The sequence below is a fragment of the Paenibacillus sp. FSL K6-1122 genome, from assembly GCF_037977015.1.
GTDB lineage: Bacteria > Bacillota > Bacilli > Paenibacillales > Paenibacillaceae > Paenibacillus > Paenibacillus amylolyticus.
The window spans coordinates 3278637-3336307 of record NZ_CP150272.1; the positions used below are offsets into that span (position 1 = coordinate 3278637).

Annotated in this window: 41 protein-coding genes (1 of these 41 only partly in view); 32 read left to right on the forward strand and 9 right to left on the reverse strand. The window is 44.8% G+C overall.

The window, feature by feature from the left end; translation table 11 throughout:
- Positions 1-137: 137 nt before the first annotated feature.
- The 3 genes from NSQ20_RS15035 to NSQ20_RS15045 all read left to right on the forward strand — a co-directional run bounded on the left by NSQ20_RS15035 (position 138) and on the right by NSQ20_RS15045 (position 5502).
- Positions 138-1373: an MFS transporter gene (locus NSQ20_RS15035; protein WP_339784085.1), complete on the forward strand. Its 1236-nt coding sequence runs from the start codon at positions 138-140 to the stop codon at positions 1371-1373.
- A 617-nt stretch (positions 1374-1990) separates the two neighbouring features.
- A complete protein-coding gene (locus NSQ20_RS15040) occupies positions 1991-3736 on the forward strand; it encodes an ABC transporter ATP-binding protein (protein ID WP_036608381.1) in 1746 nt (581 codons plus the stop codon).
- Positions 3733-5502: an ABC transporter ATP-binding protein gene (locus NSQ20_RS15045; protein ID WP_036608380.1), complete on the forward strand. Its 1770-nt coding sequence runs from the start codon at positions 3733-3735 to the stop codon at positions 5500-5502. Before NSQ20_RS15040 ends, NSQ20_RS15045 begins: the two co-directional genes overlap by 4 nt.
- Before the next feature lie 114 nt (positions 5503-5616).
- Here the strand turns inward: NSQ20_RS15045 and cyoE are convergent, their stop codons facing one another.
- Positions 5617-6546 carry a heme o synthase gene (gene cyoE, locus NSQ20_RS15050; RefSeq protein WP_036608378.1) on the reverse strand — a complete coding sequence of 310 codons (930 nt, stop codon included), beginning with the start codon at positions 6544-6546 and terminating at the stop codon, positions 5617-5619.
- Positions 6547-7007: 461 nt separating this feature from the next.
- Between cyoE and NSQ20_RS15055 the strand changes: the two genes are divergently transcribed.
- The 5 genes from NSQ20_RS15055 (at position 7008) to NSQ20_RS15075 (ending at position 14836) form a co-directional block, all read left to right on the forward strand.
- A complete protein-coding gene (locus NSQ20_RS15055; protein WP_036608904.1) occupies positions 7008-7928 on the forward strand; it encodes an NAD(P)/FAD-dependent oxidoreductase in 921 nt (306 codons plus the stop codon).
- A gap of 298 nt (positions 7929-8226) precedes the next feature.
- Complete coding sequence (locus tag NSQ20_RS15060; protein ID WP_036608376.1) at positions 8227-11481, forward strand: cytochrome P450; 3255 nt, start codon at positions 8227-8229, stop codon at positions 11479-11481.
- A gap of 262 nt (positions 11482-11743) precedes the next feature.
- Positions 11744-12331, forward strand: a complete 588-nt coding sequence (locus NSQ20_RS15065; RefSeq protein WP_036608373.1) for a TetR/AcrR family transcriptional regulator — start codon at positions 11744-11746, stop codon at positions 12329-12331.
- A gap of 68 nt (positions 12332-12399) precedes the next feature.
- Complete coding sequence (locus NSQ20_RS15070; protein WP_051447104.1) at positions 12400-13881, forward strand: DHA2 family efflux MFS transporter permease subunit; 1482 nt, start codon at positions 12400-12402, stop codon at positions 13879-13881.
- A 307-nt stretch (positions 13882-14188) separates the two neighbouring features.
- Positions 14189-14836 carry a hypothetical protein gene (locus tag NSQ20_RS15075; RefSeq protein WP_340032886.1) on the forward strand — a complete coding sequence of 216 codons (648 nt, stop codon included), beginning with the start codon at positions 14189-14191 and terminating at the stop codon, positions 14834-14836.
- An 88-nt stretch (positions 14837-14924) separates the two neighbouring features.
- On the opposite strand, the gene NSQ20_RS15080 is transcribed toward NSQ20_RS15075, so the two are convergent.
- Positions 14925-15902, reverse strand: coding sequence for an alpha/beta hydrolase (locus NSQ20_RS15080; RefSeq protein WP_340032887.1), 978 nt, complete (start codon positions 15900-15902; stop codon positions 14925-14927).
- Between the two features lie 234 nt (positions 15903-16136).
- On the opposite strand from NSQ20_RS15080, the gene NSQ20_RS15085 reads away from it, so the two are divergent.
- On the forward strand, positions 16137-17114 hold the full coding sequence (locus tag NSQ20_RS15085) for an MBL fold metallo-hydrolase (protein WP_340032888.1): 978 nt from the start codon (positions 16137-16139) through the stop codon (positions 17112-17114).
- Positions 17115-17167: 53 nt separating this feature from the next.
- On the opposite strand, the gene NSQ20_RS15090 is transcribed toward NSQ20_RS15085, so the two are convergent.
- Positions 17168-17749 carry a LysE family transporter gene (locus tag NSQ20_RS15090; protein ID WP_338594432.1) on the reverse strand — a complete coding sequence of 194 codons (582 nt, stop codon included), beginning with the start codon at positions 17747-17749 and terminating at the stop codon, positions 17168-17170.
- 129 nt (positions 17750-17878) lie between these two features.
- On the opposite strand from NSQ20_RS15090, the gene NSQ20_RS15095 reads away from it, so the two are divergent.
- Entirely contained in the window at positions 17879-18433 is a 555-nt protein-coding gene (locus tag NSQ20_RS15095; RefSeq protein ID WP_340032889.1) for an XRE family transcriptional regulator, read from the forward strand.
- Between the two features lie 136 nt (positions 18434-18569).
- Here NSQ20_RS15095 and NSQ20_RS15100 read toward each other — a convergent pair whose 3' ends face one another.
- Positions 18570-20987: a family 43 glycosylhydrolase gene (locus NSQ20_RS15100; RefSeq protein WP_340032890.1), complete on the reverse strand. Its 2418-nt coding sequence runs from the start codon at positions 20985-20987 to the stop codon at positions 18570-18572.
- Between the two features lie 385 nt (positions 20988-21372).
- On the opposite strand from NSQ20_RS15100, the gene NSQ20_RS15105 reads away from it, so the two are divergent.
- Complete coding sequence (locus tag NSQ20_RS15105; protein WP_340032891.1) at positions 21373-25113, forward strand: alpha-L-arabinofuranosidase C-terminal domain-containing protein; 3741 nt, start codon at positions 21373-21375, stop codon at positions 25111-25113.
- 125 nt (positions 25114-25238) lie between these two features.
- Here the strand turns inward: NSQ20_RS15105 and NSQ20_RS15110 are convergent, their stop codons facing one another.
- A complete protein-coding gene (locus NSQ20_RS15110) occupies positions 25239-25499 on the reverse strand; it encodes a hypothetical protein (RefSeq protein WP_074094912.1) in 261 nt (86 codons plus the stop codon).
- A gap of 221 nt (positions 25500-25720) precedes the next feature.
- Between NSQ20_RS15110 and NSQ20_RS15115 the strand changes: the two genes are divergently transcribed.
- The 5 genes from NSQ20_RS15115 to NSQ20_RS15135 all read left to right on the forward strand — a co-directional run bounded on the left by NSQ20_RS15115 (position 25721) and on the right by NSQ20_RS15135 (position 31300).
- On the forward strand, positions 25721-27742 hold the full coding sequence (locus NSQ20_RS15115) for a catalase (protein WP_340020503.1): 2022 nt from the start codon (positions 25721-25723) through the stop codon (positions 27740-27742).
- A gap of 87 nt (positions 27743-27829) precedes the next feature.
- A complete protein-coding gene (locus NSQ20_RS15120) occupies positions 27830-28582 on the forward strand; it encodes a helix-turn-helix domain-containing protein (protein ID WP_036670754.1) in 753 nt (250 codons plus the stop codon).
- Between the two features lie 127 nt (positions 28583-28709).
- Positions 28710-29873, forward strand: coding sequence for an MFS transporter (locus tag NSQ20_RS15125; protein WP_076211793.1), 1164 nt, complete (start codon positions 28710-28712; stop codon positions 29871-29873).
- Between the two features lie 219 nt (positions 29874-30092).
- Positions 30093-30659: a sugar O-acetyltransferase gene (locus NSQ20_RS15130; RefSeq protein WP_340032892.1), complete on the forward strand. Its 567-nt coding sequence runs from the start codon at positions 30093-30095 to the stop codon at positions 30657-30659.
- A gap of 38 nt (positions 30660-30697) precedes the next feature.
- Positions 30698-31300 carry a sugar O-acetyltransferase gene (locus NSQ20_RS15135; protein ID WP_340033031.1) on the forward strand — a complete coding sequence of 201 codons (603 nt, stop codon included), beginning with the start codon at positions 30698-30700 and terminating at the stop codon, positions 31298-31300.
- 194 nt (positions 31301-31494) lie between these two features.
- On the opposite strand, the gene NSQ20_RS15140 is transcribed toward NSQ20_RS15135, so the two are convergent.
- Positions 31495-32928, reverse strand: a complete 1434-nt coding sequence (locus NSQ20_RS15140) for a glycoside hydrolase family 1 protein (protein ID WP_340032893.1) — start codon at positions 32926-32928, stop codon at positions 31495-31497.
- A gap of 157 nt (positions 32929-33085) precedes the next feature.
- Between NSQ20_RS15140 and NSQ20_RS15145 the strand changes: the two genes are divergently transcribed.
- Positions 33086-34054 (forward strand): LacI family DNA-binding transcriptional regulator, encoded by a 969-nt coding sequence (locus tag NSQ20_RS15145; protein ID WP_340032894.1) that lies wholly within the window; start codon positions 33086-33088, stop codon positions 34052-34054.
- A 205-nt stretch (positions 34055-34259) separates the two neighbouring features.
- Positions 34260-34553, forward strand: coding sequence for a DUF3817 domain-containing protein (locus NSQ20_RS15150; RefSeq protein ID WP_036608336.1), 294 nt, complete (start codon positions 34260-34262; stop codon positions 34551-34553).
- 79 nt (positions 34554-34632) lie between these two features.
- Here NSQ20_RS15150 and NSQ20_RS15155 read toward each other — a convergent pair whose 3' ends face one another.
- Positions 34633-34770: a hypothetical protein gene (locus NSQ20_RS15155; RefSeq protein ID WP_167350856.1), complete on the reverse strand. Its 138-nt coding sequence runs from the start codon at positions 34768-34770 to the stop codon at positions 34633-34635.
- A 118-nt stretch (positions 34771-34888) separates the two neighbouring features.
- Here NSQ20_RS15155 and NSQ20_RS15160 point away from each other — a divergent pair, with 118 nt between their 5' ends.
- From NSQ20_RS15160 to NSQ20_RS15185, 6 genes are all read left to right on the forward strand, one after another.
- Positions 34889-35233, forward strand: a complete 345-nt coding sequence (locus NSQ20_RS15160; RefSeq protein ID WP_340032895.1) for a thioredoxin family protein — start codon at positions 34889-34891, stop codon at positions 35231-35233.
- Positions 35234-35413: 180 nt separating this feature from the next.
- Positions 35414-36436 carry a LacI family DNA-binding transcriptional regulator gene (locus NSQ20_RS15165; protein WP_017688676.1) on the forward strand — a complete coding sequence of 341 codons (1023 nt, stop codon included), beginning with the start codon at positions 35414-35416 and terminating at the stop codon, positions 36434-36436.
- Between the two features lie 119 nt (positions 36437-36555).
- Positions 36556-37545: an ABC transporter permease subunit gene (locus NSQ20_RS15170; RefSeq protein ID WP_200868492.1), complete on the forward strand. Its 990-nt coding sequence runs from the start codon at positions 36556-36558 to the stop codon at positions 37543-37545.
- A 15-nt stretch (positions 37546-37560) separates the two neighbouring features.
- Positions 37561-38448 carry a carbohydrate ABC transporter permease gene (locus NSQ20_RS15175; RefSeq protein WP_017688674.1) on the forward strand — a complete coding sequence of 296 codons (888 nt, stop codon included), beginning with the start codon at positions 37561-37563 and terminating at the stop codon, positions 38446-38448.
- Positions 38449-38485: 37 nt separating this feature from the next.
- Positions 38486-40129, forward strand: coding sequence for a sugar ABC transporter substrate-binding protein (locus NSQ20_RS15180; RefSeq protein WP_036670763.1), 1644 nt, complete (start codon positions 38486-38488; stop codon positions 40127-40129).
- 22 nt (positions 40130-40151) lie between these two features.
- On the forward strand, positions 40152-41498 hold the full coding sequence (locus NSQ20_RS15185) for a glycoside hydrolase family 30 beta sandwich domain-containing protein (protein WP_036670764.1): 1347 nt from the start codon (positions 40152-40154) through the stop codon (positions 41496-41498).
- Positions 41499-41615: 117 nt separating this feature from the next.
- Here the strand turns inward: NSQ20_RS15185 and NSQ20_RS15190 are convergent, their stop codons facing one another.
- Positions 41616-42023, reverse strand: a complete 408-nt coding sequence (locus NSQ20_RS15190) for a hypothetical protein (RefSeq protein WP_235193806.1) — start codon at positions 42021-42023, stop codon at positions 41616-41618.
- Positions 42024-42310: 287 nt separating this feature from the next.
- On the opposite strand from NSQ20_RS15190, the gene NSQ20_RS15195 reads away from it, so the two are divergent.
- Positions 42311-43303, forward strand: a complete 993-nt coding sequence (locus NSQ20_RS15195) for a hypothetical protein (RefSeq protein ID WP_156946113.1) — start codon at positions 42311-42313, stop codon at positions 43301-43303.
- Between the two features lie 61 nt (positions 43304-43364).
- Entirely contained in the window at positions 43365-44450 is a 1086-nt protein-coding gene (locus tag NSQ20_RS15200; protein WP_051449723.1) for a glycoside hydrolase family 99-like domain-containing protein, read from the forward strand.
- A 27-nt stretch (positions 44451-44477) separates the two neighbouring features.
- Here the strand turns inward: NSQ20_RS15200 and NSQ20_RS15205 are convergent, their stop codons facing one another.
- Positions 44478-45323: an AraC family transcriptional regulator gene (locus NSQ20_RS15205; protein WP_036670768.1), complete on the reverse strand. Its 846-nt coding sequence runs from the start codon at positions 45321-45323 to the stop codon at positions 44478-44480.
- A gap of 122 nt (positions 45324-45445) precedes the next feature.
- On the opposite strand from NSQ20_RS15205, the gene NSQ20_RS15210 reads away from it, so the two are divergent.
- The 6 genes from NSQ20_RS15210 to NSQ20_RS15235 form a co-directional block, all read left to right on the forward strand.
- Complete coding sequence (locus tag NSQ20_RS15210; RefSeq protein WP_036670770.1) at positions 45446-46906, forward strand: alpha-L-fucosidase; 1461 nt, start codon at positions 45446-45448, stop codon at positions 46904-46906.
- 282 nt (positions 46907-47188) lie between these two features.
- A complete protein-coding gene (locus tag NSQ20_RS15215; RefSeq protein WP_340032896.1) occupies positions 47189-48697 on the forward strand; it encodes an exosporium glycoprotein BclB-related protein in 1509 nt (502 codons plus the stop codon).
- 689 nt (positions 48698-49386) lie between these two features.
- Positions 49387-54633 (forward strand): S8 family serine peptidase, encoded by a 5247-nt coding sequence (locus NSQ20_RS15220; RefSeq protein ID WP_340032897.1) that lies wholly within the window; start codon positions 49387-49389, stop codon positions 54631-54633.
- A gap of 255 nt (positions 54634-54888) precedes the next feature.
- A complete protein-coding gene (locus NSQ20_RS15225; RefSeq protein WP_340033032.1) occupies positions 54889-56061 on the forward strand; it encodes a GntR family transcriptional regulator in 1173 nt (390 codons plus the stop codon).
- A gap of 223 nt (positions 56062-56284) precedes the next feature.
- The gene (locus tag NSQ20_RS15230) at positions 56285-57586 is read left to right on the forward strand and encodes a glycoside hydrolase family 125 protein (RefSeq protein WP_340032898.1); all 1302 of its coding nucleotides are present in this window, start codon (positions 56285-56287) and stop codon (positions 57584-57586) included.
- A gap of 78 nt (positions 57587-57664) precedes the next feature.
- Positions 57665-57671, forward strand: partial view of an extracellular solute-binding protein gene (locus tag NSQ20_RS15235; protein WP_340032899.1) — the beginning only. It continues 1373 nt past the right edge of the window; only the first 7 of its 1380 coding nucleotides appear in the window; its start codon is at positions 57665-57667; its stop codon lies beyond the right edge, outside the window.

A 57671-nucleotide genomic window follows, 5' to 3' on the forward strand; every position in this document is an offset into this window, starting at 1 on the left:
ACTCCTCTATTAAAGGTGAAAAGTGTGATCATATGTTTACACTTTTACTTCCCCCTTTTATCCTTACAATTATACATTAGAAGAGGTAGTTCAAAAAGTCCGCTTTTGAAGCATTAGAAAGAATAGGAGAAGTTCGCATGAAGCAATATTTAAGGCAAATTCACCCCTTGGCATGGACCATCATTATCGGAACCATGTTTGGACGTCTTGTAACGTCAATGAGTATCCCGTTTCTATCCATCTATCTGACACGTGTACTAGAAGCTACACCGACCCAGACCGGTATTACTGTGGCCGTTAGCTCGCTGGCAGGTGTAATGGTCAGCTTTTATGGAGGTTATATTTCGGACCGGATCGGGCGCAAAATCGTGATGTTAATCTCGGTATTTAGTTGGGCAGGTGTGTTTTTTATCTTTTCAGCAGCAGAGCATCTATGGGTGTTCTTTGTTGCCAATACGTTAAATGGATTATGCCGCGCAGTATTTGAGCCCACCTCCAGAGCACTGTTATCGGATATTACTTCTCCAGAGAACAAATTGCTGGTGTTCAACCTCAGATATGCTGCAATTAATCTCGGTGTGGTCTTTGGGCCAATTATCGGATTTCAGCTGGGATCATCTGAATCAACGTTCCCATTTGTGATTTCCGGCTTGGTATACATAGTCTATGGACTTGTGCTATTTCTACAATTCAAGCTACAGCATGCCAATCTGCCAGAGCCTCATCAGGCAACCGCACCACGTTTGCGTGAAGCACTTATGACCACCGGCCGCGACCGGGTGTTTTTGCCAGTATTAATCGGTACCACATTTTGTGTTCTGGGTTACGGGCACTTTAGTTCTACGTTGGCACAGTACTTGGCGAGGAGCCCGATCTTTGAAAATGGAAGCCAGATGTTCTCGTACATGCTGTCCCTGAATGCCGTGACGGTACTGATTATTCAGTATCCTCTTGTGCGAACCTTCCGAAACTTCCCACCGCTTGTTCCTCTCATTGTGGGTAACCTGCTGGTTGCAACCAGTCTGATGATGGTCGGAATCGCTGAAGGTGTACTCATGATGATGATGAGTGTCATACTATTTACAATTGGGGAAGTATTGTTGTTCACGATGATGGATATGCTCATCGACCGGATTGCAAAGCCGGAATGGAAAGGGACGTATTTCGGTACCATCGGCTTCAATAATATCGGTAGTGTCATTGCTCCTGTCATGGGAGGGTTGTTGCTAAGTCAATTTGGAGCGGAGAATGGGCTGGCCGTTTTTGTACCTATTGCGCTGACGACTGCACTGGGAGTACCTTTTCTTCTGATCGCACATAGACGTCTTGTTGTTAGAGAGAAGCAAGCCGAATCCACATCATTAAGTATGTAGCGGAAGTTGAAAAGATTAATGACATGAATTAAATAACAATTCAGTTAAAATTATCTTGACGAATGTTAGTCCAGCGAATACAATAAACAACAAATATGTGAAACGGGTGGGATGATGATTATGTTTATGCCTATACAGATTTCGAATCGATAACTGAATACGCATGAGCATAGTGACATTAATCCAATTATTTTGCAATGATCGCGTTGGGACAGTCATGTTTGTGCACCCCTGTCGTGGACGCTCATCATTATTGCGATGCAGAGGAGATACGGGAAATGCTTTGCATTTCATCCGGTCTCTTTTGGTTACAAGCTGTAGATGAACATTAGTTCATCTATGGCTTTTTTGCATGCATTCCACCAATCCGTTCACATGGAAAGGAGCGTTTGGAGCGTTATTTTATAAAAAACTAACTTGTTAAAAAGGAGAATGTACAATGGTCAAATTACGTTCTACATATCAATTATGGGCGGGAAATCCCGATTTTAATGTCATTATGTATGACTCATCCTAGTGGGGATAACAGCGACCAAAAGGTTATTCTGTCATCGTAGTTTCAGTGTAAAGTTCTTTAGTTCACTTTATATAAATAAACCAATAAAGAGGTGGGACCTGTGCCCAAAACAGAGAAAAGCTCCATGTCATGGCTGCTGCGCTATCTAAAACCAGTCAAAGGACGGCTGGCCTTACTTTTAATCATGTTGCTCACATCAACGGGGCTTCAGCTCTTGAATCCACAGATCATCAAACGATTTATCGATACAGCAGCAAGTGGGGGAGTCCTCACCAATCTTGTTCAACTCGCAGGAATATTTCTAGTTGTTGCCGTGTTTAATCAACTCATCACGGTAGCGGTAAGTTATTTGGGGAATGATGTGGCCTGGCGGGCCACGAATCAACTGCGCGGAGATCTGCTGAAGCACTGTCTGCGTCTCGATATGCGTTTTCATAATGAGAAAACACCTGGTGAGATGATTGAACGTGTGGATGGTGACGTAACGAGCATCTCCAATTTTTTCGCGATGTTCATTGTGCAGGTGATCGGGAGTTTTGTACTGCTGGCCGGAATTCTCGGGTTTATGTTCAGCGTTAATGTGCCTATTGCTGTGGTTATGACCGTGTTCACATTATTATCGATCCTGTTCATGGTCTTCATCCGAAATCTGGGCGTGGACTCTTCCAAAAATGAGCGGGCGGCAAGTGCTGCTCTGTTCGGATTAATTGAAGAACGTATTGCCGGGATTGAAGATGTGCAAGCGAATGGTCATGTGCCGTATGTGATGAACCGCTTTTACCGCACGATGCGCACGGTATTCCGTAAGGGAAGAAAAGCCTGGCTGCTTCGGGTTATTCCGTGGAATACCACAGTAGTTCTGTTCGCTCTGGCGGTCACTGCGGTGCTTTTGCTGGGTGTGCATTATTATATGGAAGGTCTAATCAGTATCGGAACATTATTTCTGATCTACCAATATACGCAGATGCTGAATGATCCGATTGAGATGCTTGGAGATCAGGTGCAGGAGTTCCAAAAAGCAAAATCAGGCATGCTGCGCTCCAGAGAGCTGTTGTCCATGCGCAGTGTGATTGAAGAGGGCAAAGAGGAGCAATTGCCGGAAGGACCGCTTGGGTTGGAATTCAGTCAGGTGCACTTCAGTTATAACCAGGATAAACCGGTATTGCAGGACATTACTTTTGCTATTAAGCCTGGTGAACGTCTGGGAATCATCGGTCGCACAGGTAGCGGCAAATCGAGTCTTAGTCGTGTTCTTCTCCGGCTTTACAATCTGGATCGGGGTACGATCCGTGTAGGTGGAACGGATATCACAAAGCTTTCATTACAAGCACTCTATCGCCGGGTGGGTATGGTGACACAGGATGTGCAGTTGTTTGATGGCACGCTGCGTGACAATCTGACCCTGTTCAATGGAGATGTATCGGATCAGATGATCAAGGAGACGACGGATCGCCTTGGACTTAGCCAATGGATTAATTCACAACCAGAAGGACTTGATACGTATCTGGCTGCAGGTGGAGCTTCATTGTCGGCAGGGGAAGCACAGTTATTTGCCTTAACCCGCGTATTCCTGACCGAACCAAGTCTGGTTATTCTGGATGAGCCTTCGTCACGTCTGGATGCCGCGACCGAAGGTATGCTGCAATCTGCAATTGATCAGTTAATGAAACAATCCACCGGAGTCATTATTGCTCACCGATTGGCTACGCTGGAGAAAGTTGACCGGATTATGGTGCTCGGTGATGGGAAGGTACTGGAGTTTGGAGCGAGAGAAGAACTTGCCAGTAACCCGGCATCTCACTATGCCAGACTGCTCATTACAGGCCGAGAGGAGGAATTGGCATGACTGTAGCAGGATTTATAGGCCGTTTGTTTCGATTCAGGCCTTTGTTATTTGTAATCAACGGATTGTTATGGTGTATATTTCATTCCTTGCCGCTAGCCATTGGTATTGGAATGCAATGGTTTTTTGATCGCACAACAGTGGGGTCAAATGACTACATGTGGCTTGCTGTGCCGCTCATCTTTATTGCTTTGGTCCGAATGGCACGGGTGGGCACATTTTTTGTAGCCTTCTATGCATGGGTTACGTATCTGTATCATGTTCAGGCGATTTTGCGAACCAACATGCTCGCAGCGATCATGCGCTGGCCGGGGCGTAATCTTCCGGCTTCACCAGGGGAGGCAATGAGTCGCTTTCGGGATGATGTTGATGAAGTCGTTGAGTATGTAGAATCATGGGTGGACTTCTGGGGACGGCTTGTATTTGCTGTTGTATCCATCGTCATTATGGCGAACATTAATTGGCAGATCACATTGGTTGCCGTGCTGCCATTGGTGGTCGTGACCTTACTTAACAACCTGTCCGGAAATCGGGCTCGGAAGTATGCACAGGTTAATCGTGAAGCGACTGGGCGAATTACCAGTTTTATTGCGGAAACGTTTGGAGCAGTGCAAGCCCTGAAACTGGGTCAGGCCGAAGAGAATGTCTCTTCACGTTTTAACCAGTTGAATGAAGATCGTCGCCAGGCTGCACTTCGAGACAATCTGTTCAAGCAGTGGATGAGATCGATGAATCAGCATGTTCTAAGTATCTGTACCGGATTGATTCTACTGATGTGTGCAGCTGAGATGAAAGCAGGGAACTTTACCGTAGGTGATTTTGCCTTATTCACCAGTTATCTGGCCAATATCGGATTTAGCATTTCACTGTTTGGTTATATGGTGTTTCAGCACAAAAGGCTCAAGGTATCGTATGATCGTATGCGTAAGCTATTCCGCCCGGGGGAAGAAGACCAGATCATGGATTCGAGAGAAATCTATCTGTATGAAGATCCGCCGGAGCTTGTAAGTAAACAGAGGGACCCTAAGGAGAAGTTGCAATCTCTTGAGGTGAATAAGCTGACTTATCAATATCCGAATTCTTCAAATGGCATAGAAGAGATCAGTTTCCGTCTGAAACGCGGACAATTTCTTGTTATTACAGGACGGATCGGGTCAGGTAAATCAACGCTTGTACGAACACTTCTTGGACTGCTACCCAAGCAAAAAGGGGACATTCACTGGAATGGAGCGGCTGTTGATCCAGCCACCTTCCTGATGCCGCCTAGAGCAGCGTATACCCCGCAAGTACCAAGACTGTTTAGTGATACGTTGAAAGAAAATATCGTCCAGGGCAAACAGGGTAACACCGAGCAAGCACTGGAAAAAGCCATTCGTCTGGCTGTGATGCAGAAAGATATCAAACATCTAGATCAGGGACTTGAGACCCCGGTTGGTCCAAGAGGCGTCATGCTCTCAGGCGGGCAGATTCAGCGCGCGGCCACAGGACGCATGTTAATGACGGAAGCGGACCTGTTTATCTTTGATGACCTGTCCAGTGCACTGGATGTGGAGACAGAACAACAAGTATGGGAAGGGCTGTTCCAAGAGCCGGATGTCACCTGCATTGCAGTTTCTCACCGCAGGGCAGCACTTTCCAAAGCAGATCATATTATTGTTATGAAAAATGGACGCATTGAAGCCGAGGGAAGCTTGGCCGAACTGCTTGCCACCAATGAAGAGATGCAGCTGCTGTGGCAAGGGGAGCAAACTCCCGCCAAAGTTGGATAGCTTTACAATTTTGAAAAGATAATAAAAAGCAAAAAAGCCTTACAGGCGACTCCTTGCAAGAGTACAGTCTGTAAGGCTTTTTATCGTTATAACGAGTGGAAAGATGGAATATTTTTATCTCATCATTTGAGCAATCAGGGAATACGCAATGATCACCAGGAAGATAATAGTGATATGGTTAATGGAGAAGATAAACATCCGTTTGGACCATTTCTCTGTTTCTTTCTTATCAAAGGTAGCCACACTAAGAATGAGCCAGGCCAAGCTAACCAGAAATGCCACAATAGCGACAAATGGACTCATCGGCCAGAACAAAAAGCTGGAGATCAGTAACAGTACCAGATACACATTGGTCTGAATGTATGTCCGTCTGATGCCTTTAACAACGGGTAGCATGGGAACACCAGCAGCTTTGTATTCGTCAAAACGACGAATCGCAATCCCGTAAAAGTGAGGCATTTGCCATAAGAGCATCGTAACGACCAATGCCCAGATCTCGAAATGACCCAGTTCCGGTGAAATGGCTGCCCAACCGATGAGTGGAGGCACAGCACCCGAAAGACTTCCCACTTCCGTGTTGTAGATCGTTGTACGTTTGGTCCACATCGTGTAAGGAAACACATACAGCAACAGACCCAAAATACCGAATACAGCAGCGGATGGGGAAGCGATGTACAACATGATGCCCCCGATGATGGTGATTGCAATACCGAGAATCAGACCCGACTTGGTATCTACGCGTCCCGTAACGGTAGGACGTTTCTTCGTACGTTCCATGATCGCATCGATATCACGATCATACAAGTTGTTAAACACCCCTGCAGCTCCAATAATGAGAGAAGACCCAATAAAGGAAAGGATGATTGGTACAATATTAGCTAAGATTGAAGCATCAAATACATATAAAGCCAAACTTAAACCCGCAAACATGGCGATCAGGTTGGACTTGATGATTCCGATTTTGATTGTATCGAAGAAAACTTTCGGAATCGAGCTATACTCCAGGCTGATATTGGTCTGTGAACCATTATTCAATGTTTTCAAGAACTCACTTCCTATATCTATACTTATATATTATGTCGCTATTATACCATTCAATACACTATGTGATTTAATTAACGTTTTAGTATTTAAAATAATGTCATTTGATTGTGAACAATTTAAAAACAAGGTTGTTTTTAATTGTTAAATAATTATTTCTGTGTTACAGGAGAGAATCGAAAAATCCGGAGATAACAGCGATGTGAAGTTTGTTCTGTCATTATAGTGTAAGTGTAAATGTTCTTTTGTTCAACTCACACAGGCTGGATTGAAAAAGATAGATAAAGATATATGTTGCAAAAAGCTTAGGATTTGTTTATTGTAGATATAAGATATCTTTAATGGTCTTTTTAGAAATATTTCTTGTAATCTCCGAATTATCTTCTTTAAGAGAAAGCGGAGGTTATTTTTAAAACATAATTAGAGATATTAAATGTCTGGAAAGGGTGAATAATATGAGTAATATGAATCAACTCTTGGATGTACTTATTATTGGTGGAGGACCAGCGGGGCTTAATGCGGCGCTTGTACTCGGCAGGGCACGTAAGAACGTCGTGGTCATTGATGATGAGACACCGCGTAACTGGGTTACAAGGGAGACTCATGGGTTTGTGACAAGAGATGGGGCAAGTCCACGTGAATTCCGGAAAGCTGCCAAAGAACAGATTGAAGCGTATCCCTCAGTCCAATTTGCATCCGATACGGCAACAGCGATAACAGGTAGCGATGGTGATTTTGTAGTCAAGACTACTCAGGGGGCAAGTTATCGCACGAAAAAGATTTTGTTTGCAGTAGGTAAGAAAGATCTGCCTCTGGATATTAACGGATTAACAGAGGTTTACGGCAAAAGTGCGTTTGTGTGTCCATATTGTGATGGATGGGAGTTAAGAGACCAGTCGCTGGTCATCATCGTTAGTGGAGATAAGGCATTACATATGGCAAAAGTCATATCCGGCTGGACAGAACGTTATACGATCTGTACGAATGGATCAGATTCCTTAACCGATGAGCAGCGTGAAGAGCTGAAGCGGCATAATGTTACTGTATTCAATGCACCGATTCAATCCATTAACTCGGAAGAAGGAATGGTAAAACAAGTTGTACTGAATGACGGTACAGCGATTGCATGCACAGGAGTTTTCTTCCAACCGAAACTGTTCACCGGATCAGAACTGCCGAGAGCCATCGGTTGTGAAATTACAGAGTCGGGAACGGTTATCGTTGATGCTTCCGGCAAAACATCCGTATCGGGTGTATACAGTGCTGGTGATGCAGCTTCCGAGATGTATCAGGCAATCACGGCTGCGTCTCTGGGGGCATTGTCTGCGGTAAGCATTAATAATGAATTGAATTTCGAGAAGTGGGATGAGCCAAGTCATCATTAGAATAAATGAATAAGTGTAATAGAACCATGGCGTCATAGGTTCATAAATTAGGGGATTGCTATGCAATCCTCTATTTGTAGTTGTTCAAGCTAGACGTTGAACGATTCCAATGAAAGGAATACAGCCGGAAGTAAATTTGATAATAAGCCAAAAATGATTTATTATATTATTAAATGATACAGATTACTATCAATTATATAATGATCAAAGGAGAGATCACTTATGAATGAAAGCAGAGTAGTCATCAAATGGCTAACGAATACCTTGCTTCAAGGCGTACAGTTAAGAGGTGATCATCATGAGTGATGCAACTTACATTCCACAGCCCAAAATGTATGGGCCACTTGGCAATCTGCCCTTAATTGATAAAGATAAACCCACGTTGTCGCTAGGTGTTCTGGCTGAACAGCATGGACCAATATATCGACTTACCGTTCCCGGTTATTCCGGTTTAATCGTATCTGGACCAGATCTTGTCGCTGAGTTATGTGATGTGTCCCGTTTTGACAAATATGTATACAATGAACTCGAAAATGTACGTGCCTTTGGTGGCGATGGTTTATTTACAAGTAGAACATCAGAGCCCAACTGGAAAAAGGCCCATAACATTCTGCTTCCCACCTTCAGCAAACAGGCCATGAAAGGTTATCATCCCATGATGGTTGATATTGCCGAACAGTTGATCAACAAGTGGGCACGCATCAATTCCAACGATACGATTGATGTTGCGGATGATATGACACGGCTTACGTTGGATACCATTGGACTATGTGGATTCAATTATCGGTTTAACAGCTTTTACAGACAGGACCACAGTCCTTTTATTGAAAGCATGGTTAGGGCGCTGAATGAAGCGATGCAGAAGAGTTCCCGTTTGAAAATTCAGAATCTGCTTATGGTGAAAACCAAGCGACAGTTCCAAGAGGATATTCAGACGATGTTCTCTCTGGTAGATCAGATTATAGAGGAACGTAAAGCGAGTTCAGCACCCGAAGAGGTCGACTTGCTCGCACGTATGTTGAATGGTAAAGATCCGGAGACTGGAGAAATGCTGGATGATGAGAACATCCGTTATCAGATTATTACGTTTCTCATTGCCGGACATGAAACCACGAGTGGTTTATTATCTTTTGCTCTTTACTTTCTACTGAAAAATCCGGATTCGCTTCAAAAGGCGTATGACGAGGTGGATCAGATATTGGTCAGTGACTCACCACAGTACGAGGAAATTCTTCAGCTTTCCTATATTCGCATGATTCTCAGTGAATCGTTACGTCTCTGGCCAACCGCTCCGGGATTTGACGTATATGCCAAAGAAGACACCGTTATAGGTGGCAAATATCCCTTGAAGAAAGGGGAAAGTTGCAGTATTCTTTTGCCCCAGCTCCACCGTGACAGAGAGGCCTGGGGAGAGGATGCGGAGCTTTTCCGTCCGGAGCGATTTGAAGATACGGCGAAAGTGCCTCACCATGCATATAAACCTTTTGGTAATGGGGAGAGAGCGTGTATCGGCATGCAGTTTGCTTTATATGAAGCAACACTTGTGCTTGGCATGGTCCTCAAACATTTTGAGCTGATCGATTACAGCAATTATGAATTGGATGTTAAACAGACGCTGACGTTGAAGCCGGGAGACTTCAGAATCCAGGTGAAAGCGCGTGAAGTGTCACAAAAGATGAATAAGTCTACCAGATCTATGGAAGAGAAACCTGCTCCTGATGTTCATAAAGACGTAGCAAGTTCCAGTCAAATGGGAGATACCCTGGCCGGTGAAGCAGATGGTAACCCTTCGCTCCTGGTGTTATATGGTTCCAATCTCGGAACGGCAGAAGGCATTGCCAGAGAGCTTGTAGTGAAAGGTCGTTCGTATGGAATCCCAAGTGAAGCAGCCACTCTGAATGAGTGGATGGGCCGCTTACCTCGTCAGGGTGTCGTTCTCATCGTCACTGCTTCGTATAATGGTAAACCTCCGCAAAATGCTACGGCATTTGTAGACTGGTTGAATGGTGCGGGGTCAGAGGAAGCAAGGGATGTAAACTATGCCGTTCTGGGCTGTGGAGATCGGAGTTGGTCCGGGACGTATCAGAGTATTCCTCGATTGATAGATGAGAAGCTTGAAGAATTGGGAGGTAAAAGACTGTTATCCCGAGGTGAAGCCGATGCCGGAGGTGATATGGAGAAACAAGTTGAGACGTGGCAGCATATGTTGTGGCCGCAGGTGTTGAATGCTCTGGGGATCAACGCGGAAGTAGTGAAGCCAACCCTACCAAGCACAAGCAGACTTCAAATGGAGTTTGTCCACGAGAAAGCAGAGATGCCACTTGCACAAACTTATGATGCCAGCTATGCCACGGTTGTAGTCAATAAAGAGCTTCAGGCGCTGGGAAGTGGAAGAAGCACGCGTCACATCGAAGTGTTACTGCCTGAAGGCATGAGTTATAGAGAAGGCGACCATCTTGGCGTGTTGCCTAGCAATCAGAAGCAGAATGTGGATCGGATACTCAGTCGGTTCGGACTACGTGGGGATACTCCGATCCAATTAACTTCGGACGTCAGCCATCTTACACACCTACCACTGAACAGACCCGTCAAAATTCATGAGTTGCTCGCTTATTGTGTGGAATTGCAGACACCAGTCTCCAGAACACAGTTGCAGGAGTTAGCTAATCATACGGTATGTCCACCTCATAAGCGTGAACTGGAAGGCATGTTGGATGAAAACAGCTACAAGGATTATATTCTTGCCAATCGAATCACCATGTTGGACCTGCTAGAAAAGTATGAGGCGTGTGAACTGCCATTCGAAAGGTTCCTTGAACTATTGCCTCCACTCAAGCCCAGATATTATTCAATATCCAGTTCGCCAAGCCTGAATTCAGAGCAAGCGAGCATAACCGTATCGGTAGTAAGAGAGCCTGCATGGAGTGGCAAAGGCGAATACCAGGGAGTTGCTTCATCGTACCTTGCCGGTTGTCCATCCGGAGAACGTATTCTGATGTTTGTGCGTACGCCGGAATCCGAATTTTATTTGCCGAAAGAGGCTGACGTACCGATGATCATGGTGGGACCGGGGACGGGGGTTGCACCGTTCAGAGGTTTCCTCCAGGCGAGAGCTGTCATGAAACAGAGAGGTTTGCCACTGAGTGAGGCGCATTTGTTCTTTGGGTGCAGGAATGTTTCAGATTTCATATATCGTCAGGAGCTTGAGCAATACGAAAGGGAAGGGATCGTTAAGCTACACACTGCTTTTTCTCGTGCAGAAGGCAAGCCCAAAACGTATGTACAGCATCTAATGAAAGAGAATTCCGAAAAGTTAATTCACATGCTGATGAACAAAGGAAAACTCTACGTATGCGGGGATGGAAGCCTGATGGCTCCTGAGGTAGAAGAGACTTTGCAACAAGCATATCAGGAGGTGCATGAAGCAACGATGCAGCAAGCGAAAAACTGGCTCATTCAGCTTCAGGCCGAAGGACGCTACGTGCAAGACGTGTGGGCAGGTAATAAACGAACAGGTGAAACGCCTAAAGCTGTGCATGAGGAGGTACATTAAGACGGAGATGACTCCAACATCTACTAATATACAGTCCTTAATATACTCAAGCTAACAAACAGCCGCTTAATCTGGAGCTTTGTCTCCAAATTAGCGGCTGTTATGATGATCTCACCATGAGCCGTCGCTCGGTTCATTTTCTCACTCCTGAACTGTTAGCGTTTACAATAAAATTTGAAATAAAAATGATTGACAGTCCTTATCTGAACGGGTTTAATTATATAGACCGATTGTTATAATTATTTGAAGGAAGTGGCTTTCGTTGAGTGAAAAGTCTAATGCTAGAGAGTCTATTGTCAGCACAGCAGCGAGACTGTTTTTTTCACAAGGATATCATGCGACCGGTCTGAATCAGATCATCAAAGAGAGTAGTACGCCGAAAGGGTCGTTGTATCATTATTTCCCGCATGGCAAGGAAGAGCTCGCGCACGAGTGTATTCAAAAAGCCAATGAACATATCCTGCAGACATTTGAGAAAACATTTGCAGCCCACGACAATACGGGGGATGCCATTCAGAGATTTATTCATGATTTGGCTCATGAAACAGAAGCAGCCGGGTTTACCGGATTTCTGCCATTCAGCTTCTGGGCAGCTGTGGAGACATCGTGTATTAGTCAGCAGTTGCGTATTGCATGTCAGGGTGTATTTGCAGATTGGCAGGATGTCATTAAGAAACATCTGATTCTGGATGGTGTTGGTGAAGAGAAGGCGCGGGAGACGGCACTTCTGATCATTTCTTTGATGGAGGGAGCACTGATTATCAGCCTGACGAATCAGGATAAACAGCCTCTGCTGACGGCTGCTGAGTATTTGTCGGTTGTGACGAAGAACGCCAAACAGATTCAATAATTTATACCAAGAGATAGAGAAAAAGAAAGTTCGATACGTTTGAGGAGGATGGGATCGTGGAGGTTTCCATGAAGGCTGATTCTGCACAGAATCAACAAGAAACAAAGCAATACAAGGTATTTCCGATTTTGTTCGCAATGCTGCTGAGCGGCTTTATTGGTCTGTTTGGAGAAACGGCATTAAACGTGGCATTGACGCCACTTATGGCTCTACTGGAAGTAGGTCCTACAACGATTCAATGGTTAACTACAGGTTACTTGCTTGTGTTGGGAATCCTGGTACCGGTATCCGGCATGCTGTTGCAGTGGTTTACCACAAGACAGCTGTTTACAACATCTTTGATTTTCTCGATTGCAGGAACATTTGTTGCTGCACTTGCACCTAGCTTCGAAATTCTGTTGGTGGCACGGGTACTACAGGCGATAGGTACAGCTCTGTTGTTGCCACTGATGTTTAACACCATATTGGTTATTTTCCCGATTGAAAAACGTGGCGCGGCCATGGGATTGATCGGTTTGGTTATCATGTTTGCACCAGCAAGCGGTCCGAGTATCTCCGGTCTGATTCTGGCTAATCTGAGCTGGCATTGGATCTTCTGGATCTCCTTGCCGTTCTTCCTGATCTCACTGGTATGCGGTTTGTTGTTCTTGCCTAATATTTCGAAATTGACCAAGCCCAAAATTGACGTACTGTCCATTATCCTTTCTACCCTTGGTTTTGGTGGTATCGTATACGGCTTCAGTAGCGCAGGGGGACACGGGGAAACTGGCGGAGGCTGGACAAGTCCGGTCGTTGTTGCCACTCTCGTTATTGGTGTGTTGTCCTTGCTGTTATTCAGTATCCGTCAGCTAAGAATGAAGCAGCCAATGATGGATCTGCGTGCATTCCGATATCCGATGTTCACGATTGGTCTGATCCTGATATTCATCTGTATGATGATGATGCTGTCATCCATGCTGATCCTGCCAATGTATCTGCAACAAGGTATGGCCGTTACCGCGTTAACTGCCGGACTGGTTCTATTGCCGGGCAGTTTGCTGAATGGTTTACTGTCTCCGGTTATGGGTCGATTGTTTGACAAGTTCGGTCCAAAGTGGCTTGTGATTATTGGTCTGACTATCGTAACGATTGTACTCTTCATGTACACTGGAATTACACCTACAACAACACTGGCGAAAATCATTACGCTGCATGTGTTCATGATGGTCGGAATCTCGATGATTATGATGCCTGCACAGACGAATGGTCTGAACCAATTGCCCCGTGAGTATTATCCTCACGGTACTGCCATCATGAATACGTTGCAACAGGTATCCGGAGCGATCGGTACGGCTGTTGCGGTAAGTATACTGAGCGCAGGACAATCCCGCTTTTTGAGCGGAGTGGCGAATCCGGAAAGTCCAGAAAATCAACTGGCAGGTTTCACGTCAGGTGTACAGAATGCTTTTGTATTCGCATTAGTTCTGTCGATTATCGGCCTGATTGCTTCACTCTTCGTGAAACGGGTCAAAGTAGGATCAACGCCAGGACAACAAGGTCCAATGCATTAATTCATTAAGCAACAATAATAATTAGATACTGTATAAGAGCGATGTCCCTTAACTCTAAGGGCGCATCGCTTTTTTTTGCGTATCTATCTTTTTTCGGTGTTGACGTGAAACGGGTTACAGCCATTAGAGTAAAAATGTAGCTGGAATACGGCGGTTTAAAGAATGAATTTCAGAGCAAATACTTCATGTTCCGGCAAAATTGTATATGTTCATACTAATATAAAAGGGTAATATAGAATGTATTAGTACAATTTTTAACCAATTCGAAAACGGTTTATATTTTATTTTCACTCAAGGAGACATCGTTATGATTATCATCAATCCCATTAGCAATAACATTGAAAAGATGCTGTTGCACTACGAAAAAAAGGGCCATCTCACTCTACAGGCTTCGCTTATTAGTAATAGCTCCGTCGTATATAGATTGCAAAACTATTGTCTCAAGGTATATGCTTCACGTGCAAGATTGGATGGGGAGTTAGAAAGTGAGGCACTTAGGGCACTGCAGAGTAATTCTTATGCACCTAAATTGTATGCGTATTCACCAGGTGAGTACACCCTGACAGAGTGGATTGAAGCATTCAAACTGAAAGAGTACCGTGTGACATATGGACATATTCCTCCCAACTTGATATACGATATGTTTACGACGGAACTTCAGCAGATTCATGCTGGATATTGGGACTGGGATGTCATCCGATATGAGAATTTGCTATGGACGGAGACAGGTGATGTGAAAAGAACAGACTTTTGGTTGTGTGAACCTGTGAACTCCAGACGTGAGAGCTTATATAACCAGGTCATTCGAAGAATTGATAACATCTACAATGGCGATCGTACCGAAATGGAGGCGATGGAACAGTACTTTTATCGTCACCAGTTGACTGCATTAGAGATCGAACAAGCTTTCAGCGATTTCAGGTCCCAACGGCCAAGACTGGCGATAGCACAATAAATCTCATACTTAAAACCCCAAAGATATTAGAGATACCTTTGGGGTTTCTTTCATGATATAACATAGCCTTACTTTAGCAGAGTGTACGTTACTTCTTCACCAGGGCCAATATTTCATTCGCAACGAGGTCAGGGCGATATTGATGGATGTAATGATCGGTATCTTTAATGGTTACCTGTTTTGAATCATCTGACCAAGATTTGAATTCTGATTGTGATTTATCCCATTCGGGTTCACTTGCACCAAGGTAGTCAGCTGTCAGTATGGTGAGTGGAAACGGTAAGGTTTGCTTGTGATCTACGACCACTTTGGCATTGGCAGCTATTTCACGTAATTCATCCAACGTATTAACATTACCATAGTTGTGCAACAGCGCAGTTGTATCCAGTTTTTTCAGATCTTCGGGTACAAGTTTCAGTTCATTACGATTGGCATTGGAAGTTTCGACAACCAAGTCAGATTGCATGGAGAGACGGAATAGTCCGGTTTGGATACGGAATTTATTCGCAAAACCACCAATTGTGTCTGCCAAAGAGTCATCGTCATTTGAATAATATTCGGGGCTTCCGCCATCAATCATGACGATACCCTTGACGAGATCCGGGTATTTTTGTGCGAAACGGATGGTCTCCAGCGAGCCGAGTGAATGTCCAACCAATACATAAGGTGGCTTCTGTCCAGATACCTGCAACAATTCGTGTAATTCTTCAGCTACGGTATCGACATCACGTTTCTTATCGGTCTGATCACTGTATCCATAGCCAAATCGATCATATACAGCGAATTTTGTGTTTGGAGCAAGCTTTTCATATAATGGATAATAATCTACATAGGGATTAGCGGTCCCCCAGCCAGAGGCGAGTACAACCGTTACATCGCCTTCTCCGCCAGTATATAGATGCATATTGTCTCCATGTACTTTGTAGAGCTTTCCAGGAGGTACGAGCATTTTTACATCCTGCCTTACCCCTATTTGTTGGTAGATCACGCCTGTACCCAGAAGCAACAGAATTACCGCGAGGTCAAATATCAAAAACTTAACTAATCTTTTACGCCATTTCTTCATGTTCTCTCACATACTCTCCATGTATTTTCTCTATCATATATGCCCAATCTTATAGGAGAGAAAACAGAGTCTTAATTCTATCTTAATTGAGTTTATTTCTGATCAAGGGAGAAGGGCGTGTTCTAGTGAAAATTGTATATCAACGGCCAATGAATTAATATATAGCTACGATATGAATATATCTCATCTAAATGTTGAACCTAGATTGATTTTATAGAACAGAAGGTATGTATAATGACAAAATACGAAAATCAGCTCCCGACATCAGCAGGCATGAACTTCAAGTCCCTAATCAGTATATTGAGAGATTCCATGCGTGGCAATGTAGAGCGGAGGCCATCGGGCACGATGCCAATGGAGATATGTGAACCCGCTGAAACCTTCAGTGCGTCGGATAATCCACAGGTTACATGGTTCGGACATTCGGCTTTTTTGCTTGAAATTGAAGGGCACAGGTTGCTCTTTGATCCGATGCTGGGCAATCGTCCATCCCCTGTATCCTGGGTGGGTACCAAACGTTACAGCACGAATCTACCGATACAACCGGAGGATTTCCCAGCTCTGGATGCAATCATTATATCGCATGACCATTATGATCATCTGGATTATAACTCCATCCGCAGATTGAAGGATAAAACAAAGCGATTTATCGTACCGCTTGGGGTACGTCGACGGCTAATTCAACTGGGTGTGCCTTCGGAACAGATTACCGAGCATAACTGGTGGGAAGAGTTATCGTTCAAAGGTCTAACATTTGCTTGTACACCAGCAAGACATTTTTCGGGCAGAGGATTATTCGACCGTAATTCTACCTTATGGTGTTCGTGGGTTATCGCTGGACAACATACAAAGGTGTTCTTTAGTGGTGACAGCGGATACGGTCCTCATTTCAAGGAAATTGGCAGTAAATACGGTCCATTTGACCTCACCTTGATGGAATGTGGGCAATATGACGAGCGGTGGTCCAACATTCACATGATGCCGGAAGAAACGGTGCAAGCACACTTGGATGTAAAGGGGAAGTTGCTTATCCCGATTCATTGGGCCGCATTTACGCTGGCCTATCATGCCTGGAATGAACCAGTGGAACGAATTACGAAGGCTGCACATGCCTTGCAAGTTAAGATTGCAACACCCAAAATCGGCGAAAAGGTTGTGCTTCATACGGAGGATTACCCTACACATCCATGGTGGAGACCGGAATTGGGATGAAAAAATAAAAGCGTTCAGCTCATCGAATGAGTGGACGCTTTTTCTATTACATTTTACATCAGGATTGATAGTGCACTGTAAATTAACAACATACCCATTACGATATTAACAGGACGCTCGTATTTTAATAGAAAGCTCTGGAATAACATTCCACCGAACGCCCAGGTCATATTGGCACTAATGCCGATGAAGGTGAGCAGTAAGGAAAATACGATTAATTGAACATGGGACTGCCCAAGAGGCAGAACAAAAACGGATATGGCAGTAAGCCCATACAGAATGACTTTGGGATTGATAAATTGCAGGGTGAACCCGAATAGAAATGAATAATGATTGACCTTGTTTTCTTGTGCATCTGCAGGTTTACTACGCATGATTTTGAACGCCAGATAGAGCATATACACACATCCTAACACGTTCAAGACGGGTGTGATCCTGGGAATATATTGATGAAGAATAAGGTTGAAATAACTGGACAGAAACATAATTAGCAGGCAGCCGGCTGCAACTCCACTAATAAACGGAAGGGTCTTGCGAAACCCTTGATTTTTTGCATGCGTCATGGAAATGATGTTGTTGGGTCCGGGTGTAAATGAAGCGATGATTGCATAGGTCACTAAAGGTATAATGTTCATGGTTCCTCCACGTTTTCTTAGTTGTGTGATATAATGATATGAAATGTACGTTATAGCGTACGGTCTTCATTATTGTACAACATGTGCGTTATATAGCACAACATAATTATAAAATGAGGAGGATGGATTTTGAAAAACATTAATAGTATTCTTGCTCAGAACCTGAAACAGCTTAGGGAACAAAGAAAGCTTAGTCTGGACAAGGTCGCCGAAATGTCTGGTATTAGCAAGACCATGCTTGGTCAGATTGAACGTGGCGAATCCAATCCCTCCATTGCAACCGTATGGAAGATTGCTAATGGCCTGAAAACTTCCTTCACTGCTTTGATTCACGAGCCGAAGTCAGATACGACCGTTGTAACGGGCGATGATATTCAAGTATTGATGGAGGATGAGGGAAGAGTTCGGATTTATCCGCATTTTCCTTTTGAAGAGGGTCGTCGTTTTGAAATATATATGATGGAGATGGACCCCAAGTCTGAGTTGAAAGCTGAACCGCATATCGAAGGTACAGAAGAATTTATTACTGTTTTTGAAGGGAAAGTTACGATTCGGGTAGGCACGGAAGAATATACGGTGAACCAAGGGGAGTCAATTCGTTTTGGAGCGGACAAGCCTCATGCCTATGTAAACTCCGGTGCTAAGGAGAGTAAATTCAACATGGTCATCCATTATTCGAAGTGACAATAAAGCAGCCTGATGTAATGAACTGCAACGCCGCTGTTAGTTGTCTCTAACAAATGGGGTGCAGTTCGATACATTAGCTGCTTTATGATGTGTGCACTATGGAGTCCAACCGCTTGCGATTGGGGACTCTAAGTTAAGGCTTTTCTTTGGCTTGACGCTGGATTTCCTTGGCTGTTAATGCTTTATCATACACTCTTACGTTATCCAGACTCCCTTTGTAGAACGGATCAGCCGCATAACGACTCTTGCCCACATAAGCTTCCGTTACCTTTAGATCTTTCGGGTTAAAAGTAATCTCAGAGCTGCTTGCAACCGATGTACCATTCACATATAGAGTACCCACATCACCCTGAAGGGTTACAGCCACATGAACCCACGCTTTGGAAGGCAGTGGTTTTGCTGCAATCAGGCTCTGATCCCGTCCCTCATTATGAATGGTAAATTGTAATGCCCCATTATGTTGGGAGGGAGTAAGGAACATATGTCTAGTCAAGCCATTTCCAAAGTCGAAAATACGCTGCCAGGACCCGCCACCGTCCCAATTGACCCAGGCGCTAAACGTGAAATCCGTTGTATCTGTAATGAGTCCAGGTAACTGAATGTAACTGTCTACCCCATTGAATGTAGCAGCCTGATTTTTGCCACTTGCAGCAGAACTGACCACGTTAAAGGCTTGTCCGTGATATCCATTTTTACTGGAATCCTGTGCGACTTTGGCAAGTTTTTTGTGTTCAAAAGTATACTCCCCGAGCAACGGGCTTACCGCTTGCTGTGGAATGATAACGTTAAACGTTTTGGAGTTTACCGCAGTTCCTTTACGAATCGTTGCGGTTAATTTCACTTTGGCATCACCCTTACCAGTGCGTGGTCGCTGCACTACACCTGTAGAGGATAGAGCCGAAGTGTTGGAGCTTTTCCACGTAATGTCTGCATCACTTGTTCCCTTGGTAGGCAGAGACAGATTGAAGAACACGTGATCCGTATTGCTAATGCTCAGGTCCTTTTTCACCGCATCTACAATGTCCTGATCACTCCGTTCAACACCTTGACTTCCCCAGATGGCAATTCCGGAGGATGAGAGCGCGCTAAAGGTCAGAACCGTACTTTGAGATTCCGAATTCCATTCATGTGTGAAAACGCCTTTGTACACAACGTTATTCGATGTGATCTGAACCTTGTTGTCTGTACCAAGACTCCATGTTCCTGTCACGGCACCATGAATCTGCCCATCTGCCGTGAACTGAACCGTCTGGGATGACTTGATGTCCGCCGTGATGTCCTTACCATGATTCACCCATTGGTACTGACCAGCGATATCCTGAGTTGTCAGTTGCGTTGTATCCTCTCCCAAAGCCGCATAGCGATATGGAGAAACAACGGGCCAACCATCTGCATTCATCTGCATCTCATGCACGCGAACTTCATGCTCTTCGCCACGCCCAGGAAAGCGAGTATGTAAGATGAGAAATTGTTTGCCAGTCTCCGGATCAACATAAGCAGAGTTATGCCCTGGCGATACATAACCGCTACCTAGGCCTGTGCCCGGATCACCGATCTGTCTCTCGAACAGGAAGTTCCCCATTAATTTGACTCCAAAAGGCTCAATAGAACGATCATCAAACAACGGTTTATCCTTGTCCGCTTTAACGTTGATCATATCGTTTCCTTCCGCATCGAGGAAAGGTCCATCCGGTGTTTGGGAGCGAGCAACACGAATGTTGTATCCTCCATCAGCACCTAGTCCACCATAAGACAGGTACAGATAATAATAATCGGTTTCGGGACTGTAGAGCATATAAGGTGCTTCAATACGACTATGATTGCCTCCGGTCAGCTTTTTGCCATAACCTTGATTCGGCAGTGGTTTACCTGTCGTTGCATCCATCTCCAGAATGAAAATCCCTCCGGAATACGAGCCATACACCATCCATAACTTGCCGTTTTTATCATAAAAGACATCCGGATCGACCACATTGGGATGAATCGTTGCATCGTAAATGGTACCATCCTCACTGATCTGATCCCACATGCCGGATTTCAACAGAATGCCTTGATCCTTATAAGGGCCTTCGATATTGTCTGCGACAGCAATGCCGAGCGCTGATCGCGGAGAGTCCCCTTTACAAGCATTGTAGTACATATAAAACTTGCCATCCGCCAATTGAATGACATCTGCTGCCCATAACGTATCCGTCTGCGCCCACTCCAACGCTTCAGCGAATTCCTTGGTTACATTGGGGACAACAGGGTTGTTATCTGTAACGCCGGAGGCGACCAGATCCCAGTTCAGAAAGTCTTTGGACTTAGCCACCTGCAGATGTGAACCAAAAATATAAAACGTATCATCCACCTTAATGACAGAAGGGTCATGAACGGAAACATTTTTAAATGTTGGAGCAGGATTAGCGATAGGTGTGGTGGAACTCTGCGAGTTACCCACGGTTTCCCCTGAACCATTTGCGAACACCGAGACCGGCGCCAAAGTTGTTGCAGTAAGTAAAGTGGTGCTTAGTACAGAAATGTTAAGTACGCGAACCCAATAACGTTTCATACGTTTCCCCTTTCCTATTCCCCGGAATGAAAAATCAACCGATACTTGGCAACACACGATAAAAGGTTCGGCAGACCTCCTTTGAGTATTTCATTATATCAAGCGCTTTCATTTGTTATATTATCAATTGATTTATATGTTTGTAAACCATAAATCTAATGTTTATAAGAGTAAAATGAAAAATAAATAAGAGACGGGAAGAGCCGATAAAGGTCATTACATTCAAATAAACCAGTTGTCTTTCTCAAATTTAGGATTGAAATGGGGATCGATGATGCGATATTATTACGTTTAAGAAATGTGTTTAACTATTTATCAATCATTTTATATTAATACGAATTAAAAGCGTAAACCGACAAATCCCAACTACATAGGAGGTAAGAACATGAGCACATATCAAAATCAATTAATTGCACAATACACGTTTGAAGATACCGTTCAGATCGGGAAGGACAGCTCCGGTAAGGGCCATGATGGTATAGCCAAAGGCGAGATCCCGCCTGTGATATCCGAGTTGAAAGGCAGAACGGCGGTGACTTTCAACGGGGGAGCGAATGGAACTTCTTATCTGCAATTACCCTCGAATCTGCTTCGTGATGTAAGCGATAACACGGGAATCACGATTGCCACTTGGGTGTTTCTGGGCAAGGGGTCTAATGTGTGGGAACGCATTTTTGACTTTGGCAAAGGGGAGAAGGGGCCGTATTTGTTTCTGACACGTCAGCTTTTGGGAACGTTATATGCCGGCGATAATCTGGTTGTCCACCCAAGTGGAGGAGTTGCAAGTGGAGAATGGCTGCATATTGCGCTCTCCGTGGCAGGTAGCCAAGGGGGAACGTTGAGCAGTGCGGGTCCAATTGTGTATGTGAACGGGGAGAAGGCCGCAGACGGCTCGATCAGTCAGACGTCGAGCGGCAATTATGCCAAATTGCGCGAATGGTTTGATTCGTTCACCGATCCTGAGAATTATAGCCAGAATTATATTGGACGTTCCCAGTATGCAGCGGATGTGGACTTTGCAGGTTCGTTATCCGACTTTCGGATCTATGGGGCAGCGCTCACCATGGATGAAGTCATTGAAGTGATGTGTGAATCACTGACAGATGAAGCGATTGTGAAGCTTGCGGCGGACAAGTACTTGTCCTTCCCCAACCGAATCATCACCAAGGATGTATCATTACCCGCAGACTTGCTGGGTGGTAAAGTGTCTGTTGAATGGAGCTCCAGTGCTCCAGAAGTTCTGTCCGAGAACGGAGAGGTTCAGGCAATCACATTGGCACAAGAGGTTACACTCCGGGCGCTTCTGAACAGAGGTGATCGTAAGCTGAGCCAAAGCTTTGACGTGTCTGTTGTGCCAGCACATGTCGCTCCCTATACCGTCACCATACATGGAGATCAGAAGGTGGCTGATATCAGTGAAGTCATGTATGGACTTTTTTACGAGGATATTAACAATGCGGCAGATGGCGGAATCTATGCAGAGCTTGTTCAGAATCGATCATTTGAATCTTTTGCATTTGATACATACTCGCATGACTCTGGAGAGTGTGGTTGTTCGACAGGTCGAAATTGTGAGCCTTTGTTCGCCTGGTCAGGCGATACGGAGAAAATGCTCGTACAGCATACGGATGGACTAAACGTTCACTTTAACGTGGAAGACCCTGAAGTAAATGCTTATTATGTAACGGTTCAGGATGGGGCTACGATTCGGAATCGTGGATTCTCAGACTCCAACCAGCATTGTGCCATGTCCATCAAGCAGGGAGAATCATATGACTTTACCGTATGGGCAAAAGCAGAATCGGCAGGAACGATCACTGTTCAATTGCAGGATGGAAGTGACACATCCATCAGTGATTCGGTAACACTGCATGTTGAAGGTGGGAACACATGGAAGAAATACGGTGTGTCTCTGACCGGAACGGAGACTGTACTTGGTCAACTGGCACTTATGTTTGCAGGTGACATTTCTATCGATATGGTGTCCTTGGTCCCTCAGAATGTATGGGGAGCTGACCCGACAGAAGAAGGCATATCGGCTACAGCACATGCCAACTACACAGGTAATCCGAACTATCGATTGAGAAAAGATCTAATCCAGGCACTCGCAGATCTGCATCCGAAGTTCTTGCGTTTTCCGGGAGGATGTATCTCGGAGGGGTCTTTTATCTGGGATAACGTATATGACTGGAAGGATTCTGTGGGTCCGGTTGAGCTCCGCAAAGAGAATTATAATGTCTGGGGTTACATGATGACGATGGGGCTTGGTTATATGGAGTACTTCCAACTGGCGGAAGATCTGAATGCCGCTCCAGTTCCAGTCATGGCTTGCGGTGTGTTGTGTCAGGCACGCTCGGATTATGCTCACCCTGCGGGTGGCGCTTTAAGAGATTATTATATCCGCAACTTTACAGATCTGATTGACTTTGCGCTCAGTACAGACTTTGAACACAACGAATGGGCAGCGGTACGAAGCGAGATGGGACATCCTGAACCGTTTGATCTTCGTTATCTGGGCGTAGGCAATGAGAACTGGGGCACTGAATTTTTTGCCAACTTCGAAGTATTCAAACGTTCAATAGATGACTACATGGAGCAGAACTATCCTGATCATGAGCTGCACATTATCTCGACGGTTGGTGCTCAGGCGGATGATGATGCGTACCAGGAAGGATGGAAATTCCTCAGCGGGAATCTGACCGGATCGGCTCAAGTTGCTTTTGCAGATGGCACAGAGGTGATTGAGGAGACGGTAACCTGGTATGAAAACCAGGACAATTATATGGACACCATTGCAGATGAGCACTACTACCGCTCCAATGAATATTTGCTGAATAACGCGGATCGATACAACTACTATGACCGGGCTTATCTTGAAGACGGAAGTATCGATTGGAAAGAAACATCCAAAGTATTTGTTGGAGAATATGCTTCCACGGACAAAAACACGCTGGCAGGAGCGGTCGCAGAAGCTGCGATCATGACTGGATTTGAAAATAATGCAGACGTTGTTCGTTTGGCTGCCTATGCGCCATTGTTCAACAAAGTACTAACGGACGGTACTTACCGCTGGACGCCAGACTGCATCTGGTTTGATGATGAAACCGTGTGGTATACACCGAATTACTATGTACAGCAGCTTTTTGCAAAATATGTAGGGGATCAGGTGCTTGAGACTTCATTCTCCACCTATAGCAAAGGCAAACCGTTGAATCTCATTCCTCGTGGAGGTATCGAGATTGCAACGGGTCATGCAGACATCGTGGTGAAACGAGTTACAGTGACGTCCAATGTGGATAGCAGTTTGATGTTTGATGAAGATTTCAGGGAACGTACAGAGCCTAGTGAGGCATGGAGACAGATTCCCGGATCGGAAGGATATGCGTTAACCGCAGGAAAAGGACTCATTTTGAAGGCACAATCAAGTGGATTGAATGGATTGTATCTGCTGAATGACGAATGGACCAATTACAAAGTTCACGTTGAGGCTGAAAGAATTTCAGGTGAGGATGGTTTTTACATCGGTGTGGGACTGACGGATATCTCGCCTGAGAACAAGGATGTCATTGAGTACGCAATTAGTTACGGCGGGAACGCAACAGGCGTGAAGGTGTACAAACAAGGGATTGAGGGTTATACACTGGGAGACTATTCATCCAGCTCGGCAGCAGGTAACCTGAGAGCGGCCAACTATGAACCACTCGAGAATGGAACCCATTATACAATCACGGTTAACTATGGTGGGGATACAGGAAAAAATCTGGTTTGCTCCTATACAGACGGACGTAATACCAGCAAGGTTCTGGATTACAAGCTGGAAGCTTACAACCGGGAAGTATTCCACTCCGTTACGAAGGACGCACGGCATGTGTTTGTGAAACTGGTGAATGCAGATGGTGTGGATAAATCAACCCGGATTTGCCTTCAGGATCTAAAGGTTGATACTACAGCCAGATTGATCACGCTTACTGGAGAAGATCATTTGGTGCATATTCCGAATGTGAATCAGAAGAATGATGAGAAAGTGGTTCCCCAAGAACAGGAGATTACACTGTCGGATACATCGGTGGTCGTTAACTTAACAGCTCATTCAGTGAATGTATTGGTGATGGATATTCTGAATTAAATTCATATCGTGAACAAGAGACCGCGGTTATCGCGGTTTTTTGGCGTTCGAAATCTGTCCATTGATGATCAAAGAACGAAGAAATGGTGCTCTCCTAAAGGAAGGCACCATTTCTTTGGGTCTGATTATCTGCGTTTTAATAACAGAACGCCACTGATTGCCGACGTTTTATGGCGATAGACCACTTTGAATCCAATATCATTGTCCAGCAAACAGTTCAGTGCATTGATTAGCCGTGCACCGGGAACCAGTGTGAATGTACATGGAGACGTATTACCAATCACGCGCACACTTTGGATTCTGCGCGCAGAACCAGGGACGAGGGGATTTCTTGACCAATAGATTAATACCAGATCCGGTTGCGGAACAGCATTGACACGAGCCATACTAATCATCTCTTTTCTATTAGATTCTCTATAGTAAATGACAATGTGAAGTAGAAGGTGCTAGACAAAAGACGTCATGAGCAATAAATGGGGTTAACACCTTCCATTTATATCTAGTGCCTGTGGAATTCACAACAATTCATAGGTATAACAGATACTCATAAATGCATTTTCAATCCCATACATATATTCTGGAGGTGATTGGGATGAGCAAGGAACCTATGGATGAGAATAAAAAGATTGAGCAAAGAAACACCTTTCTTCGGGACAATAACGGGAAAGAGATGTCTTCCAACGAAGGGGTTAAAATATCAGATGACAGCAACTCGCTAAAAGCGGGGGATCGCGGACCCACGCTGCTTGAAGATTTTCTGATGCGTGAGAAATTGTCTCACTTTGACCGGGAACGCATCCCGGAGAGAGTTGTGCATGCTCGCGGATATGGAGCTTACGGTGAATTTGAGTTATATGAATCACTTGAAGAGTTAACGATGGCTCATTTTCTTCAGAATCCAGGAGTGAAAACACCGCTGTTTGTGCGTTTTTCCGAAGTTGCTGGTTCCAAAGGGGTTAACGAGACGAATCGGGATGTACGTGGGTTCGCCGTGAAGTTTTATACTGAGGAAGGCAATTTTGACTTGGTTGGCAACAATATACCTGTTTTTTTCATTCAGGACGGAGTTAAGTTCCCGGATTTGATTCATGCGGTAAAGCCGGAACCTAACAATGAAATTCCACAGGGCTCTACTGCACACGACACCTTCTGGGATTTCATTGCGAATAACCAGGAGTCGGCTGCTATGGTCATGTGGATTATGTCGGATCGCACGATACCGCGAAGCTTTCGAATGATGCAAGGATTTGGAGTACATACCTTCCGACTGGTGAACAATGAAGGCAAATCCAGATTCGTGAAATTTCATTGGAGGCCCGTACTTGGCATGCATTCTTTTGTGTGGGATGAAGCTCAAAAGCTGGGAGGTGCGGATCCGGACTTTCATCGCAGGGAACTGTGGGAAAACATCAATGCGGGTAATTTTGCGGAGTTTGAACTCGGAATACAAGTTTTGGAGGAAGCGGATGAATTCAAGTTTGATTTTGATATTTTGGATGCAACGAAATTATGGCCTGAAGAAGACATTCCGGTGCGAATCATTGGCAAAATGACGATTAACCGCAATGTCGAAAATGTATTTGCGGAAACGGAACAGGTTGCTTTCCATCCAGGGAACATCGTACGTGGCATTGACTTTAGCAATGATCCTTTGCTTCAAGGGCGACTGTTTTCGTACACGGATACTCAATTGGCGAGGGTGGGCACAAATTATCAGGAACTGCCGATCAATCGTCCGATATGCCCTGTACATAACAACCAGAGAGATGGAGCCTCTCGCTATACCATTGATCAGGGGAGAGTCGCCTATCATGACAATTCGCTTGCCAATAACTCACCTTATACTGTGCCGGGAACAAAAGGGGGATTTGTGACATATCCTTCCCCAGTGCAAGGTCTTAAAGAACGGAAAACGGCACCCAGCTTCCTGGATCATTTCTCGCAAGCACGTCTCTTCTGGAACAGCATGTCAGGCTTGGAGAGAAGCCATATCATTCAGGCACTTACGTTTGAACTTGGGAAGGTAAAGGATGTTTCCATTCGTCAGCAGGTTGTCAATATGTTAGGTCATATCAGCACGGAGCTGGCGACCATTCTGGCCGTGGAACTCGGAGTCAATGTACCTAACGTCCCTGAATCTCCAGTGACGAAGTCGTCACCTGCGCTCAGCATGGCAAATACGGTGTTTTCTCCCAAGACATTGCGTGTCGGAGTGATTGTTGGGGAAGGATTCGATGGCCCGAGCACACAATACATTTTGGAAGAGCTTAAGGGAGCGGGACTTCAACCGGTCATTGTACATGAAAGACAGGGTGTGGTGCGTGGAACAGGGAATGTGGAGCTCAAGGTGGACGACAGCTTTTTGACCGGCTCGCCCTTGGTATATGATGGTCTGTTCATTGTTGGAGGACAGCAGGAAAACGATTATGTTCAGAAATACACCCGATCCTATGCGATCGAAACGTACAATCATTTCAAACCGATCGGTGCTACACCGACGGGTGCAGCGGTGATCCAGCCGGTCGGCATTATAGGCAAACCTGGCGTCATTGTGGAACAGCAGCCTGCGGCGTTTGCAGAGCAATTCATTCAAGCGATGACCCAGCAGCGCTTTTGGGATCGGACATAGCCACGTGGGATAAACTGGACATGGGAAGTTCATGCGTCTAAACTAGATAGACCAGACACACTAAGAAGGGATGCGCCGATCCAAACCATGTTGCAGAAATTCGGGTTTACACAATATGAAAGTCAGGTATACGAGGCTATATTTGCCCAGGATGAACCGCTTGATGCCACATCGATTGTTAATTACTCCAACGTTCCCAAAGCCAAAATCTATGAAGTGCTCAACCGTCTGATCGACAAGGGAACGGTGCTGACAACGATGGATGGGAAGAAGAAACTATATATGGCTGTGGATCTTCAATCTATTATTCATAAGATCAAGGCTGATTTTGAGAAAGATATTGAGGAATTGAAGAGTTACAAAATCAAACGTACATTCACCGATGAACATATCTGGACGTTAAAAGATGAGTCGTCCATCGCATCAAATATTGAACAGCTGATCGAGGAAGCTGATTCATCAATTCTTTTTCTGGCCTGGAATGAGCGAATGGAGAAATATCGTGAACTGCTGGAGCAGAAGGAAAAGCAGGGCGTGTACGTTGAAGTGCTTGCCGTTGGGGGAATGGAGACATCCTTAAACCGGATATACTCGTTGATTCCATTGCTTGATGCGCCAGAACCTTCACAGCTGCTTATTGTGGATCATGCGTATTTGCTGTTTGCCGGTGTGGAGCACGATTCATGGCGAGCGATCAAGACGATGTCCAAACCGATTGTCAAAGCGATGACTGATTATTTCTACCATGATGTTGCCCTTACTCAGATTACCAAAAAATACGGTGACCAACTGTTACAGGATGCTGAAATCGAGAAACTGCTCACCAGATTAATCTATTAAAACTATTCTCTTGGAGGATAGTTTTTTTGTTATATCTTTGTTTGAAAACAGTCATGAAAATAACTATTGAAACTTTCATTCTTATGGGTTACTATCGTAGTTGTAACTTTTTGAGGAGGATTCAAAAATGAATAAAAAAGTATATGTGCTTGCTATCGCAGCATTTGTGGTCGGAACCGTTGAACTGATCTTGGGCGGAATTCTGGACTTGATTGCTACGGATCTTCATCTTTCCCTAGCGAAAGCCGGGTATTTAATCTCTATTTTCTCACTTGTCTATGCGTTGTCTGCGCCGATTTTATTAAATATGACGGCCAGATTCGAGCGTAAAAAAGTATATATGTGTACGTTGTTTGTATTTCTGATCAGTAATCTGATCTCTGCATTTAGTTCCAGCTTTTATATGCTGATGGCGGGCAGAGCGCTCGGAGCCGCCACGGGCTCACTTATTTTTGTGCTCTCCCTGACCCTTGCAGCTCGCATTGTGGAACCACAGTATAAAGGACGCGCCGTGGGCATCATTACGATGGGAGGTAGTGCATCACTTATCCTGGGTGTACCTCTTGGAATCTTTGTAGGTAACTTGGCAGGCTGGCGTGAGGTGTTTATGTTGATCGCTATTCTCACAGCAGTGGTTATGGTGGCCATCTGGATTGCGATGGATCGTGTGCAGCCTATTCCTGCTGTATCCCTGAAGAAACAGCTTACGGCTCTGTGGAATCCAAAAATGTTGGCAATCCATGCTACAACTTTGCTTGTGCTTGCGGGTCATTTGACTTTATATGCGTATTTCACGCCATTCTTGCAAGAAACGCTGGGTGCCAGTGCGACGATGGTCACCTTTATCTATATGATGTTTGGAATCGCCGCTGTTGCAGGTGGAGGCATCGGGGGCATGTTATCCGATCGTCTGCATCCTGCTAAAGCCATTATCATTGTGCTGATTCCCTTTATCGTGAGTATGGCTGTCATTCCGTTCAGTGTGGGATTGCCTTTGATCGCCTTCTTACTGTTGTTAAGCATCTGGAGTGCACTGAGCTGGACCGTTACGCCTGTGCAGAATAGTCTCATTATCAAAACTTCGCCGGAAACAGCCGAAACGCTAATCAGCACCAACTCAGGTATTGCCCATGCAGGTATTGCACTGGGTACCTATATCGGCGGCATGGTGATCGATCATTCATCGATTCTGAACACCGGATGGGTTGGTTCTGTTCTGATTCTGCTTGGTTTGGTGACTGCCATCTATGCCATTAGCGTTAAGGAAAAAACCGTTCAGGCGGTTGCTTAGAATAAAGAAATTAGACAAAAAGCTTGAACCTCTGCATTCCCATAGTCTAATGGGTGTAGAGGTTTTTTTGCTGTTTCGCTAGAGTACGCGTCAGTAGAATAAACCATTTTCATATCGAGCAAAACTTGCTTTATTCATACTAATCTATATAATTAAAATAGTTTTTAAAAGTGTTGTTTAATGTTGCATTACATGATGTGTATTGAGGGAGCGGTGATCATGACTACGAAGACGGAAAAACAAAAAATGCTGGATGGCGAGCTGTACATGGCTTCGGATCTTCAATTGTCTGAGGACAGAGAGTATGCAAGGAAAATGACGCGAATGTTCAATCAAACGACGGAAACGGACGGTGAGCTTCGCACCAAGTTATTGAAGGAGCTGTTGGGATCTACAGGTGAACACCTGGGCATGGAACCTAATATTCATGTGGATTATGGATATAACATTCATGTAGGCAATCATTTTTATAGCAATTTTAACTGTACGATATTAGATGTGTGTGAAGTTCGTATTGGAGACCATTGCTTAATGGGACCAGATGTACATATCTATACGGCTACTCATCCACTCCATCCGCATGAACGCAATACGGGTGCAGAATATGGCAAGCCAGTCACGATTGGCAATAATGTATGGATTGGTGGTAGAGCCGTTATTAATCCGGGGGTTATCATTGGAGACAACGTGGTCATTGCTTCCGGGTCTGTGGTTACAAAGGATGTTCCCGATAATATGATCGTGGGCGGTAATCCTGCTAGAATTATTAGAGAGATTGAGCTTTAATTTATTTTAGATAGAAGATGGGAAGTGCTTACGAAATGATGACTGAAAAAGAGAAATCTCAATTAGGGCTCTTGTATAACGCCAATTATGATCAAGAGTTAATTCAAGAGCGTTTACATGCCAAAGGGCTTTGTTACGATTATAACCAGCTCCATCCAGCCAAGATCAATGAAAGAGAAGCGTTAATCAAGAAACTGCTGGGGAAAACGACGGATCGTTTCCTGATTGAACAGCCATTTGTATGTGATTACGGCTATAATATTGAAATTGGTGAGAACTTCTATAGCAATCATAATATTGTCATGCTGGATGGAGGAAAAATCAGTTTTGGAGATAACGTTTTTGTTGCTCCCAATTGCGGATTTTATACAGCAGGTCACCCTTATGATGTTGAGCAGCGCAATGAAGGTCTGGAGATCGTTGGACCCATCACGGTGGGCAATAATGTGTGGATCGGTGGCGGTGTGACAGTTCTTGCCGGTGTGACGATTGGAGATAATACGATCATCGGCGCAGGGAGCGTAGTGACCAAAAGTATACCTTCTGGTGTGATTGCTGCGGGTAATCCTTGCAGGGTCCTTCGCAAGATAACGGAAGAAGACAAAACCAAGTACAGCAGGGATGTAGTGAAGAACATCTAGTGAAGAATAAATAGTGAACAACGTGATCGTAGCTAATGAGAATGCCCGATGTGTATCATCGGGTGTTTCTTTTTGAAAATAAAAATAAAATCCCCCAGACAGAAAACATGCCAAGGTATCGTATGACCGACCACTTTTCATGTGATATGTCTGAGGGATAGAAGAAGGTATCTGTTACATTTGCTTAAAGATCCTTAACGCTGCAAACTTTTCCCGTTACTGCTGATCACTTCTTTGTACCAATGGAAGGATTTCTTGCGATAACGTTCGAGTGTTCCTGATCCATCGTCATGACGATCCACATAGATATAGCCATAACGTTTTTTCAACTGGGCAGAAGACGCACTGACAACATCAATGCAACCCCATGAAGTATAACCCATAATTTCAACGCCATCTTCAATGGCTTCGCCAACCTGAACCAGATGATCATTCAGATACTGGATTCGGTAGTCATCTTCAACTGTTTTCTCGCCGTCCGCATCCGTGATCAATTCATCAACAGCACCAAGACCATTCTCTACAATAAACAGTGGTTTTTGATAGCGGTCATAGAACATGTTAAGCACATAACGCAATCCTTGCGGGTCAATCTGCCATCCCCATTCACTTGCTGGCAGATAAGGGTTAGGTACACCCCCAAGCAGATTACCTTCACCTGCGATTTGTTTCTCCGGGTCTGCTGTCTGACAGATACTCATGTAATAACTGAAAGAAATGAAGTCTACCGTATTCAGCAACATTTCCTCGTCGCCAGCTTCCATCTGAATCTCGATTCCATTTTCACGGAAGTAACGTTTCATATAACCAGGGTAGCGACCTCTTACGTGTACATCACCGAAGAAATAGTTGCTATGCTCGAATTCCATGACTTTGATCATATCGTCCGGATTCGGTGTCAGCGGGTAGGTAGGCATACTGAGCATCATACAACCAATCTGTGCCGTAGGAATGATCTCATGACAGAGCTTCACAGCGGAAGCGCTGGCTACAAACTCATGATGGATCGCTTGATACAGATCTTGCTTGCTAAGCTTCTCCTTAGGTGTGTAGATACCACCACTCATGAATGGCGCTTCAAGAATCGAATTGATTTCGTTAAAAGTAAGCCAGTATTTTACTTTGTTTTTATAACGTTTAAATACGGCAGTTACATAACGCTCGTAGAATCCAACCATTTTTCGGTTAACCCAGCCGTCGTACTCTTTGGACAAGTGAAGAGGTGTCTCATAGTGGGATAGCGTAACCAGTGGTTCGATCCCGTATTTGTGACACTCGTCAAACAGATCGTCGTAGAATTGCAGACCTTCTTCATTTGGTTCCAGCTCGTCCCCTTTTGGGAAAATACGGGACCAGGCGATGGAAGTACGGAATACCTTGAAGCCCATCTCGGCAAACAGTTTCACATCTTCCTTGTAGCGATGATACAGATCGATACCGATCAGTTTCATGTTATCTTCGGTTGGTTCTTCCGTGATTGGACCCATGATGCCTTTGGGAGCTACATCCTGAGTAGATAATCCTTTGCCGCCTTGATTGTATGCACCTTCAGCCTGGTTGGCTGCAATTGCGCCACCCCATAGGAAATTTTCCGGGAATTGATAAGTATGATTTTGAGAGTTGCTCATGTGTATCGCTCCATTCATCAAATTGATTTTAAGATGATTCATATATGACATAAAAAAAGCTTAAACGTTGTAACGGGTTACACGTCAAGTTTTACTTTTGACCTCAAATTAAGGCATACTATTATTCTATAGTTCGTTAGCAAGAAGGGAGTCTCCGATGTCCAAGTTTGATGAAATTATGAAGCGGTCTGGTTACTCAAAAGCGACAGTGTCACGAGTGATTAACCATTCTCCGCATGTTAGTGATGAAGCAAGACAGATCATAACGGATATTATGAAACAGTTGAATTATATTCCCAACCGGAATGCGGTATCGTTATCGACAGGGCAAACAAAGCAGATTGGAATTGTGACCTCTACCACAGGTGAGATCATTCTTACCTTCATGAATCAATTCATTGATACAGCCATGGATTTTGGGTTTCAGACGATTATCTATACATCCCGTGGAGATCCGGAGATTGAATTGCAGGCGTTCGAAGATCTGCGCAGTAAACGAGTCGATGGGCTAGTTATTATTGCTTGTGTTAATGATCCTCGGAAATTAAAGGCGTATATGGAATACGGTCCGATTGTCTCCTGGCAGCGAATGGGGAATGACGAGATTCCGTCTGTTGCTATGGATCAGGCAGAAGGGTATAAGTTAGCTCTGGAGCATCTGGTTTCGAGAGGATACACCCGAATTGCAAATGCATTTGGCAGGGCTGAAAGTTTGAATACCCAGAGCCGCCGTGAAGCCTATGAATCTTTCATGAAGAGCAGAGGGTTGCATGTGTGGACTGAAGCATATCAATATTCCGTATTTAGCTCCTCCGATGGCGAAGAAGCGATGCGAAGAATGGCTGAGGGGCCAGAACTGCCACAGGCCGTATTATGTTCAAATGATTATGCAGCCATCGGCATTCTTAGTGAAGCACGCAGACGGAAAATTCAGGTACCGGAACAACTCGCCATTGTGGGGTTTGATGATATCGAGCTTTCCCGTGTTCTTGGAATCACGACCATACACAATCCGATTGCGGAGCAAGCCACCCAGGCTTTCCATCAATTGTGGGCCGTATTGGGTAAAACGGAGTTACAGACCGAACAGCTGACATACCAGCTGATTGAGCGTGAGACGACTTGAATCCGTAAGACCTGATGTGGGAATCTGGTTTTATGGATTCAATAATTATTCAAATTTGAAGCATCTTCGAATCGGACACATACGTTATACTGAATATGAGCTTCAGAACGACATATCTGTACAGAGATGTGGCGTGAGGTTTTTGTATCATGTTACAAGTTACATATTTCACAAACGATTAGCATGAAAGGTGAGAATGGACTTTATGAAGACAGTGACAGGCCGATTCAGAATTGCGGGCATATGGGAGGGTGTATCCTTACTTCTGTTGATTTTTATTGCTATGCCTCTGAAATATTTTGCAGATATCTCTTCCGCTGTAGCCGTAATGGGCATGATTCATGGTATTTTATTTCCTTTGTATCTTATTGCACTAGTGCATTTGGCTCTGGTCAAAAAGTGGAAGATAACACGCTGGTTAATGGGTGGACTCGCCGGTCTACTGCCGTTTGGTACTTTTGTATTCGAATCTTATCTTCGAAAGAGAGATTGGAAATAAAAATCAATAAGAATAAATGAAAGCAGGCGACTAATTCAGATGTTATCCGAATTGTCGCCTGTTACTTTCTGTACAAGTTCTACTTTACTGTACCTTGCTGACGATCGGACAATAAGCTGACTCCAATATCGCCAGAGGCATTCGACACAGGTGCATATGCTGAGAAGGAAGTAACAACTACCAGAGCAGTGAACAGAAATAAGAATGATTTTTTCATACCATAACCTCTTTCATATGGGGATATATTCCATTTGATTCTAACGCATATAGGCTACACTTGAAAAGAAAAAGTTTAAATGAGCAAGCTATTGAATGACTGAAAGGGTTGAGCTTCTATGAAAGATATTCATGAGTTAACATCCATAGAAATGGTTGAAGAAGTTATTCAACAACATGAATTGGTTTTTTTGTATGTATCTCGTCCAGAGTGCAGTGTATGTCACGCTTTACTTCCTAAGATCAGGATGTTGCTTGAACCTTATCCATCGGTATACCTGGGTCACATTAATGCTAATGAAGTGGAAGAGGTTGCTTCCAAGTTTCTTATTTTTACCGTTCCAACAATGATCATGCTTGTGGAGCAGAAGGAATATATTCGAGCAGATCGTTTTGTTCGCTTGGAACGTCTGGAAGAGCAGTTGCAACAGATTCACTCCATGTATATCCAAGATGAGGAATAGAAAGCTAAACCTTCATGAACGGCGGCTCATACATGAGCCGTTTTTTTGCGCCCGCAGTGGCCTATAGCTATGAATAAAGTATATGATGCCTGAACTCGCAAATTAAAGTGTTGCCATGAAAACGGTTTTATGATAATTTAAACATTATAAAAACGTTTTTATAGTAAAGGAACAAAACTTATGGCAAAGATAACGATTAAAGATGTAGCAAGGGAAGCGGGCGTATCCATATCTACGGTCTCCAACGCCTTGAATGGTGTGGATGTCTTGAACCCGGAGACGAAATCACATGTTCTTAAGGTGGCAGAGCGTTTAAATTATGTGCCCAATCTGAATGGCAAGCTATTGAAGTCCGGTCAAACCAAAATGCTCGGTTTTTTCACCACAAGTGTATCAGGTCCGTATTTCTATAAGCTGGTTGAGTCAATGTCTCGCGAATGTGATCGTCTTGGGTATGGTTTGAATGTATTTGTGACCAAGGATAAACACGTTATTATGAGTAATATTTTGGGTCGGCGGGTGGATGGTGTCATTATCTACGAAGAGCTTCGGATTGATGAGCAAGATATTATCGCCATGGAGAAAGACAAGATCAAGGCGGTTTTTCTGGATCGGGTCTATCAGAGTGATACGATGGGAAGTGTCATTTTTGACTCGTACGTGGCGGCTTATGAAGCTACCAAGTATTTAATTGGGCTGGGGCACAAGAAAATTGCTTATATTTCGGGTGTGGACACGATGTTTGACAGTGTGCAGCGTAGAGACGGCTATTTGGCTGCCTTGCATGAATACCAGCTTCCAATCGATGAAGATTACATTATACAAGGGTATTTTGAGGAGGAGAGCACGTATAGTGCGATAAAATCTTTTCTTCATTTGCACCCCGGCAAGCGACCTGATGCATTTCTTGCAGGGAATGACTTGAGTGCAATTGGCTGTATGCATGCGTTGAAGTCTGAGGGCTTTGAAGTGCCTCAAGATGTTAGTGTCGTGGGTTTTGACGATATTGATATCGCACAGTATTTTTCTCCACCACTCACAACGGTAAGAAATCAAATTGCAAGACAGGGTATCCTGGCAATCAATCAACTGGTGGGTATGATTAAGGAGAAAGAACAAGGGGCTGCGCAAAAATTGGCGGGTGAGCTGGTGGTTAGAGGTTCAAGCCATGTGAAGATCGACCGGAAAGACTACCGTACATAAGTTGACTCAGCTTCTTCTCCGGTCTTTTTTTACATAAATAAAAACAAAGGGGTTTTTTATGTCGAAAAATAAAAACGTTTTTATATAAATGTATGTATGATGGAGGGGAGTAAAAAAACGTGGATAAATTAGCCGTAGAGACATCAACCGGTAAAAATGCGATCAGTCCCAATGGGAAGAAACCCATCGGACAACGGATTAAAGAATTCATAGTCGATTATCGGAGACAATGGGAGATTCAATCGATGATTATCCCAGGCATTATCTTTATGATTATTTTCTGTTATATCCCGATTTACGGTTTGACAATTGCCTTCAAAAATTACACGGTCATTGATACGCTGGCTACCGCTCCTTGGGTAGGGCTGGATAATTTCAGAATCATTTTGTCAGACAAATATTTCTGGGATGCGGTCGTGAATACGCTGGGGATCAGTTTTTTGAAATTAGGTATTGGGTTTGTCATTCCGATCATTCTCGCAATCATGATCTACGAGTTAAACAGCGGACGATTCAAGAAGTTTGTGCAAACGGTTTCATATTTACCTCACTTTTTGTCTTGGATCGTACTTGGGGGAATGCTGATCACCTGGTTTTCGACAACGGGCTTATTTAATCAGTTGTTACTTAGCCTGGGAGTGATCTCGCAACCGCAGAACATCTTGCTGGATGCAGGCAAGTATTGGTGGATTGCTACGTTATCGGATATTTGGAAAGAAGCAGGTTGGGGAACGATTCTGTATCTGGCGATCATGGCAAAGATTGACCCAACGTATTATGAAGCTGCCAAAATTGATGGTGCAAGCCGTCTTAGACAGATCTGGAATATCACATTGCCCAATATGAAATCAATCATAAGCCTAAATCTGATTTTAACTGTAAGCGGTTTATTAGGGTCAAATCTGGATCAGACCCTGGTTCTCATGAACTCCCAGAACCGCGATAAAGCGGAAGTCATCAATTCGTACGTCTACCGTATGGGGATGTCTCAGGGTGACTTTTCATATGCAACGGCCGTTGGCTTGGGTGTCTCCATCATCTCTGTCATTCTGCTCGTCACGGCAAACAAAATCACAAGCAAATTAAACGATAATCAATCTGTGTTGTAGAAGGAGGCATCCCGCGTGAATGGAAAGGTGGCAAAAGAAGATCTTGATAGTCGGATCTTTGATACCTTAAATATGATTTTGTTAATCATCTGTACGATCGTTATTCTGGTTCCGCTCTGGAATGTCATCATCTCTTCCTTTAGTTCAGGCAAAGCGTTGGCGGAAGGTGGGTTCATCTTCTGGTCACCGGAATTCTCGCTGGAGAATTACAGAGCGGTATTCAATGATCAGGGCATCTGGCAGGCCTTCTTCATATCGGTGTCCAAAACAACGATTGGCGTTGTTACACATGTGTTCTTTTGTGCCATGGTTGGTTACGGTCTGAGCAAAAAGTACATAAGAGGCCGTAAATTATACGTTGCCATGGGTGTTATTACAATGTTCTTCTCCGGTGGCATGATCCCGACGTATCTGTTAATCAAATCACTTGGCCTGCTTAACAGCTTCTGGGTGTACATTATCCCGGCGTTATTCAGCTTCTATGATGTCGTGATTCTGATGAATTTCTTCCGGAATGTCCCGGATTCTCTGGAAGAATCGGCCAAGATTGACGGCGCAGGCGATTGGCATATTTTCCTGAAAATCTTCATTCCACTCTCCATGCCTGCCATGGCTACGATTGCGCTATTTAATGGGGTGGGGCAATGGAACGACTTTATGACAACCAAGTTATATATTACCGATCAGTCACTGTATCCACTTCAGATGATGTTGTACGAGATTATCGTACAGTCACAGACACAATCCATGCAAAATGTCGGGGGTTCAGCTGTTATTGAAACAACGACCAAAGGCGTGCAGTTGGCCACCATTGTCATTACAACACTCCCTATCGTGCTGATCTATCCCATCGTTCAGAGATACTTTATCTCGGGAATGATGCTCGGAGCAGTCAAGGAATAGGAGCAACAAATACCCCATTTTGAGGAGGAACAAAAATATGTTGAAGTTGAATAAGGCATCAGGCAAAAAAGGGATTAAATTGCTCGCAACACTGCTCACAGCCGTACTTATGATTACAGGTTGCAGTGGTGGATCGGGTGGCTCTAGTGAAGGGAACTGGGTATCCATTGAAGATCGTTATACGGTCGACCCGGAAAAGCCAGCTTGGCAGTTGGATAAAAAGGAAGAGGCTACCGACCTGACATGGTACGTCAATGCGGACTGGTGGAACACTGATTTTGGCAAGGACATTGTTACCAAGAAAATCAAAGAGGATCTGAACATCAATATTAAATTCATCACAGGTGATGATACCAAGTTAAACACCTTTTTCGCAGGTGGAGATATGCCTGACTTGCTGACCGTATTTGACTCGAATTCTCCTGTGGTACAAAAAGCTGCAACTTGGGCGATGCCGCTGAACGATCTGGCGGAAAAATATGATCCTTACTTCAATAAAGTTGCGGCTGCCGATACATTGAACTGGTTCCAATTGGCGGATGGTAAAACCTATGGTTACCCGAACTATTCCAATACACAAGAGGATTATGATAGCGGTAACATTCCTGCCAAAACGGCATTTATCATTCGTAAAGATGTGTACGAAGCTTTGGGTAGTCCGGTCATTGGAACGCCAGAAGAATTCCAGAATGTGATGAAACGAATTAAGCAAGAGTTCCCTGCGCTGATTCCATTCGGCTTTAATGCCGTAGGAGAAGGAACGGGTTCACTAGGGGATACGTTACAAGATTTCATCGGTGTTCCGTTGGAGACCGAATCAGGAGAATTCTATGATCGCAATCTGGATGAAGATTACCTCACGTGGTTGAAAACATTGAACACCGTGTATAGAGACGGCAATATCAGTGATGACAGTTTTGCCGATGATGGAACCGCTTTTGAAGAAAAAGTGAAGTCCGGTAAATATGCGACGATGCTGCTTGACGGTACACCTCAACAAGGAGGAAACTTGCAAATCTACATGAGTGCGAATCCAGGCAAAGAATATGTTGCTATCGATGGACCGCAGAGCACCAAAGGTAATGCACCAACATTGAATCAATCCGGAATAACCGGGTGGATGATCAATTTCATTTCCAAGGACTGTAAAGATCCGGCCAAGGCCATTCAGATATTCACATACTTGCTGAGTGAAGAAGGACAGACACTTATGAATTACGGGATCGAGGGGGAAACCTACCAAACCAAAGCCGACGGTAGTGTAGAATTGCTGCCAGCAGTGAAAGACCTGCAACTCAATAACGCGGATCAATTCAAAAAGGATTATCGGATGGGTGAATTTATGTTCTTCGGTCATGACCGCCACAAAGCACTCAGTGCAGATGCTTTTCCGGAAGCGATTAAACAGATGCAAGAGTGGGGCAAAGGCAAGCTGAAACCACACTTCATTCTGGAGAATATTAGCCCGGATCAAGGTACACCTGAAGCTCGTGCGTTGTCAGCAATCAATACGAAGTGGAATACAACGCTGGTCAGTATGGTACGGTCCAAGGATGATGCCTCGTATAACAATGCACTGGCTTCTTACAAGTCATTTTTAGGTGAGAACCGTTGGGAAGAGATTGTGAAGGTACGCAGTGAAAAGATGAAACTGAACAAAGAGAAACTAGGCGTTCAATAATAGAAATACAAAGGAGAATCCTATGACTACATTCAAAATGTACAAATCCACGGGTGAAGAAGAGTTATTCGTATCTCTATCCCAGGAGCAATTGAAACCACTGGATACTGATAAGGAGACAACGACGATCCATCTGGATGATCAGCTAACGTATCAGGAGATGGACGGATTTGGTGCTTCTTTTACCGATTCATCTGCCTATTTGATTAACCAAATCTTGAGTGAGGAGCAGCGTGATGAGGTCATGACCAGGCTTTTCCATCCGGAGAAAGGGATTGGGCTGTCGGTCATCCGTAATCCGATGGGCGCTTCGGACTATGCGAGAACGATATACAGTTACAACGATATGCCAGAACAGCAGACAGACCCGGAATTAACCCAATTCAGCATTATACATGATGAAGGGGACGTTATTCCTTTAACGCAAAAGGCGTTGGCATTGAACCCTGAACTGAAGCTGTTTGCTTCACCATGGAGTGCACCCGGCTGGATGAAAACGAGCGGATCCATGATCACTGGACAGCTGAAGGCTGAATGGTATCCCGTTTATGCTGAATATTTTGTGAAATACATTCAAGCATATGGCAAGCATGGATTACCCATCCATGCCATTACACCACAGAATGAGGCGCTTTATGAACCCGGGCACTATCCGGGTATGTTGATGCCAGCCGAGGCCCAAGCAGATTTTATCAAAAATCATCTCAAACCAGCCTTTGTGCAAAACGATATTCAAACCAAAATTCTCTGTTACGATCACAACTGGGATCAACCGGACTATCCACTGACCGTGCTGGAACAAGCGGGAGAGGAAGTGGATGGTGTAGCCTGGCATTGGTACGGGGGCGATGCTTCTGCTCAAACGAAGGTTTATGAAGCTTTTGCAGGGAAAGAAGTGCATTTCACTGAAGGTTCGGGTGGAGAGTGGATTCCGCCATTTGAGCAAGCTTTCTCAAATGTGATGCGAACGGGAATTCAGATTCTTCGCAATTACAGCAAGTCCTTTGTACTTTGGAATATGGCACTTGATGAGAACAACGGGCCAACCGTTCCTGGATTTGGCCGCAGTACGTGCCGTGGGATCGTACAGGTGAATCAGCAAACAAAGGAACTTACGTATACGCTTGATTATTATGCTCTGGCACATTTCAGTGCTGTGATCCGTCCGAAGGCTGTTCGGATCGAATCAATATCCAGTGATGATGGAATTTGTTCTGTGGCTTTTAAAAATGCCGATGGTTCCGTAGCTTTAGTCCTCTTCAATGATGGAGAGGAGACGGGCAACATACAGGTTAAGCTGCGCGACGATGTATTGATGCAGTTTCAGCTGGAAAGCAAGAGTGTCTTGTCCGTATTGATCACAGATTAATAAATAAATAGATGGAGTTATAAGTAGGCTTCATCAGAAATGAAACCAAAAGAAGCGATATCCGGAATGTACTCGGATATCGCTTCTTTTGGTGAAATTCATCTATTCAGGGTTATATTATACGGGCTGAATAGCGAGATGGGGTGTCCCACTACTCTCATCAACGAACAGTATATATTGGTTGCCAGCTGTCCCTGTTAAGACCAGACCGGGTTGACCTGCAACACCAGGATTGTAATATCTGAATTGTTGCAAAACGGGGAGGGAGACTGGAAGAGTAGGTTGATTAAGTGCCATTAATTGTGTAGCGGCCTTAACGCTATCTCCAGCTTCAATCACTCCGCCTACACCCAAATGGTTGACAATCGAGGAGCTGGCGTTGATTTGAAGGCTGCCTGTTATGGTCTGACTGCCATTGACGTTTAGATCGACACCAACGGTTTGATTACCATTAACTTGCAGATCTTGGTTAATGGTCTGATTACCGGTGACAAGGATGCTATCAAAAGTTGGCAAAGATATCATCTCCTATACAGTATTCATATATTCTATGAGGACAAGATCTGGAATGATCCGGGTGGCCACACATTATATACTTGGGATAAAGCCCCTTTTGCAAAAAAAGAGTTAGCGAAACACTATGTCATGCATATTGTAGGCAGAGAATGTTTTCGTATGGAACGGGAGGGTTTGCTATCCAAAAGAAGTCAAAAATGCAGGTTAAGTCCACGAAAAAGAAACGTTCAGTTCATGATGCGAACCGGTTATTCCTGAGACAGATGAATGTGGTTCTGAACAGGAAACTCAAATCCATGCGTAAACATATGGAAGTACAGCAATTGGAACTGAATCAGCAATGGCTGAAAATGATGCAGGTGGGAAGCATACCTACCCGAGAAGTACCAAAAGTGATCTATAAGGAGTTAAATGTGCTTCTTATCACTCCTTGTAATGACCGAGAAATGTCATCACATTGTGTCCTGATTGAACAGAGTCTGAAACATCTCGTGAGAAATGTGAATGAGATTAAATATATCGAAACCGTGTCAGCCTGTTTGTCTTCCTATGATGTTGACCTGATTATGGTTATCGGAAGCCGAGAAAACTTGCCGGATGAGAATATTACAGCATTAAGGACATCCACCGTGAAAAAGGCCATCTGGTTGTCTGCCGATCAACAAGTGAATCAAAGCGAAACTATTCTACCGATTTTTGATCACGTGTTTACACAACATTCAACCCAAATAAGCGATGATCAGCATCATATGGGAAGCACTGGTAGTCATGAACTGTTCATGCCACCTGATCCACATATATTCTGTCCGCAAGCTGTTCCCTCGGAGTACGAATCGGATGTTTATATCATCGGGGATGCAGAATCGGATGGCATCGTCAACGCTGTTGCCAAATCGGGTCTTTTGGATAACAAAAAGGTTCGGGTAGATGGAAAGGGTTGGGCACAGATCGGGGATTTCAAGCCTGTTCATACGAATGAAGCTCGTCAGATGTTATATAACGGAAGCAAACTGGTTATTCATCGTGGCGAATCAATCAAAAACGTGATGGAAATTGCCGCATGTGGGACGTTTCAACTCATAGGACCATCTGTGAATCAGAGCAACGTGATTGACCTTAGTAACTTTCAACAATACAACTCTTGTGAAGAGCTCACTCAGAAGTTTGAACTTTACTGGCATAGTGTTGATGCAAGGAGACTGGCCGCTAGCCATGCTCTGGCATACATGAAATATAATCAATCCCATCTACAAAAAACATTGCGACTGCTGGATATCATTTTCATATAAATCATCCCAAAAATCACAGGAGCGTAGGCTGCATCATGTTGCTGCATTGGAGGAGTTCTGATTGAAGGTAATTGCTCTGCATCTGCCCCAATTTCACCGGATTGAGGAGAACGACCGATGGTGGGGGGACGGTTTTACCGAATGGACGAATGTAAAAAAAGCCGCGCCTTTATATTCGGGTCATCATCAGCCTAAACAGCCATTTCAGGGGAAATATTATGACCTTTCCGATCCAGATGTACGAAAGTGGCAAGCGGAAACGGCTAAACAGCATGGCATTTATGGATTTTGTTATTATCATTATTGGTTCAAAGGCAAGCGTTTGCTGGAAAAACCAGTGAATGAAATTTTGGATAGTGGGGAGCCTGATTTTCCTTTTTGTTTGTCTTGGGCCAATGAGACATGGACAAGAAAATGGGATGGGCAAGAATCCGATATTCTCATGGCCCAGAATTATGGGGATCGAGAGGATTGGGAAGAACATTTCAATTATTTGGTAAAAGTATTTAAGGACAAACGATATATTCGAGTGGAAGGTAAGCCGTTGTTTGTGATCTATCGACCAGCCAGTATTCCGCAATGTGAGGAAATGATTCAGTTTTGGCGTGAATTGGCTTTGAAGCATGGCCTGAAAGGGATTCATTTTGTGCAGACCATTGGTGGATTCCCTACATTTAATCGTCAGGTCTTTGATGCGAGTATGGAATTTGAACCGCATTATACGTTTGCACATGGACATATGAATGGAATCTGGATCGAAATGAACATCAAGGGACAGCAGCATATTGCTGTGAATTACGACAAGGTATGGTCCTCCATTCTCGAACGAACACCACACCGTAACGGAGAAATTGTCTATCCAGGTGCTTTTGTCAATTGGGATAATACACCGCGGAGAGGTGTTGACGGACAGAGTACGCTCGGGGCCACCCCAGAGAAGTTTGGGCTGTATCTGTCCAGACAGATGGAACGAGCGAGGACGCTGTACAAAAGTGAATATCTTTTTGTTAATGCCTGGAATGAGTGGGCGGAAGGGGCATATCTTGAGCCGGATCAAAACTATGGTTATGCTTATTTGAGCGAACTCAAGAAAGTAACTCAGCATGAATCGAACAGAAACAAGTCTATAGGAGGGAGTTCCGAATGAGGGAACTCTCTCTTTGCTTTGGCTTATTTATAGACCATGTTTCGTTGTAAGTACCGTTTGTTGTTTGCGGTATTCCGTTGGAGTTAACCCTGTATGCTTTTTGAACTGTCTGGAGAAATAATACAAATCACTGAAACCGAGATGCTCGGCGATGGTGGTTATTGTGTTCGGGGTGCACGCCAGCAACTCCTTGGCCTTATCGATTTTTTTGCCAGTAATATAGAGGATCGGAGGAACTCCGATCTGCTGCTTGAAGAATCGAATGAAATAATTCGGATGCATGTAGGCGATCTGGGCCAGATCCTGAACCGAAATATTCTCTTCGATGTTGGAATCAATATAAGCCAGAATGGTGGACAGTTTCTCCATGACAGGCACGTTAATAAAAGAGATCTGATCCAGATCCAGATTCATTATATAGTGAGACAGTAGCTCGGTTAGTTTGCTCTTGGCCATCATATGGCCATAGACTTCATCGGATTTTGCATATGTAAGGATACTGCTGAAGATTGCTTGAATCAACTCAGGTTGATCTATCGTACAGATGTGTGGGAATTTCAGAATTTGGAACAGATTGATTCCACCAACCTTCGCGCTAAAGTGACACCAATATTTGAGAAAAGGACTTTCATTAATGGCAGAGTAAGACTGTTGGATCCCCTCTGGCATTAAAATAAGTTGATTAGGTGCAGGGTAATACTCCTCATCCCCAATTTTGAGCCAACCTTCACCTTCGCATATGAAATAAAACTTGCTGTAATCGGGCGTGTAATCCAGATCCCGCCAATCCGTATCACACCGATTGTAATTGACCATGAATAATTCGACTTGGAGATTGGACAGGTAGTTCGTAAGCAAAGTTTGGTGATTCATACTTTTCATCTCCATACAAGGTTATTATTGTCCATCTAAAAGTTAGTGTTCTGCATGTCTATCTTTCGGCCGTAGCACTACAATACAACTACAGACAATAACAGAAGGGATGAGAACATCTCATGGACAAAAACGAATATTTGCAACATATTGAAGCAACGATTGAGAGCGGTAAATTCAAGGACAACTGGAGTTCGCTTAGCACCTTCCAAGTACCCGAATGGTACCCAAAAGCGAAATTCGGCATATTCATTCACTGGGGGCTATATTCTGTACCGGCCTATGATAGCGAATGGTATTCGCGAAATATGTACATACAAGGCACCAAAGCTTATGAACATCACCTTGAGGTGTATGGACCTCATAAGGGCTTTGGATATAAAGACTTCATTCCGATGTTTCGTGCAGAGAAGTTCGATGCAGACGAATGGGCAACGTTATTCAAACAGGCTGGAGCCAGATATGTTATGCCTGTGGCTGAGCACCATGATGGTTTTCAGATGTACAAAAGCTCTATCTCTCACTATAACACATATGAAATGGGCCCCAAACGGGATCTTCTGGGTGAGATGAAGGTTGCATACGAGAAGCAGGGGCTGACATTATGCGTGTCGTCTCACCGCGCCGAGCACTGGTTCTTCATGTCTCACGGGAAGGAGTTTGATTCAGATATTAAGGAACCCCTGGAGCGTGGGGATTTCTATTGGCCTGCCATGCCTGAACCCAAGGATCACTTCGACTTGTATGACTCACCTCCAACCGAGGAGTATCTGGAGGACTGGTTGATTCGCTGCTGTGAACTGGTCGATCAATATCAGCCAAAGGTCTTTTATTTTGATTGGTGGATTCAAACGGTTGCTTTCAAACCCTATCTTAAAAAATTTGCTGCCTATTATTATAACAAAGGCGAAGAATGGGGCGTGCCTGTTGCTATCAATTATAAACATGAGGCCTACATGTTTGGTAGTGCCGTTCCGGATGTGGAGCGGGGACAGTTCGCTGAGCTTAAGCCCTATTTTTGGCAAACGGATACAGCTGTTGCTAAAAACTCATGGTGTTATACGGAAAATAATAACTATAAAACGGCTGAAGAGATCATTCGGGATCTCGTCGATATTGTAAGCAAAAACGGAAATTTACTGCTGAACATTGGGCCCAAAGCAGACGGCAGCATACCGGAAGAAGATCGTGAGATTTTGCTGAGCATTGGCAAGTGGCTGGAAGTGAATGGGGAAGCGATCTATGACACGTCATTCTGGCGTACGTTTGGTGAGGGTCCGACAGAGGTGAAGGAAGGGCAATTCACGGATGGGGATACGAAGATATTTACGAGTGAAGATATACGGTTTACGTTAAAAGAAAGTACTCTGTATGCCACGGTTCTTGCCTATCCAGATAACGGGGTGGTGCAGATTAAATCCCTGAAGGAAAATTCTCATCATTTTCAAGGGGTCATTCAAGATATTCAGGTACTTGGTTACGAGGAACAACCGAAATGGGAGAGAACAGCGGACGCACTGACAATCACAACGACAACTGTGAAAAGTAATGCGCCTATTGTTTTCAAAATTAAATTGGACTAATCAACAAAGATAAATTAAATACTGTAAATATAAAAAGGGCGCATCCAGGAGTATTGTACTCATCGGATAGCGCTCTTTTGGTTGGGCTATATATAGGGCTGACTTCCATGCAAAATCCTCTCCGTGATAATGGAGGTTTCTCCAAGATGAAACTGTAATTCGGAAATTCACTTATATAATAATCACGAAATTCTTGCTTGCTAATATACTGATATCATCAAACCAGTGATGTTCGCCTGTAATGGATTGATTGAGACTCACTAAGGAGGATCTGCTAAAAAGATGAAACCAAAGAAACGCATCAGATATGGTTGGAGCGGATTTAAGAAAAAAAAAGCTGAGGACTGTGACCATCCCCAAGAGCAGCACAAAGAACACCATCACGAGCACCATCATAACCACCACAATCATCATCACAATAACCACCATCATAAGTGTTTTGACAAAGAAGCCGAATTCCTTCTCAAATTAATTGGTGAGTTGAAAGGAGCAATTGTACAGGTTTTTGCGAATCCCTCGCCTCACAATGTTTCACTTCTGATTGAGGTACTGCGTAAATTACTGGCTCTGGTTCATTGCTCGGATTTGAAAAAGGGAACCAAGGCAGATCTCGAAGCGATCTTGGAGCTTACCATTGTATCTGCAGAGGCCGTTCCATTTTCTCCGATCAGTGTGGGAACCAATTTGCAGCAATTGCTGGATGTGCTCCTATCTGTCATTTTACAGGGGAATATCGATTCGGCTGAGAAAGATCAACTGGTCATTTTGATTCGGGCGACCGAATTGGCAATCACAACAGGGCTTAGAAACATAGGCAGTCAAGGTCCGGCAGGACCTGCAGGACCAGCGGGTCCTCAGGGCGTACCTGGTCCACAAGGCCCGGCTGGCGTTGCTGGTGCTCAGGGTGGTGTAGGTCCAGCTGGTACACCGGGAGCTGCTGGTGCCCAGGGACCCGCAGGTGCGACAGGTGTTACTGGCGCAACGGGTGCGGCAGGCCCAGCAGGTGGCGCAACAGGAGCGACAGGTGTAACGGGGAGTACAGGAGCTGTTGGGGCAGCGGGCGTTACAGGAGCAACAGGTGATCCTGGCGTAGCAGGAGCCACCGGAGTCACAGGGAATACGGGTGCAGCTGGACTTGCGGGAGTCACCGGGGCAACGGGTGTGACAGGAGATACGGGTGCAGCCGGAATTGCAGGGGTAACCGGGGCTACCGGCGCAACTGGGATTGCGGGAGTAACTGGCAGCACTGGTGTTACTGGGGCTACGGGTTCTGGAGCCATCATACCGTTTGCTTCTGGCGGACCTGCCATATTAACAACGATTCTTGGTGGACTGGTTGGAACGACAAGTCTTATCGGTTTCGGCAGCTCGGCAACAGGAGTCAGCATTCTGGGTGGCACGATTGATTTAACGGGAACGATTGTCGGACCACTCATTAACTTTGCGTTCTCTGTCCCACGGGATGGCGTTATAACTTCGATTGCTGCCTATTTCAGTACCACAGCAGCCTTGGCCTTGGTCGGTTCAACGGTGACCATCACTGCGCAATTATTCAGTTCACCTACTCCTGATAATGCATTTACTGCGGTTCCGGGGGCGGTCGTTACACTGGCACCTCCACTCACCGGTATTATTGCTTTGGGTAGTATCTCCAATGGCATAACAACCGGATTGACTATACCTGTGACTGCACAGACACGTCTGCTACTGGTGTTCTCGGCAACGGCAGCCGGACTCACACTTGTGAATACGGTTGTCGGGTATGCAAGTGGCGGCGTGAACATTACATGATGAGATATAAATTTTGAGATGAACGACATGAGAGTTCTCATGTCGTTCTTTTTCTTGATTTGAAATTTTGAGTGTCAGGTCTTGGTTATATAGAACTACTAAAAACTATTATTCATCAAAAAAAATGCATGAATACGAAAAATAAGCTGAAATACGTAAGCGACATCAGACACATAAAAGCATTAAATAGACTTATTTTCTATAATTTTCAATAAAGTGCTTGTATATATCGAATAATGATTTTATACTATACCAATAAAATCCAATTAAATTCCTAATCGACTATTATATGTAATTAAAATGTTTAACTACTCACTCGAATCACGATCGAAAGTCATATCCACCACTCCTTAGCAAGCGTTCTGCTAACGCTCCAGATTACCCTTCCACATGAATGCTTACAGACATTCACTCTCATTGGATTATTCAAACACCCAAACTATTCACTCACATAGTTTAATCCGATTCATTCAATCTCCTAAACTTCCAAGTAAAAAATCATAGACTGATCTGTTATCTCTTCTGACTCATATTGATCCCTAACCAGACCTGTAAAGGAGGTGAGGCTTTATGTGAAATCCAGGGTATCTATTTCGTACGCAATAAAGGTTATTTTACCGTTTCATTCTGCAGAGAAGGGCATATGTACCAGACTAAATTAAAAAACCGGGTAAAAGGAGTGGAAAAGTTTGATAAAGATTAATCGGTTACGCAAGCCCATCTCCATGGGGCTCTCGCTTCTCCTTGCATTTTCGATCATTCATCCGGTTTCAGCTGAAAACTCCACATCATCCAAATTGGATATGAAATCTGGACTTGCCAAAGTTACGGAATCCAAAGTAAACGCCAAGTTGACCAAAGAATTTGATGGTAGTGAATATGTGACCTATCTGGTGAAAATGAAGGAACAGGTGGATACAGCAGCAGTCTCCAAACAGGCCCTTGAAAAGGCGACCATCGCCAAACAAACGGCTTCAGCCACAAAGCTGTCCGTTCGTAATTCGGTCGTCAGCTCTCTGCGAGAAACAGCCTCGCGTACACAATATCAATTGGAAACTTATCTGGAAAAGGAAGTTGACCTGGGTAAGGTCAAAGAATATAAAAGCTATTTTATCGTCAATTCACTGGCAGTAACGAGTACCAAAGAAGTCATGGAACAGATTGCGCTGCTGCCTGAGGTGGAGAAGATTCTACCGAATGAGACGAGATACTTACAGAAAGCCGAAGTGAGTAAAGAACCAGCGAATGCGGCATCAGGCAAAGATGTTGTCCAAACGCCAACTAAAGACTCTTCAGTCGGAGTCAAAGACAAAGAGCCTGCTGCAAAGGACAAGCTTGCGACAGAAAACGTGGAATGGAACCTGGATTACATCAATGCGCCAGCCGTGTGGGATCGGGGCATCGATGGAACAGGGATTGTTGTTGCCAATCTGGACAGTGGTGTGGATTATACCCACCCGGCGCTTCGCAGCAAATGGCGGGGACTGGATGCTTCGGGCAATATCGTTGATCCCGAACTGAGCTGGTATGATCCGCACAGTAATGCTTCCCTCCCTGCGGACGGAGACGGGCATGGTACGCACACGATGGGTACGATGGTTGGCTCTGAAGCAGATGGAACCAATCAGATCGGGGTTGCTCCCGGTGCGAAATGGATTGGTGTGCGGATATTCAATCCGGAAACAACAGATGCCATTATTCTGGATGGCGGACAATGGTTGATCGCTCCAGTCGATGCGGAAGGTAATCTGCATCCTGAACTTGCACCGGATGTCGTCAACAACTCATGGGGCGGAGGCGCAGGATTGGATGAATGGTTCCGACCGATGGTGCAAGCTTGGCGTGATGCTCAGATTTTCCCGGAATTCTCCGCAGGAAATGTGAGACTGGGTAACCCGGGCGGACCTGGTTCTGTTGCTAACCCAGCCAACTATCCTGAAAGTTTTGCTACAGGAGCAACCGATATCAACGGAAATCTGGCTTCGTTCTCCCTGCTGGGCCCATCCCCGTATGGTGAGATCAAACCGGAAGTATCTGCCCCTGGTGTGAATATCCGTTCATCAGTTCCGGGCGGTGTATATGAGGGAGGCTGGAACGGAACGTCCATGGCAGGCCCGCATACAACTGCGCTTGCTGCACTGCTGCTTCAGGCCAATCATTCCCTTACGGTGGATCAGCTGGAGCAGATCATTACAGATACAGCCACGCCGAGAACGGATAGTCAGTATCCGACCTCTCCTAATAACGGCTACGGTCACGGCATTATTAATGCCCTTGATGCTGTGGGTTCTGTACTCGAAGGGATCGGCACAGTATCCGGCAGAGTGGTTACGGCCGGAGATGATCTGGAAGAGCCGGTACTGGCACATACCCCTGTTAATTCTGCCTTTACAGGCATTGATATACCATTAACTGCTCATGTGACAGATAACGTCGCGGTAGTCTCCGTCGAGGCTTTTGCCAAAACGACAGGCACCAACCAGTATGTCTATCTGCCGATGAACCGGATTGCTGGAGATAACAAAGATGGAACGTATACAGCGACAATCCCTGCTTTTCTTATTGAACCGCAAGGTGTGGAGTATTATATCCGCGTGAACGACTACGGCAACAACGGATTCGAAAGTCAGGTATATAAAGTGGATGTGTCCAATGGTGTTCAGCCAGGATATCTTCAGGATTTTGAAGAAGATCAGCTTGGATTCACGACTGGCGGAACCGGAAGTACCTGGGTATGGGGAGCACCAACCAGTGGTCCTGGAAGTGCATACTCCGGTGACAAGGTGATTGCAACCAATCTGCAAGGAACTTATATGGCGAATAGCAATGCATATCTGCTTGCGCCGCCTATTGATCTAACCGAGAGTGCAGAAGGGGCGTTATTATCCTTCAAGCACTGGTATGACCTGGAGAATAACATCGACTTCGGCAAGGTATACATCGCTTCCGAGGATAGCGATTATGTGTTCCAAGAGCTGTTAACCTTCACGGGTACAGGCGGCAATTGGAAGACACAATATGTGGATCTTCGCGAATACGCGGGACAGCAGGTGTTCATCAAATTCAATCTGACGAGCGATAATTCATTGCAAAAGGCTGGCTGGTACATTGATGATTTCGCTGTAGAAGAACTGGATGAGATTGCTCCGGGCGCTCCTGCCGGATTGTCTGCGACGGCCGATATTCTTGGTAATGTAGCCTTGAGCTGGACTGGTCCGAGCGATGAGGATCTCGAATCCTATGTGGTATATCGGTCCACAACTGCAGGTGCAGGTTATGAATCCATTGGAACTGCAACAGGAACAACGTTTACAGATACGGCTACGGTGACAGATTCGACGTATTATTATACCGTTGCCGCACTTGATTATAGTGGCAATGAAAGTGACAAATCGAATGAGGTATCCATTACAGTAGAGGTGCCTCAGGATATCTACATCGATCATTTCGATGGCAGTGATGATAATGGCTGGACTCATTCAGGAACCAAAGATGAGTGGGAACGCGGTATTCCGGTAACGGGACCTGCCACCGCGGTTTCTCCGCCGAATGTCTGGGCGACTGATCTCGACAATACGTACGAGAGCGGCTCCAACTATTCACTCGTATCTCCGGTCATTGATTTGACGGATGTGTCCGAAGGAACACTTACGTTTAATCATTGGTACGAGATTGAGAGTGGATACGATTACGGGTATGTGGAAGTCACCAAGGATGGTGGAACCACATGGTCAGAACTGGGCAAATTCTCACATAGTACCAACGGTAAACAATGGACACCTGTATTTTATGATCTGGATGCACTTACCGGTAATGAAGTTCAATTCCGGTTCCGCCTGACCTCAGATAACAGTGTTGTGAAGACAGGCTGGTTCATTGATGATTTCCGTGTACTGGGAGTTGCTGCGGAGACGGTAACGGAGGACAGTGCGGTTGTGCTTAACAATGACAAACCAAAACCGTCCTATGATAATCCATGGTACAAAATTTCGCGGACAGACAAAGCGGAATTTAACAAAACGAAACAGCCACAACCGGAAGTTGAAAAACCAGGAACAGGTTCGGTTAATCCACAAAGCCTGCCTGCAAGTGCAACGGTTACCGTACTGGAAACCGGACGTTCGGTGAAGACAGATCCAGCTACAGGCAAGTATAACTTCACACACGTAGCAGGTGATTACACGTTAAAAGCTGAAGCATATGGATATTATCCTCGAACTCAGCAGGTGACGATTACAGATGGCAATGGAGCCAAAGCCAACTTTAATCTGGAAGCAATTCCGCATGGGCAGATTGAAGGTGTAGTAACGGATGAGCGGACAGGACAACCACTGGCTGATGCTTCCGTTCTCGTGGTGGAAGATGCGAATGTAGGTGAAGTTCGCACAGGTTCAGATGGCAGCTTCGATATTCAGGTATTGGAAGGAAGTTATACCCTATCCATCCGGGCTGCAGATTATTACAGTAAAACCGTTACTGTGACAGTCCCTGGTAATGGTACGGCTGAGGCAAATGTTGCCTTAAAACCATTCATCGGTTTCCCTGGGGAAATTGCTTATGATGATGGAACAGCAGAGAACGCACGAGCTTTTAATGCTGCGGATAACGCTTGGGCAGTTCGAATGACACCAGAGCTGGAGACCGCTCAACTGACAGGTGCATCGTTCCGATTCTGGAACACCGAATGGCCTGTACCTGGAGGTACAGCGTTCCAATATGCCGTATATGATGCATCGGGTGCGGGCGGAGCTCCGGGACGGCAACTGGCTGGACCATTTGACGGTACTGCACTTCGTAACGATCAATGGACAACCGTTGAATTCCCAGAACCGGTCATTGTAACGGGTGACTTCTATATCGTGTATGTACAAAGCGTAGCCGGAACAAGTGCTCCGGGACTCGCTACCGATGAGAATGGTACGAATGCTGGTCGAAGCTGGCAGCGTGTAAGCGGAGCATGGAGTACTTCACCGGTAGAAGAAGGCAATTACATGATTCGTGCAGTCGTGAGATATCCGGTAAATGCACCTGTGCTCACAGTACCTGCAAACACGTATACGAATCAATCAACCTTCACTGTGTCGGGAACGTCTCCGGCATCTGGAGCTCAGATCAAGATTTACAACGGCAAGGATCTGGCTGGCACCACAACAGTGGCAAATGGGAAGTTCTCATACGGTGTGAAGCTCCGTTCTGGCATTAATGCGATTACTGCGGAGGCAGTGGTAGACGGTAAAACAACGGACCGTTCACTCCCCGTTGTCATTATTCTGGATCAGACCAAACCACAATTGACGATTCTCACGCCAGCTCAAGGGGATCGCATCAATGCAGAAGTTGTTCACGTAACGGGTAATGTCGTGGAACAATTCCTCGATAAGGTAACCGTTAACGGACAAACCGTACAAGTGGGCAAAGACAGAAGTTTCAGTCACCGTGTATTGGTCAATGAAGGCGAGAACACAATTACCATTACAGCAACCGATATCGCTGGTAACAAAACGACGGTAACCCGCACCGTCTATGTGGAAACGGCGTTGCCAGAACTTAAGAATATTACGCCAGCTGAAGATGTTCGAATCACATCAGGGGAGAGTGTCACCGTTTCGTTTGACAGTAAACCTGGTCTGCAAGCATCTTTCCGTATTCAGTTACCGCTGAATCTGAATGCCCAAGGGGCAGGAGAGATTCCATTGGTGGAGACTGAACCTGGTCGTTATACGGGTACGTACACAACACCTTCATCCCTTGTTCTGGATGGTGGAGTCATTGTGATTCGCGCTCAGGATGCAGCAGGCAACAAAGTAGAGGCGGAAGCAGCTGGACGATTGTTCGTCAGCGCAGCACAAGAACAATCCGTTCCAGAACCAGATTCGAGCCCTGAAGAGAATGGAACGGAAGTGAGTCCACCGTCCGCTGAGGGTCTGCAACCTTAATTATGCAAAGTATGACTTGGATGATAACTGCGTTTTGACCATCTAAGCAAGAAGCCGATAAGCCGAGGTATCAGGGCTTGTCGGCTTTTTGTTGTCTCGATTCACAACTGACGCCTAAGATTAATGAAGCATCCATCGGGTTGCTTTTTCTTTTGCTCTCATATGACAGCAGGTGAGTTGTCTCCTTTCTTCACATTAATGATATAACATGATATATTAGGATGTAGAACATGAGAAGTATGGGTATTTATGGAGGTGCTTGTATTGGGGAAAGATTCGGCATCCAAGCCGATGTATGAACAGATCTTTGAATCCTTGCGTGAACGGATACAGCTTCATCAATATCAAGTGGGTGAGCGTGTTCCTTCGGAGAAGGAATTATGTGATGAATTCGGAGTTAGCCGGATTACAACTAAAAAAGCACTTGAGATGCTGGCAAGTGAACAATTAATTGTTCGTCAGCCGGGACGGGGTTCTTTTGTAGCTGATACGGCAGATGTGTTACAAGAAAGATCTAACAGACCTGCTCCGCGTGCTGCGGTTAAAGATCCAGAAAAGAAGCTGCTCATTGGGCTGGTCATCACTAACTTCAGCGATATGTATGGTACAGAACTGTTATATGGCATGGAAGAAGCTTCGCGAGAGCATGATTGTTTTCTCGTACTTAGACGTTCCTTCGGGATTCCCGAGCAGGAGGAACAGAGTATTCAGGAACTGCTGGAACTGGGTGTGGATGGATTGATTATTTTCCCGGCACAGGGTGAATATTTCAGCGATGAGATTTTAAAACTGGTCGTTAATAAATTCCCGTTTGTCCTGATTGACCGGTACTTGAAAGGAATTCCGGCTTCATCTGTCAGTACGGATAATGTAGGCGCGGCGCGAGAAGGGACGAATTATCTGTTCAACCTCGGTCACCGACACATCGCTTTTCTGACGCAGCCTCCGGCGAACACTACACCGATTGAAGAACGAATTGAAGGAATCATTGAGGCTCATCATGATCAAGGGGTGCTGGTGAACAGGGAACTGTGGTTAGAATCTTTTCTTTCGACACTGCCAAGTGTGTTTGATCCTCAAGTCGAGGTCCGTGATGTGGAGACATTGGTGGAACATTTACAGAAATATCCCCAGATTACTGCACTCTTTGCTGCGGAGTATCATATTGCTTTACTTGCAGAACAGGCAGCGGATCGGCTTGGTCTGAGGATCCCGGAAGATATGTCCATCATTTGCTTTGACAGTCCAAACGCTGCCGAAGGAAGCCGTGTAACCCATATGAGACAAAGCCAGTTTGATATGGGAAAACAGGCATTCGAGATGGTGCTTCAAAGTATGCAGAACAACGAAATGGCAGTGAACAGAGTTGTTTTGCCTGCCCGATTGGTGAAGGGTAAGTCAACGAGTATGGTGAAACAAAAGGGTTAATTATAACAACTTAATATTCATTGTGTTCAATCAGGGGCTTCGTATAAACGAGGCCTCTTTTTGGTGCGGATAAAATGGGGATAATTGCTTCAAATGGTATATTATTTAGTGTCGTTAAATTAAGATAACATGCTAATATACAAATAAATATATTGACATAACATTATATTCGTTTTAGGATGATGAAAGCGGTTAACAAACTGGATTACATAAGGAGGACAACATGCTGACACCCAGAGATGATCAAGAAATTTCTCCCTCAATATACGACATGATTGATCAGGTTAACAAACGTATGCCGGACCATCCGGAACTCAACCAAATGTTCAAAAATTGTTTTACCAATACGATGGCGACTACAATTCAGCGCAAAGAAGATGGAACAACTTTTGTGATTACGGGAGATATTCCTGCCATGTGGTTACGTGATTCTGCTGCTCAGGTGAGACCATATTTGGTTCTCGCTTCAGAGGATGAAGATATCGCCGACATGATCGCTGGACTGGTTGAACGTCAACTGAATTATATTCTCCTGGACCCTTATGCAAACGCTTTTAATGAGACGGAGAGTGGGAAAGGACATCAGGAAGACCTGACGCAAATGAATGATTGGATCTGGGAACGGAAGTATGAGATCGACTCATTGGCTTATCCGATTCAGCTCAGTTATCTCTTGTGGAAGAACACAGGAAGAACAACTCAATTCAATGATACGTTCCGTAAAGCAGCACAGATCATCATGCAGTTATGGCAAGTGGAACAGCATCATGAGACGAAATCACCCTACACGTTCCAACGTCTGGATGCTCCCGAAACCGATACGCTCACCCGAGAGGGACGAGGTACTGAAACAGCCTACACAGGCATGACTTGGTCGGGATTCCGTCCCAGCGACGATCGTTGTGAATATGGTTATCTGATTCCATCCAATATGTTCGCTGTTGTGGCGCTTCGATATCTACAGGAAATTGCTAAAGCCGTGTTCGAGGATGAAACGCTGGCAGCGACTGCTCAGCAGTTGGAGGAACAGATCAACAAAGGTATTCAGGATTATGGCACCGTTGAACATCCGGAATATGGAACCATATATGCCTACGAAACGGATGGGAAAGGCAATCACAATCTGATGGATGATGCCAATGTGCCAAGTCTGCTGTCTTTACCTTATCTCGGATATGTGGAGGAGAACGACGAGGTGTATCAGAATACACGCCGTTTCATTCTTTCCTCGCACAACCCGTATTTTTATGAGGGAACAGCAGCAGCAGGAATCGGTAGTCCGCATACACCGGAAGGGTACATCTGGCATATCGCTTTATCGATGCAGGGGCTGACTACAGAGGATCGCAATGAAAAACTACGATTGCTTCAGCTTATCCATAAGACGGATGCGGATACCGGACTGACCCATGAAGGTTTTTCGGCCAACAATCCACATGAATATACACGTCCATGGTTTTCATGGTCCAACATGCTCTTTAGTGAACTGATTATGGATTATTGCGGATTCCGCGTACAGAAATAGATAGGGAAGCAAGAGATAACCTGCGAGTACATTATAACGTTCGGAGTTCGTTAAATTCCGACAAGAGGAGAGCGAATCATGAGAA

Bases quoted from the DNA above. Each gene is read 5' to 3' on its own strand.
- NSQ20_RS15035 (WP_339784085.1), top strand. From the start codon at position 138: ATGAAGCAATATTTAAGGCAAATTCACCCCTTGGCATGGACCATCATT.
- NSQ20_RS15120 (WP_036670754.1), top strand. From the start codon at position 27,830: ATGTTGCAGAAATTCGGGTTTACACAATATGAAAGTCAGGTATACGAG.
- NSQ20_RS15195 (WP_156946113.1), top strand. From the start codon at position 42,311: ATGCGTAAACATATGGAAGTACAGCAATTGGAACTGAATCAGCAATGG.
- NSQ20_RS15165 (WP_017688676.1), top strand. From the start codon at position 35,414: ATGGCAAAGATAACGATTAAAGATGTAGCAAGGGAAGCGGGCGTATCC.
- NSQ20_RS15100 (WP_340032890.1), bottom strand. From the start codon at position 20,987: ATGAAACGTTATTGGGTTCGCGTACTTAACATTTCTGTACTAAGCACC.
- NSQ20_RS15105 (WP_340032891.1), top strand. From the start codon at position 21,373: ATGAGCACATATCAAAATCAATTAATTGCACAATACACGTTTGAAGAT.
- NSQ20_RS15230 (WP_340032898.1), top strand. From the start codon at position 56,285: ATGCTGACACCCAGAGATGATCAAGAAATTTCTCCCTCAATATACGAC.
- NSQ20_RS15075 (WP_340032886.1), top strand. From the start codon at position 14,189: ATGATTATCATCAATCCCATTAGCAATAACATTGAAAAGATGCTGTTG.
- NSQ20_RS15125 (WP_076211793.1), top strand. From the start codon at position 28,710: ATGAATAAAAAAGTATATGTGCTTGCTATCGCAGCATTTGTGGTCGGA.
- NSQ20_RS15060 (WP_036608376.1), top strand. From the start codon at position 8,227: ATGAGTGATGCAACTTACATTCCACAGCCCAAAATGTATGGGCCACTT.
- NSQ20_RS15210 (WP_036670770.1), top strand. From the start codon at position 45,446: ATGGACAAAAACGAATATTTGCAACATATTGAAGCAACGATTGAGAGC.
- NSQ20_RS15055 (WP_036608904.1), top strand. From the start codon at position 7,008: ATGAATCAACTCTTGGATGTACTTATTATTGGTGGAGGACCAGCGGGG.
- NSQ20_RS15045 (WP_036608380.1), top strand. From the start codon at position 3,733: ATGACTGTAGCAGGATTTATAGGCCGTTTGTTTCGATTCAGGCCTTTG.
- NSQ20_RS15190 (WP_235193806.1), bottom strand. From the start codon at position 42,023: ATGATATCTTTGCCAACTTTTGATAGCATCCTTGTCACCGGTAATCAG.
- NSQ20_RS15140 (WP_340032893.1), bottom strand. From the start codon at position 32,928: ATGAGCAACTCTCAAAATCATACTTATCAATTCCCGGAAAATTTCCTA.
- NSQ20_RS15115 (WP_340020503.1), top strand. From the start codon at position 25,721: ATGGATGAGAATAAAAAGATTGAGCAAAGAAACACCTTTCTTCGGGAC.
- NSQ20_RS15070 (WP_051447104.1), top strand. From the start codon at position 12,400: ATGAAGGCTGATTCTGCACAGAATCAACAAGAAACAAAGCAATACAAG.
- NSQ20_RS15145 (WP_340032894.1), top strand. From the start codon at position 33,086: ATGTCCAAGTTTGATGAAATTATGAAGCGGTCTGGTTACTCAAAAGCG.
- NSQ20_RS15185 (WP_036670764.1), top strand. From the start codon at position 40,152: ATGACTACATTCAAAATGTACAAATCCACGGGTGAAGAAGAGTTATTC.
- NSQ20_RS15085 (WP_340032888.1), top strand. From the start codon at position 16,137: ATGACAAAATACGAAAATCAGCTCCCGACATCAGCAGGCATGAACTTC.
- NSQ20_RS15130 (WP_340032892.1), top strand. From the start codon at position 30,093: ATGACTACGAAGACGGAAAAACAAAAAATGCTGGATGGCGAGCTGTAC.
- NSQ20_RS15110 (WP_074094912.1), bottom strand. From the start codon at position 25,499: ATGGCTCGTGTCAATGCTGTTCCGCAACCGGATCTGGTATTAATCTAT.
- NSQ20_RS15180 (WP_036670763.1), top strand. From the start codon at position 38,486: ATGTTGAAGTTGAATAAGGCATCAGGCAAAAAAGGGATTAAATTGCTC.
- NSQ20_RS15150 (WP_036608336.1), top strand. From the start codon at position 34,260: ATGAAGACAGTGACAGGCCGATTCAGAATTGCGGGCATATGGGAGGGT.
- NSQ20_RS15090 (WP_338594432.1), bottom strand. From the start codon at position 17,749: ATGAACATTATACCTTTAGTGACCTATGCAATCATCGCTTCATTTACA.
- NSQ20_RS15215 (WP_340032896.1), top strand. From the start codon at position 47,189: ATGAAACCAAAGAAACGCATCAGATATGGTTGGAGCGGATTTAAGAAA.
- NSQ20_RS15155 (WP_167350856.1), bottom strand. From the start codon at position 34,770: ATGAAAAAATCATTCTTATTTCTGTTCACTGCTCTGGTAGTTGTTACT.
- NSQ20_RS15160 (WP_340032895.1), top strand. From the start codon at position 34,889: ATGAAAGATATTCATGAGTTAACATCCATAGAAATGGTTGAAGAAGTT.
- NSQ20_RS15135 (WP_340033031.1), top strand. From the start codon at position 30,698: ATGACTGAAAAAGAGAAATCTCAATTAGGGCTCTTGTATAACGCCAAT.
- NSQ20_RS15205 (WP_036670768.1), bottom strand. From the start codon at position 45,323: ATGAATCACCAAACTTTGCTTACGAACTACCTGTCCAATCTCCAAGTC.
- NSQ20_RS15080 (WP_340032887.1), bottom strand. From the start codon at position 15,902: ATGAAGAAATGGCGTAAAAGATTAGTTAAGTTTTTGATATTTGACCTC.